Source organism: Frankia sp. CeD (assembly GCF_000732115.1).
GTDB classification, from domain to species: Bacteria; Actinomycetota; Actinomycetes; order Frankiales; family Frankiaceae; genus Frankia; species Frankia casuarinae.
In genome coordinates this window covers 128,139-185,809 of the sequence record NZ_JPGU01000005.1, presented here as the reverse complement: position 1 = coordinate 185,809, position 57,671 = coordinate 128,139, and the positions used below count along the sequence as shown (strand labels likewise).

General features: G+C 69.1%; 46 protein-coding genes and 1 pseudogene (2 of these 47 cut by a window edge). 27 read left to right on the top strand and 20 right to left on the bottom strand.

Annotation, left to right across the window (positions count from 1 at the left end; all coding sequences use genetic code 11):
• Nucleotides 1-1,115: the end of an MMPL family transporter gene (locus tag CED_RS05810; protein WP_235186909.1), read on the top strand. Its footprint begins 1,579 nt before the window's first position; 1,115 of the gene's 2,694 nt are visible here — the last part of the coding sequence; the start codon falls outside the window, past its left edge; it ends in the stop codon at nt 1,113-1,115.
• A 66-nt stretch (nt 1,116-1,181) separates the two neighbouring features.
• Here CED_RS05810 and CED_RS05805 read toward each other — a convergent pair whose 3' ends face one another.
• A complete protein-coding gene (locus CED_RS05805) occupies nt 1,182-1,643 on the bottom strand; it encodes a ChaB family protein (protein WP_011435977.1) in 462 nt (153 codons plus the stop codon).
• Nucleotides 1,644-1,849: 206 nt separating this feature from the next.
• On the opposite strand from CED_RS05805, the gene CED_RS05800 reads away from it, so the two are divergent.
• Nucleotides 1,850-3,310, top strand: a complete 1,461-nt coding sequence (locus CED_RS05800) for an N-acetylmuramoyl-L-alanine amidase (protein WP_035908993.1) — start codon at nt 1,850-1,852, stop codon at nt 3,308-3,310.
• Between the two features lie 50 nt (nt 3,311-3,360).
• Here CED_RS05800 and CED_RS05795 read toward each other — a convergent pair whose 3' ends face one another.
• Nucleotides 3,361-4,050: a trans-aconitate 2-methyltransferase gene (locus CED_RS05795; RefSeq protein WP_011435979.1), complete on the bottom strand. Its 690-nt coding sequence runs from the start codon at nt 4,048-4,050 to the stop codon at nt 3,361-3,363.
• 280 nt (nt 4,051-4,330) lie between these two features.
• Here CED_RS05795 and CED_RS05790 point away from each other — a divergent pair, with 280 nt between their 5' ends.
• Nucleotides 4,331-5,035 carry a FadR/GntR family transcriptional regulator gene (locus tag CED_RS05790; RefSeq protein WP_011435980.1) on the top strand — a complete coding sequence of 235 codons (705 nt, stop codon included), beginning with the start codon at nt 4,331-4,333 and terminating at the stop codon, nt 5,033-5,035.
• A 93-nt stretch (nt 5,036-5,128) separates the two neighbouring features.
• Here the strand turns inward: CED_RS05790 and CED_RS05785 are convergent, their stop codons facing one another.
• Both CED_RS05785 and CED_RS05780 read right to left on the bottom strand, forming a co-directional pair.
• The gene (locus CED_RS05785) at nt 5,129-5,374 is read right to left on the bottom strand and encodes a hypothetical protein (RefSeq protein WP_011435981.1); all 246 of its coding nucleotides are present in this window, start codon (nt 5,372-5,374) and stop codon (nt 5,129-5,131) included.
• A 26-nt stretch (nt 5,375-5,400) separates the two neighbouring features.
• Entirely contained in the window at nt 5,401-5,871 is a 471-nt protein-coding gene (locus tag CED_RS05780) for a LuxR C-terminal-related transcriptional regulator (protein ID WP_035908992.1), read from the bottom strand.
• A 753-nt stretch (nt 5,872-6,624) separates the two neighbouring features.
• On the opposite strand from CED_RS05780, the gene CED_RS05775 reads away from it, so the two are divergent.
• On the top strand, nt 6,625-6,957 hold the full coding sequence (locus CED_RS05775) for an alcohol dehydrogenase catalytic domain-containing protein (protein WP_011435983.1): 333 nt from the start codon (nt 6,625-6,627) through the stop codon (nt 6,955-6,957).
• A 28-nt stretch (nt 6,958-6,985) separates the two neighbouring features.
• Here the strand turns inward: CED_RS05775 and CED_RS05770 are convergent, their stop codons facing one another.
• The 6 genes from CED_RS05770 to CED_RS05745 form a co-directional block, all read right to left on the bottom strand.
• Nucleotides 6,986-7,525 (bottom strand): pyridoxamine 5'-phosphate oxidase family protein, encoded by a 540-nt coding sequence (locus tag CED_RS05770; RefSeq protein WP_011435984.1) that lies wholly within the window; start codon nt 7,523-7,525, stop codon nt 6,986-6,988.
• A gap of 199 nt (nt 7,526-7,724) precedes the next feature.
• Nucleotides 7,725-8,525: a GNAT family N-acetyltransferase gene (locus CED_RS05765; protein ID WP_035908988.1), complete on the bottom strand. Its 801-nt coding sequence runs from the start codon at nt 8,523-8,525 to the stop codon at nt 7,725-7,727.
• Nucleotides 8,522-9,439: an NADP-dependent oxidoreductase gene (locus tag CED_RS05760; protein ID WP_035909045.1), complete on the bottom strand. Its 918-nt coding sequence runs from the start codon at nt 9,437-9,439 to the stop codon at nt 8,522-8,524. The genes CED_RS05765 and CED_RS05760 overlap by 4 nt, the downstream gene beginning before the upstream one ends.
• Before the next feature lie 139 nt (nt 9,440-9,578).
• Nucleotides 9,579-9,782: a hypothetical protein gene (locus CED_RS05755; RefSeq protein ID WP_235186907.1), complete on the bottom strand. Its 204-nt coding sequence runs from the start codon at nt 9,780-9,782 to the stop codon at nt 9,579-9,581.
• A gap of 188 nt (nt 9,783-9,970) precedes the next feature.
• Nucleotides 9,971-11,134: an acyl-CoA dehydrogenase family protein gene (locus tag CED_RS05750; protein WP_011435988.1), complete on the bottom strand. Its 1,164-nt coding sequence runs from the start codon at nt 11,132-11,134 to the stop codon at nt 9,971-9,973.
• 83 nt (nt 11,135-11,217) lie between these two features.
• Nucleotides 11,218-12,060, bottom strand: coding sequence for a 3-hydroxybutyryl-CoA dehydrogenase (locus CED_RS05745; RefSeq protein ID WP_035909043.1), 843 nt, complete (start codon nt 12,058-12,060; stop codon nt 11,218-11,220).
• A gap of 84 nt (nt 12,061-12,144) precedes the next feature.
• Here CED_RS05745 and CED_RS05740 point away from each other — a divergent pair, with 84 nt between their 5' ends.
• The 4 genes from CED_RS05740 (at nt 12,145) to CED_RS21370 (ending at nt 18,251) form a co-directional block, all read left to right on the top strand.
• Entirely contained in the window at nt 12,145-12,828 is a 684-nt protein-coding gene (locus CED_RS05740; protein ID WP_011435990.1) for a TetR family transcriptional regulator, read from the top strand.
• 264 nt (nt 12,829-13,092) lie between these two features.
• The gene (locus CED_RS05735; protein WP_011435991.1) at nt 13,093-15,312 is read left to right on the top strand and encodes an ATP-dependent RecD-like DNA helicase; all 2,220 of its coding nucleotides are present in this window, start codon (nt 13,093-13,095) and stop codon (nt 15,310-15,312) included.
• Nucleotides 15,313-15,778: 466 nt separating this feature from the next.
• A complete protein-coding gene (locus CED_RS05725) occupies nt 15,779-17,611 on the top strand; it encodes an MFS transporter (RefSeq protein ID WP_011435993.1) in 1,833 nt (610 codons plus the stop codon).
• A gap of 19 nt (nt 17,612-17,630) precedes the next feature.
• On the top strand, nt 17,631-18,251 hold the full coding sequence (locus tag CED_RS21370) for a MerR family transcriptional regulator (RefSeq protein WP_235186906.1): 621 nt from the start codon (nt 17,631-17,633) through the stop codon (nt 18,249-18,251).
• Here CED_RS21370 and CED_RS05715 read toward each other — a convergent pair.
• The 4 genes from CED_RS05715 to CED_RS05700 all read right to left on the bottom strand — a co-directional run bounded on the left by CED_RS05715 (nt 18,245) and on the right by CED_RS05700 (nt 22,651).
• Nucleotides 18,245-19,345 carry a PP2C family protein-serine/threonine phosphatase gene (locus tag CED_RS05715; protein ID WP_369807792.1) on the bottom strand — a complete coding sequence of 367 codons (1,101 nt, stop codon included), beginning with the start codon at nt 19,343-19,345 and terminating at the stop codon, nt 18,245-18,247. The two genes, CED_RS21370 and CED_RS05715, sit on opposite strands and share 7 nt — an antisense overlap.
• A 229-nt stretch (nt 19,346-19,574) precedes the next feature.
• The gene (locus CED_RS05710) at nt 19,575-20,336 is read right to left on the bottom strand and encodes a 3-hydroxyacyl-CoA dehydrogenase (protein ID WP_035908984.1); all 762 of its coding nucleotides are present in this window, start codon (nt 20,334-20,336) and stop codon (nt 19,575-19,577) included.
• 252 nt (nt 20,337-20,588) lie between these two features.
• Nucleotides 20,589-22,226: an LCP family protein gene (locus CED_RS05705; protein ID WP_035909039.1), complete on the bottom strand. Its 1,638-nt coding sequence runs from the start codon at nt 22,224-22,226 to the stop codon at nt 20,589-20,591.
• Nucleotides 22,227-22,384: 158 nt separating this feature from the next.
• Nucleotides 22,385-22,651 carry a DUF1876 domain-containing protein gene (locus CED_RS05700; RefSeq protein ID WP_011435998.1) on the bottom strand — a complete coding sequence of 89 codons (267 nt, stop codon included), beginning with the start codon at nt 22,649-22,651 and terminating at the stop codon, nt 22,385-22,387.
• A gap of 317 nt (nt 22,652-22,968) precedes the next feature.
• On the opposite strand from CED_RS05700, the gene CED_RS25735 reads away from it, so the two are divergent.
• A complete protein-coding gene (locus tag CED_RS25735) occupies nt 22,969-23,091 on the top strand; it encodes a hypothetical protein (protein ID WP_023840921.1) in 123 nt (40 codons plus the stop codon).
• On the opposite strand, the gene CED_RS05695 is transcribed toward CED_RS25735, so the two are convergent.
• Nucleotides 23,084-24,850, bottom strand: coding sequence for a GAF domain-containing protein (locus tag CED_RS05695; RefSeq protein WP_035908980.1), 1,767 nt, complete (start codon nt 24,848-24,850; stop codon nt 23,084-23,086). The genes CED_RS25735 and CED_RS05695 overlap by 8 nt on opposite strands.
• 102 nt (nt 24,851-24,952) lie before the next feature.
• Here CED_RS05695 and CED_RS05690 point away from each other — a divergent pair, with 102 nt between their 5' ends.
• The 12 genes from CED_RS05690 to CED_RS05635 all read left to right on the top strand — a co-directional run bounded on the left by CED_RS05690 (nt 24,953) and on the right by CED_RS05635 (nt 39,935).
• Nucleotides 24,953-26,290: an acetyl-CoA hydrolase/transferase family protein gene (locus CED_RS05690; RefSeq protein WP_035908978.1), complete on the top strand. Its 1,338-nt coding sequence runs from the start codon at nt 24,953-24,955 to the stop codon at nt 26,288-26,290.
• Between the two features lie 481 nt (nt 26,291-26,771).
• On the top strand, nt 26,772-28,070 hold the full coding sequence (locus CED_RS05685; RefSeq protein WP_369807793.1) for a glycosyltransferase family 4 protein: 1,299 nt from the start codon (nt 26,772-26,774) through the stop codon (nt 28,068-28,070).
• Entirely contained in the window at nt 28,067-28,840 is a 774-nt protein-coding gene (gene rfbF, locus CED_RS05680; protein WP_035908976.1) for a glucose-1-phosphate cytidylyltransferase, read from the top strand. Before CED_RS05685 ends, rfbF begins: the two co-directional genes overlap by 4 nt.
• 5 nt (nt 28,841-28,845) lie before the next feature.
• Entirely contained in the window at nt 28,846-29,886 is a 1,041-nt protein-coding gene (locus CED_RS05675) for an NAD(P)-dependent oxidoreductase (RefSeq protein WP_011436003.1), read from the top strand.
• 102 nt (nt 29,887-29,988) lie between these two features.
• Complete coding sequence (locus CED_RS05670; RefSeq protein ID WP_035908974.1) at nt 29,989-31,179, top strand: class I SAM-dependent methyltransferase; 1,191 nt, start codon at nt 29,989-29,991, stop codon at nt 31,177-31,179.
• Entirely contained in the window at nt 31,180-32,424 is a 1,245-nt protein-coding gene (locus CED_RS05665; protein ID WP_035908973.1) for a class I SAM-dependent methyltransferase, read from the top strand.
• A 219-nt stretch (nt 32,425-32,643) separates the two neighbouring features.
• Entirely contained in the window at nt 32,644-33,567 is a 924-nt protein-coding gene (locus CED_RS05660) for a glycosyltransferase family A protein (protein ID WP_235186904.1), read from the top strand.
• 186 nt (nt 33,568-33,753) lie between these two features.
• Entirely contained in the window at nt 33,754-34,521 is a 768-nt protein-coding gene (locus CED_RS05655; protein ID WP_035908972.1) for a Wzz/FepE/Etk N-terminal domain-containing protein, read from the top strand.
• Between the two features lie 34 nt (nt 34,522-34,555).
• On the top strand, nt 34,556-36,025 hold the full coding sequence (locus CED_RS05650) for an O-antigen ligase (RefSeq protein ID WP_035908970.1): 1,470 nt from the start codon (nt 34,556-34,558) through the stop codon (nt 36,023-36,025).
• The gene (locus tag CED_RS05645) at nt 36,022-37,656 is read left to right on the top strand and encodes a lipopolysaccharide biosynthesis protein (protein ID WP_235186903.1); all 1,635 of its coding nucleotides are present in this window, start codon (nt 36,022-36,024) and stop codon (nt 37,654-37,656) included. Before CED_RS05650 ends, CED_RS05645 begins: the two co-directional genes overlap by 4 nt.
• A 34-nt stretch (nt 37,657-37,690) precedes the next feature.
• Entirely contained in the window at nt 37,691-38,881 is a 1,191-nt protein-coding gene (locus CED_RS05640; RefSeq protein ID WP_011436010.1) for a glycosyltransferase, read from the top strand.
• 151 nt (nt 38,882-39,032) lie between these two features.
• The gene (locus tag CED_RS05635; RefSeq protein ID WP_235186913.1) at nt 39,033-39,935 is read left to right on the top strand and encodes a right-handed parallel beta-helix repeat-containing protein; all 903 of its coding nucleotides are present in this window, start codon (nt 39,033-39,035) and stop codon (nt 39,933-39,935) included.
• Nucleotides 39,936-39,978: 43 nt separating this feature from the next.
• Here CED_RS05635 and CED_RS05630 read toward each other — a convergent pair whose 3' ends face one another.
• Nucleotides 39,979-40,938 (bottom strand): glycosyltransferase family 2 protein, encoded by a 960-nt coding sequence (locus tag CED_RS05630; protein WP_235186902.1) that lies wholly within the window; start codon nt 40,936-40,938, stop codon nt 39,979-39,981.
• Nucleotides 40,939-41,097: 159 nt separating this feature from the next.
• On the opposite strand from CED_RS05630, the gene CED_RS05625 reads away from it, so the two are divergent.
• From CED_RS05625 to CED_RS05615, 3 genes are all read left to right on the top strand, one after another.
• Nucleotides 41,098-42,213 (top strand): glycosyltransferase family 4 protein, encoded by a 1,116-nt coding sequence (locus tag CED_RS05625; RefSeq protein ID WP_369807791.1) that lies wholly within the window; start codon nt 41,098-41,100, stop codon nt 42,211-42,213.
• 263 nt (nt 42,214-42,476) lie between these two features.
• A complete protein-coding gene (locus CED_RS05620) occupies nt 42,477-42,959 on the top strand; it encodes a YdcF family protein (RefSeq protein WP_152569700.1) in 483 nt (160 codons plus the stop codon).
• Between the two features lie 244 nt (nt 42,960-43,203).
• Nucleotides 43,204-44,145, top strand: a complete 942-nt coding sequence (locus tag CED_RS05615; protein ID WP_035908963.1) for a glycosyltransferase family 2 protein — start codon at nt 43,204-43,206, stop codon at nt 44,143-44,145.
• Here CED_RS05615 and CED_RS05610 read toward each other — a convergent pair.
• Nucleotides 44,142-45,674, bottom strand: coding sequence for a sugar transferase (locus CED_RS05610; RefSeq protein WP_235186901.1), 1,533 nt, complete (start codon nt 45,672-45,674; stop codon nt 44,142-44,144). The genes CED_RS05615 and CED_RS05610 overlap by 4 nt on opposite strands.
• Nucleotides 45,675-46,187: 513 nt before the next feature.
• Between CED_RS05610 and CED_RS05605 the strand changes: the two genes are divergently transcribed.
• From CED_RS05605 to CED_RS05595, 3 genes are all read left to right on the top strand, one after another.
• Nucleotides 46,188-47,051: a glycosyltransferase family 2 protein gene (locus CED_RS05605; protein ID WP_035908960.1), complete on the top strand. Its 864-nt coding sequence runs from the start codon at nt 46,188-46,190 to the stop codon at nt 47,049-47,051.
• The gene (locus CED_RS21825; protein WP_063613405.1) at nt 47,051-48,847 is read left to right on the top strand and encodes a glycosyltransferase; all 1,797 of its coding nucleotides are present in this window, start codon (nt 47,051-47,053) and stop codon (nt 48,845-48,847) included. Before CED_RS05605 ends, CED_RS21825 begins: the two co-directional genes overlap by 1 nt.
• On the top strand, nt 48,844-50,244 hold the full coding sequence (locus tag CED_RS05595; protein ID WP_011436020.1) for a glycosyltransferase family 2 protein: 1,401 nt from the start codon (nt 48,844-48,846) through the stop codon (nt 50,242-50,244). Before CED_RS21825 ends, CED_RS05595 begins: the two co-directional genes overlap by 4 nt.
• A 3,595-nt stretch (nt 50,245-53,839) precedes the next feature.
• Here the strand turns inward: CED_RS05595 and CED_RS05575 are convergent.
• The 3 genes and pseudogenes from CED_RS05575 to CED_RS21365 form a co-directional block, all read right to left on the bottom strand.
• Nucleotides 53,840-54,625, bottom strand: coding sequence for a bifunctional 2-polyprenyl-6-hydroxyphenol methylase/3-demethylubiquinol 3-O-methyltransferase UbiG (locus CED_RS05575; RefSeq protein ID WP_108913738.1), 786 nt, complete (start codon nt 54,623-54,625; stop codon nt 53,840-53,842).
• A gap of 17 nt (nt 54,626-54,642) precedes the next feature.
• Nucleotides 54,643-55,977: a glycosyltransferase family 2 protein gene (locus CED_RS05570; protein ID WP_035908954.1), complete on the bottom strand. Its 1,335-nt coding sequence runs from the start codon at nt 55,975-55,977 to the stop codon at nt 54,643-54,645.
• A pseudogene (locus CED_RS21365) lies at nt 55,974-57,671 on the bottom strand (polysaccharide deacetylase family protein) (it continues 78 nt past the right edge of the window). Before CED_RS21365 ends, CED_RS05570 begins: the two are co-directional and overlap by 4 nt.

Below are 57,671 nucleotides of genomic sequence, written 5' to 3'. Positions count from 1 at the left end.
TGCCGGGCGTTGCCCGCATCGACACCGTCACCGGCAGCTTCCTGCGGGGCGAGCGGGTCGGTGTGGTGCCGAAGACTGCGATGAGGTACGTCGGAACGCACCGCGGCGCCTGGCTGTCGGTGTGGCAGACCGACAGGTCTCCGCTGTCCGAGTCGGCGAAGGACCTGGTCCGGAGGCTGCGGGCGGCACCGGCGCCGTTCGGCGTCCTCATCGGCGGACTCGCGCCGCACTTCCTCGACACCTCGCATTCCATCAAGCGGAGTCTGCCGCCGGCCTTCGCCGTCGTGATGACGGCGACCTTCATCCTGCTGTTCCTGTTCACCGGCAGCGTGCTCCTTCCGCTGAAGGCGATGTTCCTCAACACGCTGAACCTCGCTGCCACCGTCGGGCTGCTGGCGTTCGTCTTTCAGGACGGACACCTGACCGGTCTGGTCGGCGACTTCCAGGTGTCGGGCACGCTGGAGATGACCAGCCCGGTCCTGATGTTCTTCATCGCGTTCGGGCTCAGCATGGACTACGAGATCTTCCTGCTCGCCCGCATCCGCGAGGAGTACCTGNGGACGGGAGACAACCGCGATTCCGTCGCCCGTGGGCTGGGGACGACCGGTCCACTGATCACGAGTGTGGCGCTCGCTCTCATCGTGGTCATGGTTGCGCTGTCCGCGTCGGACATCAGCATGATCAAATTGGTGGGTATCGGGCTGACCGTGTCGATCGTGCTCGACGTGACCCTCGTTCGAGCGATCCTCGTCCCGGCGTTCATGGCCCTGGCGGGCGACTACAACTGGTGGGCTCCCGAGCCGCTGCGCCGTCTGCACGCGCGGTTCAGCCTGCGGGAGGGCGGCGACGAAGCGGCCTCGCACGCGGGGGACCCGGGGCCCGGGGGACCCCCCGACCCCGGGGGACACTCCGACCCCGGCAACCGCATGACGACGAAGATCATTTATCGGCGGGGGCGGGGAGAACCTACCCGAGGGGCCCGGCCGCCGGTCGGGCCGGCCCCGACCTGGCACTACTACCTGCGCCCGCGGCGGCGCGCGGACGGTGGGCCCTTACCGGCCATGATGGGTATCCGGGGTTTCGCACTCGACGACATCCGCGTCGAAAGCGCATAGGTAGTACGCATTAGGTAGTAAACGCCAATCTCGGCCTTGGCCGGTAGCCTCGGGAGCTGACGACTCCTACCCGCCGCCGCGGGCTTGCGCGGTCCGCCTGCGGTTGGCCTTCTTGATCGCATCGACGAGATCGTCCCTCGACATCGTCGAGCGGCCGGGGATGTCGAGCTCACGGGCGAGCGCGCGCAGGTGTGTCAGCGAGGCGTTCGCGTCCACGCCCTCGGCGGTCGGCCCGCTGTGCCGGGAGGCGGGCGTCGGCTTGGCGGCCTGATCGTCGGAGGGACCGGGCCGACTCTTCGGCCGCCAACGGTCCCCCACCTTCTCGTGGGTGTGCTTGAGCGCGGCAAAGGCCGCACGGTGGGCACGCGCACCCTCACCGTAGGTTTCCACCGCCGAGTCGTGGGTCTTCTTCCAGGTGCGGATGGCCTGATCGTCGGAGCGGGTGATGGTGGACGGAACGTCGTCCCGCATCTCGTCGGCCTGCGCCTTCTTGTCGGTCTTGTCGGTCCGCGGCTTCTTCCCGACCATGGCACTCCTCCTCCCGAACGGATGCTCAGGTCCTCCCGAGCGGATGCTTATGGACCTTCCCTCGATGCCGGGACGTATTCCCGTCCCCGTTGCCGCCGGGTAGCTCGTGGCCCGTGGTGGATCTCTTGGCGCCTTGATGCAAAGAGTGAGGCATCGGCTACCGTAGCGTGCCAATGTCTCGACCATGACGACCCGAAGGACGCCTCATGTCCCATGCCGCTGACCCGTTTCGTCGGCGTCGCCGTGAGCCCGGTCTGTCCCGGCGCGGAATTCTCGGTCTCGCCGGTGCCGGTCTGGGTGGAGGGGCGGAGGCGCTGCTCGCCGCCGCGCCGAGCAGCGCGTCCGCTGGCCCGGCCGGGCCAGCGGACGCGGGGGCCCGACCCGGTGCGGAAGCGCGGGCCCTCTCGGCGCCGGGGACGCGTGTCGTGCTCGTGCCCCGGACCCTGGCCGCCGTGACGAGGGGAGCGGGGCCCGCGACGTCGGATTTCGACATCGGTTACGTGGCGGTCCGATGGACACGTGACGGGAACGATCGCGCGGCGGATGGCAGGGCCGGTTCCGGGGGTGCCGGCACGGGGACCGCCGGGACCGCCGATGCCGGCGGTGCCGTTTCTCGGGGCGCCGAGATCCGGCTGCGCCAGCCGGGGGGNGGGTTCGACGCATGGCGGCCGCTGGCGGTCGGCTGTCCGGCGGAGCGGGACGATTCGCCGGCCGGGGGGAGGAGCGCCGCCGTGCTGGTCGCCGCGCACCGCGCGACCGGCTACGAACTGTGGTTGCCACCCGGCGCGACGTCCGTGACGTCCACCGCCCTGAACACGACGTCGGGGCCGTTGCAGCGGTTGACGGCCCCCATTGTGTCCGCCTATGCCGCCCTTTCCGCGATCTCGGCTTCCCGCGCCGCCCTTTCCGCGCCTTCGGCTTCCCGCGCCGCCTGGTCGCCGGGGCTCTTCGCCGCGCCCAGGTCGTCGCCGCCGCCCCGGGTCGCGACCGCGTCCGGGGTGTCGGCGGTCCCCGCCGCGCCGGTCGCCCCCGTCCGGCTGCCGGCGACGCTTGACCTGCGCTACCTGCCCCGGGCCGCGTGGGGCGCGGACGAGTCGCTACGGCTGTCCCCCTCGTCCGGCAGCGGTTGGAAACCGACGTACCACCCGGGCCAGGCGGTCACGGTTCATCACACGGTGACGCCCAACGACGATCCGAACCCCGCCGCCACCGTGCGGGCGATCTACCACTTCCACACGGTCGAGCGGGGATGGTCGGACATCGGGTACCACCTCCTCATCGACGAGGCGGGCACGCTCTACGAGGGCCGGTGGTCGGGAACGGACAGCGTTCCCGGCCACCGGGAGGACGGCTACGTGGTGACGGGCGCGCATGTGGCGGACTTCAACGCCGGCAACGTCGGCGTCGCGCTGCTCGGTGACCTGCGGACGCGCATCCCCACCGCCGCCGCCCGTCGCACGCTCGTCCTGGTGCTGCTCGCGTTGACCGGAGCGCATCATCTCGACCCGCTCNGCACCGTCCACTACGTCAATCCGGTGAGTGGCAGGCGTCGTACCGTCCCGGCCGTCAGCGGGCACCGCGACTGGATGGCCACCGAATGTCCGGGCGGCACGGCCTACACCGCCCTGGCAGGTGTGCGGACGGACGTCGCCCGGCAGCTGATGTGAGGCTCACCGGCTGGTGCCCCGCCGGGCGACGGGGTGGGCCGTGGACGGATTCAGGGGCGCCAGCCGGCATAGACCGCGAACCTGCCGTGCTTGACGACGCAGTCGACCGGCGCGAATCCGGCGTCGGCCAGCCAGTCGAGCTGGTCGGCGAGNGGCGCGCACCGATCGAAGGACATCCGCCGCAACGCGGCCTCCCACTCGGCGTCGTCCGAACCCGCCGCCCGGGCCTGCCGTTCGTGCATGTCCTCGTACTGCCGGGTCAGGGCGGCGGTTGGGCCGTTGACCTGCTCGAGGTTGACGAACAGCCCACCCGGCCGCAGGACGTCGCGCACCCGGCGGAACAGGTCGCGCTTGCCGGGGTCGTCGAGGTGGTGGATGGCCAGCGCCGAGACGACCGCGTTGAACGGGCCGGGAGGCAGGGCGGATGCGAGGTCCGCGACGGTGACGGCCTCGACCGGGCCGCCGGACAGCCGCGCCTGGGCCTTGGCCAGCATCGGCGCGGCGCGGTCGAACAGGTGCAACCGGACGTCGGGGACGGCCGCGACGACCGCGGCGGCCAGCAGACCGGTGCCCGCGCCGAGGTCGAGCACCGCCGGTCGGGCGCCACCCTGGCGTGCCACCAGGTCGCCGACCGATCCGTACAGCAGGTCGAAGGAGGGGACGAGCCGGCGGCGCTCCCCGTCGTAGGTCCCGGGATCCCAGCTGGGTGTCTCATAATATGAGATAGGCATCTCATTCATTGAACAATCATACGATCGGGCCCGGCCGCGCAGCACCGNTTCCGGCGGGTCCGCACATCGTGCGTCACCCCGCAGGTCCGCCCCGTACTCCGCCCCTTGGGCCTCGTGGCGCCCTGTACGCCGGCGTTCGCTCCCGCTCGTCCCGCTGTCGGCGTCGATCTCGCCGACGGTGTTGCCTTCGGTACCTGAAACTCACAGGTACCTGAAAGTATGATGTTGTTCGCGTCATGTCTCGGGAGGCGTCACGTTCGGGAGGAGGGACGCTCGGGAGGAGGGACGCATGAAACGGGTGGCCGCGGTGAGCACAGCGACGGCGGTCGCCCATGTCCTGCGGGAGGAGATTCTCAGCCGGCAGGACGGCGACCTGTACCTTGGCCAGGAGAACGAGCTGCTGGCCCGGCTCGGCGTCAGCCGGCCGTCGCTGCGTCAGGCGGTGCGGCTGTTGCAGGCCGAGGGGATCCTCACCGTCCGCCGGGGTCATCACGGCGGTCTGTACGGACAGCGGCCGGACGCGGCCGGGGTCGCCCACATGGCGTCGGTCTTCCTGCGCACCCGTCGGGCCTCGTTCGCCGACCTCAGCGCGACCCACGCCCTCATCACCACAGAGTGCGCCCGGCTCGCCGCGCTCAATCCGGATCCGGCCGAGCGGGGTCGGCTGCTGACCTTCGTTGACGCCGACGCCGGTGGGGACGCCCGCGACCACGCCCGGGCCCGGGCGCAGTGGGGCGTGCTGCTCGCCGAGATCGCCCGCAGCCCCACCCTTCAGCTCTTCGAGGACGTGCTCGGTTCGCTGTCGCGGTATCCGACCTCGCGGCCGTTCCTGCTCGACCCCGACAGCGTCGCCCTGGCCTGGGAGCAGTGTCGGTGGATCGCGGAGGCGGTGCGGGACGGCGATGCCGACACCGCCGCCATGCTGTGCCGCGAGCACGAGGACGCGATGGCCCGCTACCTCCGCGACCAGCCGGATGATCTCCTCGGCTGGTGAGCCGTCCGGCCGGGTCCATGCCGCCACCCTCGCGCATCGTCTGCCCGGCGATAGNGGCCGGCTGGCCGGGCGCGCGGGGTGGGGCCCCGTGCCTCAGACCGTGAACGTCCTGGTGATGGCCTGCTCGGTCTGCTGGAACGAGCCGTTGGAGTCGTGCACCGCCGTCTTGAGCGCCAGGATGTCCTCGGTCAGCTCGCCGGCCGCCGTCGACCACGTGGTCCGCAGCGGGGCGTACGCCTGCTGCTCCGTGCTGCGCCAGCTCAACGCCGCCGACCTGACGGCGGCGTTGGGGTGTCCGTAGGCGGATGAGCCGCGGGCCCCGGCGCCGCCGGGGTCCACGGGCCGCCTCGGTCCACGGGTCGGGTTCAGTCCAGCAGGCCGCTCTGCCGGGCGGCGTGCACGGCTGCCGTACGGTTACGGACCCCCATCTTGCGCATGATGCTGCGCATGNAGGTCTTCACGGTCTCGGCGCGGATCGTGAGGTGCTCCGCCGCCTCGACGTTGGAGCAGCCGGTGGCCACGAGGGTCAGCACCTCCATCTCCCGCAGGGTGAGGCGGAAGGGCGGCGGCTTCGGCGGGCCGGGCGTGACGACCGGTTCGTTGCGCAGCAGGGAGTAGATGTGCAGGATCTGCCGCCGGAGATGGGGGGCCGTCATCTGGGCGCTCAGCTCCAGTAGCTCGATCTGGGCCAAACGGACCCGCTCCCGCTGCGTGCGAGAGTCGGGCGGCTGTCCATCGGCGACGAATGGTCCCGGTGCGTGGTCAAAGCCGGCGGGGGTCATCGTCCGGTGCAGGCGCACCTGCATCGGGATCGAATCCGATGCCACTGGGCCCATTATGCTCCTCTCCCTATCCACGTCGATAACCCGGCTACCTCCGGCTGGGCGCCCCCGGCCAATCAGGCGCGTACCGGTGTATTCATGAAGGGGTGGTCGGTCCCGGGATCAGCCGTACACCACCTTTGTGCGATGCCTTCCATGATCCGATCGCGGGTGAAGTGGACACACCGCCACGTCGGCTCCGCTCCAGGCTGGCCGTCCGTCTTCGTCGGATGGCCGCTGCCGGCTACATCGAAAAGGTTATCTCCTTGCCCCGGCCGGTCGTCAATGGTGTCGCTCCCATGGGTGAGAACATACTGCTCCCCCCAGTCGGAAGGTTCGAGGGTAGTCTTGAATGCTACCCCGAAAGGGGCTCCTTCGGGTGCGTCATGTCACGTCGCCGCACCAAGGTCCCCCTCGGTTTGAGGGGGTGCGAAGGAGATTCCTGGAGGTCGGCGGAAACCCGCACGTCAGCGGGTTGATGGTGGGCAGCGGAAACGGCCTCGGGAGTTATCCGATGAGCCGGCTGGGTTAATAGATGGGACGGCGGCGGATGATGTGCGCGGATGCACGGGAATCTGCGCGGGTGGACGGTAGGAATAGGCCAGGCTGGCCATGGCGGCCGCGGTCACACCCGGTCGGAGCCACCCGGTCGGAACCACCCGGTCGGAGTTACCCGATCGGAGCCACATCCGGCTGGAGCCACCCGGTCGGAGCTACCCGACCCGACCCGAGCCCGCCGGCCCGCGTCGGCCCGCCGCCCCCTCGATCATGCGCGCAGCCGTGTACCGAGATCGCGAGGACGTCAAGGTCGAGGAGGTCCCCGAACCGGGGTGCCGGCCGGGGCACGTCAAACTTCGCGTCGCCCACAACGGGATCTGTGGCAGCGACCTGCACGAGCACTACGCCGGCCCCATCCTCTTCCACGCCGAGCCGCATCCGCTGACCGGCCTGTCGATCCCCCTCGTCCTGGGACACGAGCTAGGCGGCACCGTGGTCGACGTGGGCGATGGTGTCGGCTCGGTCGCCGTGGGCGACCGGGCGGCGCGCGGTGACGCTACCAGGCAGTCGGTGGTGATCGACGATGGTCTCGTGATGCGCTGAAACGCGGGTTTCCGCTCGAGCCGGCGGGTCAGGAGTGGATGACGGCCCGGCCGGTCATCGACTCGGGCAGGATCCGTACCCAGTGCGGATGCTCGATGCGGTCCGCCCAGGGCTTGAGTCCCGTCTGCTCAAGCCTGGCCAGCGTGCCCGGGTCGGTGACGGACACGGCCTTCCCATTGATCAGGACGCTCCAGCCGCTGCGGGACGCCGGATCGCGCCCGTCGACCTCGAAACCAACCGCGTCCTCCTCGATCGCGGCGGTCAGCTTCGAGCCCACGGCCGTCCGGAAGGCCACCGCCTCCCCGTCCATCACGTAGTTCACCGGCAGCACGAGGACCTCCCCATCCGCCCGGAACGCCACCCGGCCGAGCTGCTCGTTCCCGAGCAGCCACAGGCAGGTTGCGGGGGACAGCACCCCGCCACCGGCATGGTCGAAGGCGAACGCCACCCTGATGCTGGTCCCGCTGGTCTGGGTCGGTGTCTGCGTCGTGGGCATGGCCAGCTCGGTCCGATCGGTCGGTGAAGCCACGGTGACGAGCGCCGGCGCGCCCGCGTTCGGCGGGGTCATCGCGTCATCCCCCTCGTTCTGGGTAGTCGACGTACCTCCACTTCTGGACGGTAGTCGGACGGGGCGACCGCGGGCAGGGCCGGTCGTCGCGCCGGCGCGGGTCGTCCGACCGGGGGATGGCCTGCCGGTGGTCCGCACCGGTCCGCGGGGAAGGCGTTCGCCGGCCGGCCGGGACGGTGGTTACGCGGCCGGGCGGTGGTCACGCGGCCGGCTCGATGTCCGGTATCCGCGCGGCGCGGAACGTCACCTCACGCCGCAGCCGGAACCCGAGCGACTCGTAGAGCCGGATCGCGTTCGTGTTGGTCGCCGCGGCGTGCAGGAACGGTGTCTCCCCGCGGGCCCGGATGCCCGCGGCGACCGCGCGGACGAGCCGGGTCGCGAGGCCCTGGCCCCGGTGGTCCGCGTCCGTGCAGACGGCGCTGATCTCGGTCCAGCCGGGCGGGTGCAGCCGTTCCCCGGCCATCGCCACCAGCGTGCCGTCCCGCCGGATGCCGAGGTACGTGCCGAGCTCGATCGTGCGAGGCAGGAACGGCCCGGGTTTGGTGCGTTCGGCCAGCGCGAGCATCTCCGGCACGTCCGCGGTCCCCAGCCGCACGGCCTCCTCGTCCGGGAGCGCGTCGACCCCCTCGTCTACGAGCTGCGCGCCGTCGAAGATCGCATCCCCCCAGCCGGGCGGCGGGGAAGCGTCGATGCCGGTGAACGGCGCGATCGCGCCCGGGCCGAGCAGCGCCGCGACGTTGCGCCAGGTGCTCTCGTCGGGCACGTCCGGCAGGGCGACGAACGGTGACACGCCGACCGGGTAGCGCAGCACGTCACCGACCCGCTCGGCGAAATGCGCGTGCGGACCCAGGAGGGAGGAACGGACGGGGTTGTTCAGCACATGCTGGCCGGTCGCGTGCCGCCCGGGCTCCGGCCGGTCGGGTCCCGGCCGCCCGGGGGCGTGCCGCCCGGGGGCGTGCCGCCCGGGGGCGTGCTGTCGGGGAACGGCAAGCTCGGTCACGCGGCGACCTTGATCACGATCTTGCCGCGGGCGTGGCCGTTCTCCACCGCGCGCAGCGCCGCCGGGGCCTGGTCCAGCGGGAAGGTCGCGGTCACGAGCGGGTCCAGCGCGTCGTCCACGACCAGCTGGGCGACCGCGTCGAGCACGCGGCTGTCCCGGGCCCGCTGGACCGTCGTCCCGCCGTACCGGTCGCTCGCCCCAGACAAGGCCGTGACGAGCTTCGACCGGTCCGCGAGGACCTCGACGACGTCGTCCAGCGTCTCGCCCCCGACGAGATCGTAGATTCCGTCGACCCCCCGGGACGCGGCGGCCCGCACCCGGTCCGCGACATCGGGGCCCGGCTCGACGTGCGCCACGCCGAGGGCCTCGACGAAGTCCTTCTTGCCGGCGCTCGCGGTGCCGACGACCGTCAGGCCCGCATGCCGGGCGATCTGCGCGGCGGCCACTCCCACGCCGCCACCCACACCGATGATCAGCAGGGTGGCGCCGGGCGGCAGGGCCAGCTGGTGCACGCCGTCGTAGGCGGTCGCCGCCGCGACCGGAAGCGTCGCCGCGGCCACGAAGGACACCGCGGCCGGCTTGCGCGCGCTCTCCCTGGCGGTCAGCACCGTGTACTCGGCGTAGCCACCGCCCGGCGCGCTGCCGAACACCTCGTCGCCGACGGCGAATCCGTTGACGTCCGGGCCCACCTGCGTCACCACGCCGGAGGCCTCCACTCCGAGCANGACCGGAAACACGGCCGGCGGGGCGGCCGGCAGCCGCAGGCCGCCCCGCAGCTTCCAGTCCACGGGGTTGACCCCGGCGGCGCGTACCGCGATCGTGAGCTGACCCGGCCCGGCCACCGGGATCGGGAGGTCAGCGAACGCCTCCACCTCCGGACCGCCGTGGTCGTTGTAGACGTAAGCCTTCGGCACCACAACCACCGTTCCCTTCGCCGTTTCCCTGGCCGTCCCGCCGCGGCTGTCCCACCGCGTCGAGACCTCCGCGATGTCCGCGATGTCCGCGGCAGGCGTCAACGCCGACCGCGATCACCTACAACACCGGGGCGGGCCGTCACCTTCCGGCGGTGGCCGGCACCGGGACGGCGGCGGCCACCGCCGAGGTCAGGCCGATAGTCGAATTCTGGTTCTGTTCGACGTCGAAGAAGGGCCGAAGAAGATCGAAGAAGGCTGGGGGAGGCCGGGGGAGGCCGGGAAAGGCCGGGGTGACCTGGGAGGCCGAGAAAGGCCTGGACAGGTGCGAACCCGGCCGACTCACGTCCGGCGCAGCCACTGCTCGGTGAGTAACTCGTAGGACCGCACCTGCTCGGCGGGGGTGACCTGGCGGGGCCGGTTCTGCGCTCACGGCCACGACCCCGCCGGTGGCTACCGGCACCGAGCCTGCCCTACAGCCGACCCGGTGACTCCCATAAGCCTGCTAACTCCCTCCAGGTAGGGCCAGCGGAGTTAGCCGGCGAGGAGCTGGCGGGCCATGACGATGCGCTGGATCTGGTTGGTACCTTCGTAGATCTGGGTGATCTTGGCGTCCCGCATGAGCCGTTCGGCGGGGAAGTCCTGGGTGTAGCCGTAGCCGCCGAGTAGCTGTACGGCGTCGGTGGTCACCTGCATGGCGGTGTCCGACGCCAGACACTTGGCGGCGGCGCCGAAGAACGTGAGGTCGGCGTCCCCCCGCTCGGACTTGGCGGCGGCGACATACACCATCTGGCGCGCGGCCTCCAGCGCCATGGCCATGTCGGCAAGCATGAACTGGATCCCCTGGAAGTCCGCGATGCGCTTGCCGAACTGCTTGCGCTCCTTGACGTAGTTCAGGGCGAGGTCGAGTGCGCCCTGGGCGATGCCGATGGCTTGTGCACCGATGGTCACCCGAGTGTGGTCGAGAGTACGCAGCGCCAGCCGGAGGCCGTGACCGAGCTCGCCGATGAGACGATCCTCGGGAATTCGGCAGTCGTCGAAGAGCAGCTCGCGGGTCGGAGAGCCCTTGATGCCCAGCTTCTTCTCCGGGCTGCCGACGGAGAAGCCCGGGTCGGAGCTCTCCACGATGAAAGCGCTGATGTTGGCGCCGCGTCGGCCGTCGGGGTCGGTGACGGCGAGCACGGTGTAGTACTCGGAGATCCCCGCGTTGGTGATCCAGGACTTCTGCCCGGAGAGCACCCAGTGGTCGCCGTCGCGGACGGCGCGGGTCTTCATCGCAGCGGTGTCGGAGCCGGCCTCACGTTCGGAGAGGCCGTAGGAGAAGGCGGCCTCGCCGCGGGCCAGCGGTGGGAGGTATCGCTGTTTCAGGTCGTCGGTGCCGCCGAGGATGAGCGGGAGGCTGCCGAGCTTGTTCACGGCGGGGATCAGCGAGGAGGACGCGCAGACGCGGGCGACCTCCTCGATGACGATGCAGGTGGCGAGCGCGTCGGCGCCGACGCCGTCGTATTCGACAGGGACGTGGGGCGCGTGGAAGTCGGAGGCCACCAGCGCGTCGTAGGCCTCCTGCGGGAACCGGCTGTGGGCGTCGACGTCGGCGGCGTACGGCGCGATCTTGTCGTAGGCCAGGGTGCGCACGGCGTCGCGCAACTCGAGGTGCTCGTCGCTGAGTCGGTACAGGTCGAAGTCGGTGGCGGTCATGGGTTCCTCGCTCACTAGGTCGCTTGCCAGGGCGCTCAGTAGGTGCAGAAGAGTTACTAAGGCGCTCAGTAGGTGTAGGGCGCTCAGTAGGTGTAGAAGCCGCGGCCGGTCTTGCGACCCAGCAGGCCGGCGTCGACCATGCGGGCCAGCAGCGGCGGCGGCGCATAGAGGGGTTCCTTGAACTCCTCGTACAGCGACTCGGCCACTGCCTTGGTGGTGTCCAGCCCGATCAGGTCAGCCAGCGCCAGCGGTCCTTGCGGGTGGGCGGCACCACGGACCAGTCCCTGGTCGATGTCCTCGGCCGTGGCGAACCCGGACTCCAGCATCCGGATCGCCGAGAGCACGAACGGGATCAGCAGGGCGTTGACCACGAAGCCCGCCCGGTCCTGGCAGTCGATGGCGTGCTTGCCCAGATCGTCCTGCACGAACGCCCGCGCCCGCTCGGTCGTCTCCGGGTCGGTCAGCAGGCTCGGCACCAGTTCGACCAGGGACAGCACCGGGACCGGGTTGAAGAAGTGGATACCCAGGACATGGGTGGGCCGTTCGGTGGCCACGGCGAGCTTCATGATCGGAATGGAGGAGGTGTTGGAGGCCAGCACCGCGTCCGGGTCCTTGACGACCTCGTCGAGTCGCTTGAACAGCGTGGACTTGGCGGTCTCGTCCTCGACGATCGCCTCCACCACGAGGCCGCGGTCGGCCAGGGCCTCGATGTCCTCGACGACCTGGATGCGTTCGAGTACTTCCGCGGCGCTGGCCACCTTGCCGCGGCTCTCCGCGCGGGACAGTGATGTCTCCAGGCGCTGCCGTCCCGCGGTCACGGCGGGCGTGGTCATCTCCACGACGACCACGTCCTTGCCGGCACGGGCGCAGACCTCGGCGATCCCGGCACCCATCAGGCCACAGCCGACGATACCGACCTTGTTGATGGCGTTCACCTGGCTCCTCCTCCACGGTGTTGGTACGCAGTATCATAGTTGTGGAACTACGTACCACCAAGTAATTTCGGTGCCGTGGAGCAGCAGCCGGCCCGCTTGGCCAAGGACAGGCTCGTCGCGGCGGCGTTCGAGCTCTTCGAGGAGCGTGGCTTCGAGGGCACGACGGTCGACGACATCGCGCAACGCGCGGGCGTCGGTCGGACGACGTTCTTCCGGATCTACCGGTCCAAGGAGGACGTGATCTTTCCCGAGCACGACGTGCTGCTCGGCCACATCGAAGCCCGGCTTGCGACCGCCGCTCCAGAGACCCGCGGGCTCGCTCTCGCGGAGGCCGCCCGCATAGTGCTGCAGCACTACCTCGCCGAGGGCGAGCTCGCCCGCGCCCGCTACCGCCTGACCAGCACCGTCCCTACACTGCGCGCCCGCGAGGTGGCCGGCATCCGGCAGTATCAGCGCCTGTTCGCCAGGTTCCTGCGCGACTGGATGGGCAACGCGCCCGACGGCGCCCTGCGTGCCGAGTTGGTGTCCGCGGCCATCGTCACCGCCCACAACCATGTGCTCCGACGCTGGCTCCGAGGCGAGACCACCTCCCCCGGCGAGGAGTTCAACCGTGCGATGGAGGTGGCGCTCGAGCATCTCGAAACACCTGCTGAAGCCGGGACAGCCGTTGTCATATTCCGCACCTCCGCCGGCGTGGACGCCGTGGTCACCCGGCTGCGTCGGGCACTTGAAGAGGAACAGCGGCGCCCCTTGAGCTAGCGAGGGTGTCTGAAAGGGATGCCGGCGGACCTACTTCGCGGTACTGGTCACGGAAGGGGACGCCCCGGACCGCGCCGGGGAACGGTGGCGATCGACCGAAGGGCAGGATGGGCACACGGTCCGGGGCGGACACCGCCCGCCCGGCTGCTCTGCTCGTTGCCCCGCTCGGTCCGTTACCCTGCTACCCCATCCGAAGCTGGAGATCGTCTTGTCCCACCCCGAGGAAGCGGTGATTCTCATCGTCCCGGCGTCCCGGCGGCTACCATGATCGGACGCGAACCCTTCCGCGGCGCGGTCCTCGATGCGGTGCTGGAACGGATCACCTATGCCAACGAGGAGACCGGCTACACGGTCGCGCGGGTTGACACCGGGCGCGGCGGTGACCTGGTGACCGTCGTCGGGGCGTTGCTCGGCGCGCAGCCGGGGGAGTCGCTACGGATGCGGGGGCGATGGGGTTCGCACCCGCAGTACGGCCGCCAGTTCCAGGTCGAGGATTACACGACCGTGCTGCCGGCGACCGTCCAGGGCGTGCAGCGCTATCTCGGCTCGGGCCTTATCAAGGGCATCGGTCCGCGCCTGGCCGAACGCATCGTCGAGCATTTCGGGGTCGCGGCGCTGGACGTCATCGAAAAGGAGCCGGAACGACTCATCGAGGTGCCGAAGCTCGGCCCGAAGCGTACCAGGGCGATCGCCGAGGCGTGGGAGGAACAGAAGGCCATCAAGGAGGTGATGGTCTTTCTTCAGGGGGTGGGTGTGTCCACCTCGCTGGCGGTGCGGATCTACAAACAGTACGGGGACGCGTCGATCGGTGTGGTGCGCAATGAGCCCTACCGGCTGGCCACGGACGTCTGGGGCATCGGGTTCCGCACCGCGGACACCATCGCGAAGGCGGTGGGGATTCCGCATGACAGTCCGCAGCGGATCAAGGCTGGCCTGCTGTTCACGCTGTCCGAGGCCACCGACGGCGGTGGCCACTGCTTTCTGCCCGAGCCCCGGCTCATCAGCGACGCCGTGCAGATTCTCCAGGTCGACACCGGTGACGTCATCGAGTGCCTGGGGGAGCTGGTCGCCGAGGACGGGGTCGTCCGGGAGGAGGTTCCAAGCGAGGATCCGGCGACGCCGACGGCCGCGATCTACCTGGTGCCGTTCCACCGGGCCGAGATATCCGTTGCCGGCCAGTTGCGCCGCCTGCTGAATACCGGCGCGGACCGGTTGGCCGCCTTCGCCTCGGTGGACTGGGACCGGGCGTTGGGCTGGCTGCGGGAGCGGACCGGGGTCGAGCTCGCGCCGGCCCAGCGCGATGCGGTGCAGCTTGCCCTGACGTCCAGGGTCGCCGTGCTGACGGGCGGACCGGGCTGCGGCAAGAGTTTCACCGTCCGCTCCATCGTGACGCTCGCACTGGCCCGGCAGGCGAAGGTGATCCTCGCCGCGCCGACCGGCCGGGCCGCGAAGCGGCTGACCGAGCTGACCGGGCACGAGGCATCGACGGTGCACCGGCTGCTGGAGCTGCGGCCGGGCGGTGACGCCGCCTTCGACCGGGACCGCCCGCTCGACGCCGACCTGATCGTCGTTGACGAGGCGTCGATGGTCGACCTGCTACTGGCGAACAAGCTTGCCAAGGCGGTTCCGCCCGGCGCGCATCTGCTGCTGGTCGGCGACGTCGACCAGCTGCCGTCGGTCGGTGCCGGCCAGGTGCTACGCGACCTGCTCGCCGAGGGGACGCCGATCCCGCATGTCCGGCTCACCCAGGTCTTCCGAGCGGCGACCGAGTCCGGGGTGGTGACCAACGCGCACCGCATCAACCGTGGTGACTATCCGCTGGTCCGGGGACTGCCCGACTTCTTCTTGTTCGCCGCCGAGGAGGCGGAGGAGGCGGCGAAAATCACCGCGGAGGTGGTCGCCCGGCGGATTCCGGCGAAGTTCGGGCTTGATCCGCGCCGGGACGTGCAGGTACTGACCCCGATGCACCGCGGCCCGGCGGGGGCCGGCGCGCTGAACACCCTGCTGCAGGAGGCCCTGACGCCGTCCCGCCCGAACGTGGCCGAGCGGCGCTTTGGCAGCCGGACGTTCCGGGTCGGCGACAAGGTTACGCAGGTGCGCAACAACTACGACAAGGGCGCGAGCGGGGTCTTCAACGGCACTCTCGGCGTGGTCACCGCGCTGGATGTGGAGAACCAGACGCTCACCATCCGGACCGACGAGGACGAGGACATCGACTACGACTTCGGGGAGCTCGACGAGCTGACCCACGCCTACGCGGTGACGATCCACCGCTCCCAGGGCAGTGAGTACCCCGCGGTCGTCATCCCGCTCACCACCAGCGCCTGGATGATGCTGCAACGCAATCTGCTCTACACGGCCGTCACCCGGGCGAAGAAGCTGGTCGTGCTGGTGGGATCCCGCCGGGCGATCGGCCAGGCGGTGCGGGCCGCCGGTCACGGCCAGCGGCACACCGCGCTCGACCACCGGCTGCGTAGCGGGTGACTGGTGAACACCACCTACCATCGGCTCGTAACGGTAACGGCGACACGGTCAGCTCGACGCCGCCACGCCCAGGCTCACGCTGGTTGCCGCGGCTATGACCACTGCCTCCGCNTCCGCGATGACCTTCTTGACGATCGGGGCGACCGGCGTCAGGTCGGTCGCCGTCCGGATCCGCTCCTTCGCGTGCCCGCGGGACGCGCGCTCGGGTGCCACCACCTCGAGTAGACGGGCCGGGCCCGCGAGCGCGAGCAGGAGAAGTTCCTCGGCGAGCAGCATCGTCGTCTCCTCATTCGTCGGCGTTCGTGCCCCGGACCCTTACCTGGTCCGGGGACGGGGGCGCCCGGTCGGCCGGCTGGCAATCCCCGGTCGCGAAGCCGACGCCCACAACGGCGTATATCGGCCTCCGGCCGCTATGAACCATGTCACATCTACCGCTGACGTTAGATAGAGGCGCTACCTTCGTGCGGTGACGACTTCCGACACCGCCGCCGGCACCCTGTCGCTTGAGGCCGACGAGGTCCTGGCCCGGCCCGGTCCGGACAACTACAAGTGGATCGCGCTGTCGAACGCGACCATTGGCATCCTGATGGTGACGATCAACAGTTCGATTCTTCTCATCGCCCTTCCGGATATCTTCCGGGGAATCGAGATAGACCCGCTCGCACCGGAGAACACCTCGTACTTCCTCTGGATCCTGATGGGATTCCTGCTGGTCACCTCGGTGCTCGTGGTGAGTCTGGGGCGGGTCGGCGACATGTTCGGCCGGGTGCGGATGTACAACCTCGGCTTCGCGATCTTCACGCTGTTCTCGATCCTGCTCGCCGTCACCTGGATGCATGGCACGGCAGCCGCCTGGTGGATCATCATCATGCGGGTGCTGCAGGGCGTGGGCGGTGCCTTCCTCTTCGCCAACTCCAGCGCGATCATCACTGACGCCTTCCCGGAGGACGAACGCGGGCTCGCCCTGGGGGTCAACGGCGTCGCGGCGATCGTCGGATCATTTCTGGGGCTGTTGATCGGCGGTCTGCTGGCGCCGGTCGAATGGCATCTGGTCTTTCTTGTCTCGGTGCCGTTCGGCATCTTCGGGACGGTCTGGGCCTACCTGAAGCTGCGCGACAACGGGGCGCGCACCCAGGCCCGGATCGACTGGGCCGGCAACATCACGTTCGCGGTCGGCCTCATCGCGATCCTGACCGGCATCGTCTACGGGCTGCAGCCCTATGGCGGTCACACGATGGGCTGGACCAAGCCGTTCGTGCTGAGCTGCCTGTTCGGTGGTCTCGCGGTGCTGATCGGCTTCGTCGTCATCGAGCTGCGCTCCGCCGACCCGATGTTCCGCCTGGACCTGTTCCGGAGCCGGACCTTCACCATGGGCAGCATCGCGGCTCTGCTCGGCGCGCTCGCCCGTGGTGGTCTGCAGTTCATGTTGATTATCTGGTTGCAGGGGATCTGGTTGCCGCTGCATGGCTACAGCTTCGAGAAGACCCCGCTGTGGGCCGGCATCTACCTGATTCCGGTGACCGTCGGATTCCTGGTGGCGGGGCCGCTGGCCGGCCGGTTCGCGGACCGCTACGGTGCGCGTCCGTTCGCCACCCTGGGACTGGTGATCACGGCGGTGGCGTTCCTGCTGTTCGACGCCATTCCCATCGACTTCGACTATCCGTGGTTCGCGCTGATCCTGTTGCTGATGGGCCTGTCCATGGGCCTGTTCGCGGGGCCGAACACCAGCAGCGTGATGAACACCCTGCCGCCCAACCAGCGCGGTGCCGGTGCCGGCATGCTCAACACGTTCCAGAACTCGGCCAGCGTGCTGTCCATCGGTGTTTTCTTCACCATCATCGCGCTCGGGCTGGCCGCCAGCCTTCCGGACGCCATGTACTCCGGGCTTGTCGGGCAGGGCGTCTCCCCGGCGAAGGCGCACGAGCTGGCGAACCTGCCGCCGATCGGCAGCCTGTTCGCCGCGTTCCTCGGGTACAACCCCACCGAGCGACTGCTCGGCCCGGACACCCTGTCGCAGCTCGACCCGGCGAAGGCCGACTTCCTCACCGGGCACACCTTCTTCCCGAACCTCATCTCCGGGCCGTTCGGTGACGGTCTGCGCCTCGCCTTCGCCTTCGCCGCCGTCGCCTGCCTGGTCGCCGCGGGCTTCTCCTGGCTGCGCGGGAAGCAGCGGCCGCACGTGCGCCGTCCGCTGCTCGAAGAGACGGCCGAGGGGCTGGCCGGCGCGGGCGACATCGCGGCGATGGAGGACGGTGCCGGGAGCGCTCTTTCGAGCAGCCCCCTGGCCGCCGAGCGATAGGCCGCGGGCTAGGCCGAGCGTGAGAAAGGCCCTGACGTCGATGATCAGAGCCGCCGATGGCGCCGTGCGGGCCGATGGCGCCGTGCGGGCCGATGGCGCCGTGCGGGCCGATGGCGCCGTGCGGAACAATTGCCTGGTGCGGGACGGCGACGCGGCCAAGAGCCCGGTCAAGAGCGCGGCCAAGAGCGCGGTCAAGGATGCGGCTCGTGACCTGCGCGGGATCGGTCAGGCCGCGCAGGAACTGGGCGTCTCGGTGCGGGCCCTGCGGTATTACCAGGAGGTGGGGCTGCTCACCCCGTCCGGGCGCACCCTGGGCGGGAACCGGCTGTACGCGGATTCCGACCTCGCCCGGGTGCGGCGCATCCGCGAGCTGCAGACGCTGCTCGGCTTCAACCTGGACGAGATCCGCACGATCCTCGCCTACGAGGATCGTCTCGCCCAGGTCCGGCAGGAGTACCACGCGGCGTCCGACGACGCGGACCGCATCCGGCTGCTGACCGAGGGCACGTCGGCCTACCGGAGGCTCCGCGTCGAGATTGACGAGAAAATCAGCCGGCTGGTGGCCTTCCGTGACGAGATCGACGAACGGATCGAGCGGGCGGACCGGCTGGCCAAGGGGGTCGCCGACAGCTCTCAGTGATCATCCGATCGTCGGGTTGGGCCGGCGTGCCGGGTCGGTCCGGGAACCTCGACCGCCAGGAGCGCCACATCGTCGTTCAGCGTCGATCGCGTCCAGTCCCGGACCCGGTCGGCGAGATCGGTCAGCGCCTCGTCGAGTGACGTGTGGGCGAACGCGGCCTCGGCCGCGGGCAGCAGGGGGAAGAAGGCGCCGGTCGTGGGGGCGCGTGCCTCGGTGATGCCGTCGGTATAGAACAGCAGGCGATCCCCCGCCCGCAGCACGGTGTCCGTCACGTTGCTCCCGTCCGTGATCAGCCCGAGCGGTGGCAGCCTGGACGAGACAGTGAGCAGATCCGCCTGCCCGGCACGAACGAGAACGGGATCGGGATGTCCCGCGTTCGCCAGCGTCAGACGGCTGCCGTCGACCTGCCCGACGACCGCGGTGACGAAGTCGTCCAGGCAGCTGGCATCGGCGACCTCCGCGTCGAGGTTCGCCAGCAGATCGCGCAGGCCGCCCGTGCGTCGACTCATCAGCCGGAAGCAGCTGAGCACCCGGCTCGCGATCCGCACGGCGTCGAGCCCCTTGCCCCGTACGTCACCAATGAGCAGGCGGGTTCCCCACGGGCTGTCGACGACCTCGTACAGATCCCCACCGATCATGGCCTCCACGGTGGCACTCTCGTAGCGGACGGCGAACCGCAGCCCGCCGGACGACGACGGGACGGGACTGAGGATCGTCTGCTGCGCCACCTCGGCCACCCGAGTGACGTTCTGCAGCTTCGTCTCGCGTCGGATGTTGTATCGGCTGACCAGGACGGCCATCACTCCGCCGGCCGTGACCCCGACCAGCCGGACCACCTGGGCCGTCGGGCCACCGCCGCTCCGGCCGAACAGGTCATCGTGCAGACCCAGCAGGATGCCCGCCAGGACCGCCGCCACCCCGTAGCCTGCGGTCAGCCGGGGTCCGGCGAACGTGGCCGCGAGCATGGGGCTCAGAATCGCGAGTCCGATCACGTTCCATTTCTGGTTGCTCAGTTGCAGTCCGACCACCAGGGCGAGTATGAGCATCGGGGCGATCGGGGCGATCGGGGCGAACCAGCGCAGCACCCTCAGCACCTCAGTACCGCAGCACCCTCAGCACCCCGGGAGATCCGCCCGGGGATCTCGCCTTGGCCAGGCCGCATGGGTGTCTGTCTACCCGCGAGCGGTCCGGACCGAACCCGCCGGAGCCTGCTTCCAGGGGGCCTCACCAGCCAGCATGGACGCGCTGNCCCGGCGGCGGGCCCGGCCCGCCGAGACCTCGATCGCGCGCCTCGCCGAGCAGCTCGCGGCGCTGTGAACCCGTTCAGCGGGGTGCCATCCGGATGGCACCGNCGAGGCGGATGGTCTCGCCGTTGAGCATGGGGTTCGCGATGATCTGGGTCGCGAGCAGGCCGTACTCGTCGGGGGAGCCCAGGCGCGAGGGGTGCGGGACCTGCTGGCCGAGAGAGACGCGAGCCGGCTCCGGCAGCGAGGCGAGCAGCGGGGTGTCGAACAGGCCGGGGGCGATGGTCACCACGCGGATCTTCAGACTGGCGAGGTCGCGGGCGATCGGCAGCGTCATGCCGACGATGCCGCCCTTGGNCGCCGAGTAGGCGGCCTGCCCGATCTGGCCCTCGAACGCCGCCACGGACGCGGTGTTGATGATGACGCCACGCTCGCCGTCGATCTCCTCGGTCCTGCTGATCCGCTCGGCCGCGAGTCGGATGACGTTGAACGAGCCGATCAGGTTGACCTTGACGACCCGCTCGAAGATGGCCAGTGGGAACGGCCCTTCCTTGCTCAGCGTCTTGGCGGCGTTGCTGATGCCGGCGCAGTTGACGGCGATGCGCAGCGGGCCCAGCTCGGCAGCCACGTCCAGGGCTGCCGTCACGTCCTGCTCGGAGGTGACGTCGCCGGGGCTGAATCGCACCGAACTGCCGAACTTCTCCGCGACCGCCGCGCCGTTCGAGGACGGGAGGTCGAGGAGGACCACGCTGGCACCAGCGTCGATGAGCCGGGTGGCGGTGGCAAGGCCGAGGCCGGAAGCCCCGCCGGTCACCACGGCGACTGAATCCGTGATCTGCACGTGAGTTCCTCTCCGGGAGGGACATCGGCCGGAGGCGCGGCCTTGGCTGTGCGGGGTGGAGCTGGGGGAACGAGCCGGCCGTCCCCCGACCGGCGACCAGGGGAGGCGGCCATCCGTGCACACCCCGGAAGACGTGCACACCCCGGAAGAGTAGTGCAAGCCGCGCGGGCGGACAGCGCTCCCGTGGGCCGCCAGCTCCGCGCTGCCCACCGGTTGGCGCGGATTGGGACCGGGCCGGTGGGACCAGGAGGATCAGTAGGTGCAGGTGGGCGGGCCCGGCGAGGGCGCTCCCGGCGGCGCCAGTCCGGCGGCGGGTCCGGCCGCCGCCGGTGCGGGCGCAGGCGCGGTCCCACCGGCCGTCACACTCGGCGTCACCACCGCGGTGAAGCCGGAGCCCAGGACGAGCTGGACACCGGTGATGCTCGCATCGGCGAGCAGGACCGAGCCGGGCACCGCCGCGGCGACGGTGTTCGCCTCGGCCTCCTGCCCGGGGGCGTAGAGCACCCGGGAGGTCTCGTGGGTGAGGACCGAGGCGTTGCCGGCGTTGCGGGCGTGGAAGCCCTTGGCAGTCAGCTGCTCGGTGACCTTGGAGGCGAGTCCGGCCCGCGACGAGCCGTTGTAGACGGCGACCCGGACCTGGGAGGGCGCGGCGGCGGCGCCGGGAGCGAGCGCCGGACCGGTCCCCCCGCTCCCGGCGTCGGTGGTAGAACTCGCGCCCTCGGCCTTGCCACCCATCGGCGCGACGATGCGCTGCAGGTCGTCCGGCCGGTAGAGCTGCACGGAGGCCGGGACTCCGTGCAGGCGGATGTTGCCGTTGTCGTCGATCGCCCCCTCGGCACGGGTCGGCGCGTGGACGGGCACGGTCTGCATCTGGAGGCCCCCGGTGGCCAGCCCGCGGACTCGGGTGCCGAGGCTGCGCAGGTCGGCGATGCTGGTGTGGTTGTCGAGGGTGAGCGCGCTCGCTGCCGCCGATACCAGCTTCTGGGCCTTGATCGGGTTCGTCAGGGTGTCGTCTGCCATGATCTTGTGGAACATCGAGCCGATGAACTGCTGCTGCCGGCGGATGCGGTCGAAGTCGCCGTCCGGCAGGCCGTGGCGTTGGCGAACGAAGGCCAGGGCCTGGTCGCCGCCGAGCTGGATCGTCCCGGGCCCACCGACGAATCCGCTCATCGGGTCGTTGGTGTTCGTGCTCATCCGCCACCGCCCGCGGTCGTCCTGGTAGCGGCTCGGTTTCGCGTCCGACGGCTTGATGCAGACCTGGACACCGCCGATGGCATCGGTGATCTCCTTGAAACCCTCCAGGTCCATCGAGATGTAGTGGTCGACCTGCAGGCCGGTCAGGCTCTGCACCGTCTGCACCAACAGCGACGGGCCGCCTACGGAGATCGCGGCGTTGAACTTGTCGTGCCAGGCCTTGTGACGTTTGCCGGCCCCGTCGGTGTACTCGGGGATCAGCACATACATGTCGCGGGGGAAGGAGACCATGGTGGTGGTCCCATCCTTCGTCAGGTGCGCGAGGATCGTCGTGTCGGAGCGCTGGCCCGGCGCGTCTCCGTACTTACCGTTGGTACCGGCGCGGCTGTCGGTCCCGACCAGCAGGTAGTTCGCNGTCCCCACCCCGCCGGAGTCGCCGCCCGAACCGAGGCCGAGGTCGACCCGGTTGACCTTGCCGTCGACATAGAAGTACGCGGCCCAGCCCCCCACCGTGGCCACGAACACGAGGCAGGACACGCAGGCCAGGAAGACCCGCAACCCGCGACGCCTAGCCGACCGTCCGCCGCGTGCCGACCCGGATCCCGACCGGCCGGACCCCGATCCCCGCGGGTCGAGCNGGGGTGGAAGCNCCCGCGCGTGGTCGGCGGCGTCGTTCTGNGGGTGCGGTGCGGTCACTTCCCGCCTCTCCTCGAGCGGTCCGGCGAGCAGGGTCCGGCATGGCACGGAAAGTAACACGAATGGTTTCATGCTCCCTGATGAGGGGTTCAGCCGAGTTTGGCCATATCCGGGTGAGCGGCGGCGGCTTCACCGGCTTCACCGGCGGCGGACGACGATCACATAGTCCGGTCGGGTCCCGCCATCGCCGCCTGGATGTTTTCGGCGGCCGCGTCGAACAGGCGGTGTGCCAGCTCCGACAACGCGCGCGCGGCGGCCACCTCGTCCCCGATCTCGGGAACGTCGGACTCCCCGGGGTGCAGCCGGGCCTGCCCCGTCCCGTGTAGATCGTCGCGGGCGCTGCCGTGCAGGGCCGCATCCGCCTGGGTACGGCCGTGCTGCTCCGTCAGGGAGATCTGCACGGTCCAGGTTCTCGTGGTGGTCATCTCGGCCTCCGTCCGACGAGTTCTCCTCGGATGAGTTCTTCCTGGTTGTCACGTGCCCGCGTGGTCCCCGGTGACACGGGGGGGGTGACACGGGGGGGTGACACGGTGCCCGGCCCGGGCACCGGCCGGGCCGGGCACCCACAGGTGGCGTATGGCCCGTTCATCGGCGCGCTTAATGTTGGGCATCCTCCGCCTTCCGGTATTGCCGGGATTCACCGTCCCGGCAACGGGAAGGCGTGGGGCGCCGCGCCGGTTGGTCCAGGAGGAACCGGTCCCCGGGAGGGACTGGTCCGAACGCGAGAACGGGAGGCGAGTGGATGACGGCCGAGGCACGAGGGCGGATTCGGCTCGAACAGGGCCGCGGGCGGGTGCGGACGTATCTGGGCGGCCAGCTGGTCGCGGATCCGTCGGCCGGCGGGATCCGCGGACGGGTCAGCTAGTCGGCACCGACCAGCGCAGCTGGGTGCCGCCGTCGGGGCCCGGGCCGAGTTCGAAGGTCCCGCCGAGATCCCGCGCCCGGGCCCGCATGTTCGCCAGCCCGCTGCGGCGGGTGGTAGGGCCGATGCCGACCCCGTCGTCCACCACGTCGACGGTGACGGCGCCGCTCGCGGCGGTCACGGTCACCTCGACACTGCTCGCCTTGGCATGCCGGGCGGCGTTGGACAGCGCCTCGCGCACGACCGCGATCAGATGGTCGCCGACGGTAGAGCCGATCATCGTGTCCACCGGTCCGTCCAGCCGGACCCGCGGGGTGAAGCCGAACGCGCCGGTCATGTCGTCGATGACGCCCAGGATCTGCGCCCGCAGGCCGCTGCCCGTCGCCGGTGCCGCCCGGCCCCGCAGCTCGAAGATGGTGTGGCGGATCTCCCGTACCGTCTCGTCGANATCCTCCACGTAGGTGTTCATCCGTTCCGCCCGGGTGGGCCGCTCCTCGCTGGCCGCGAGGCCCTGCAGGCCCATCGCCACCGCGAACAGGCGTTGCATCACGTGGTCGTGCAGGTCGCGGGCGATCCGGTCGCGGTCCTCCAGCAGGGACAGCCGGCCGCGTGCGGCCCGGGAGCGGGCGAGTTCCAGCGCGAGCGCGACGTGCGCGGCGAACGCGGCCGCCAGCTCCAGGTCCGCGTCTGTGAACAGGTCACCGCCCCGGCGCCGGGCGAGGATCAGCGCCCCGGACGTGACATGTGACGTGATCAGCGGAACGATCATCGTTGGCCCGATGTCGAGGTCGTGGACCTCGGATTCGGCCAGTTCACGGACGTCGGCGACGACCAGCGGCGCATGGTCGCATACCGCGCGGCCGGCCAGCGAGCTCTCTATCGGTACCCGTCGGCCCCGCAGCAGGTCCGCGTCCTGCCCGGCGGCGACGTCGAAGGACAGCTCGGTCGCCGTCTCCGACCCGAGGGCCAGCGCCGTCGTGTCCGCGCGGGCGACGTCGCGGGCCCGCTGGACGATCAGCTCCAGCGGGTCGTCGCCGTCTGCGAGCAGATGCCGGGTGATGTCGGCNGATGCCTGCGACCACTGCTGGCGATGCNGGGCCTCCCCGAACAGCCGGGCGTTGTCGATCGCCACACCGGCGTTCGCGGCCAGCGCGAGCGCCAGCTCCTCGTCCTCCGCGGTGAACACCCGACCGCCGCGTTTCTCAGTGAGGTAGAGATTGCCGAAGACCTCGTTGCGGACCCGGATCGGCACCCCGAGGAAGGCCCGCATCGGTGGATGGCCCGGGGGGAAACCGACCGCCTGGAGGTGGTCGGCGATGTCGTCGAGGCGCACCGGCCGCGGTTCCGCGATGAGCAGGCCCAGCACGCCGTCTCCCCGGGGCAGCCGCCCTATCGTCTCGACGAGTCCCGGGTCCATCCCGACGTGCACGAACTGTTCGAGCCGACCGTCGCGGGAGATTACCCCGAGCGCGCCGTAGCGGGCGTCAACCAGCTCGCACGCGGACTCGACGATGCGCCGTAGCACCACGTCGAGACTGAGGTCGGCGGTGACCATCCGGTTGGCCCGCAGCAGGCCGTGCAGCCGGCTTTGAGTGGCCAGAACGTCCTGGGCCCGGTCCACCAGCTGGGCGAGAAGCTCGTCGAGCTCGAGCCGAGCGACCGCGGGAAAGATCAGCTCTCCCGGCGGTCCCGGAGACGGCGCGGTGCCGGCCAGATCGGAGGTCCCTTCGTCCGCGGAGGCGAGGTCCCGTTCGGACTCCATGTTCTCAAGACGATAACCGACCGGGCCTGGGCCGGCATGATCCGCGGGATGAGGCGATGACCATTCTTCGCTGGCCGCGCACCGGTACGCCACCATGCGGGTATGGATATCGTCAGCGAGGCGGAGTTCGGTCGCCGCATCGAGACCCATCTCGCCGCGGGTTCCGGTGTGGGCGGTGGAGCCGGTCCTCGTGGAGCCGGAGCCGGTACGGGGGTAGCCGGTCCTGGCCGATGGCGGTCGGCCACGCCGCGGGTCGTGGCGGCGGGGAACTTCGCCACCCCGCTCGTCGCGTTGCGTGTGATCGACGCGGTGGTGAGTGAATACCGCCTCTTTATGATCAACGCTCAGGGTGGCGTGCCGGAACGCGGCGGCGTGACGCCGGAGACCGCGTTCGTCGGCCCGGCGATGCGCAACGTGCCCGGCCTCGACTACCTGCCCAACCGGCTCAGCCTCGTGCCTCGCCTGCTCGCGACCACCCACCGGCCCGACGTCGTCGTGTTGCACGCCAGCGTGCCCGACGGGGGGAAGGTCTCGCTCGGCACCGAAGTCAACATCCTGCCGGCCGCGGTCGAGGCGGCCCGCGCGCACGGGGGACTGGTGGTCGCCCAGCTCAACCCGGCGATGCCCTACACCTTCGGCGACGGTGAACTGAGCATCGATGACGTCGACCTCGCCGTGGAGGTGGAGCAGCCGCTCGCCAGCCCCGCGGTCACGCCCGTCGACGACGTCCGCGGGCAGATCGGCGAGCGGGTCGCCGCGCTCGTCGAGGACGGGGCGACCCTGCAGCTCGGCATCGGCGGTGTCCCGAACGCCACGCTGTCGGCCCTCGTCGACCGGCGGGNTCTNCGCGNGTGGNCCGAGACCTTCTCCGATGGCATGCTCGCGCTCGAAGCCTCCGGCGCGCTGGCCGCCGGGACACCGCTGCGGACCTCGTTCCTGTTCGGGTCGGCCGAGCTCTACTCGTGGGCGCACCGCAATCCGCGGCTGCTGCTGGTGCGCACCGAAATCGTGAACGACCCGGGGGTCATCGTCCGGCAGCCGCGGATGACCTCGATCAACACCGCGCTGCAGGTGGATCTGTATGCGCAGGCGAACGCGTCCTGGATCCGCAACCGCATCTACTCCGGCTTCGGTGGGCAGTCCGACTTCGTCGTCGGCGCGCTGCACGCGGCCGACGGCAAGGCGATCATCGCCCTGCCGAGCCGGCATGCCCGGTCGGGGGATTCCTGTGTGCTGCCGCGGCTCACCAGCCCGGTCACCAGTTTCCAGCACAGCTACGTCGTGTCCGAGAACGGGACCGCGGCCGTGTGGGGGCGCGGCCAGCACGAACAGACCGCCCGACTCATCGACCACGTCGCCCACCCCGACGCCCGAGCCGGCCTGACGGAGGCGGCCGGGTCGCTGGGACTGCTCGCCGGCCGCGCATCGTCAACCGTCTGATCCGGGACCGTCTGATCCGATGATCGTCTGATTCGGTAAGCTGACCAGAAAGCCGAGGAACGCACGACAAGTCACCGGGTGGTCCGCCGCCAGGAGCGGCTTTGCGTCAAAAAGCGCGAGAGTGCCCCGGGCGTTAAAGACGCGAACACGGCATCCATGGCGGCCATGGCTGCCGCCGTCAAACAGCATGGCTGGAATAAGCCGCCCCCAACGGTCAGTTCTGTCGTTCCTGCGTCGAGAATCGGCCGAGCCCGGTCCCAAGACGCGACACGCAAGTTTTTCAATCGCCGGTGACGCCCAGGCCGACCGCTAGCCTCGCCATGACGGAAAGGAAAGGATAGGTCCACCGTCCGCGGGCAACGGGGTCGTTCATCTTCGGGAGAAAAATGTGGGACAGACACGCGACGGGACTATCTCGTTGGCTACGGGCGCGAATACTCTCACGTCGGCGCCTGACACCGACTCGACCGAATCTCCCGACATCGGCGACGCAGGACGGGTTCTGATCGTAGTTCAGAACCTGCCGATTCTGATCGACCATCGGACGTGGCAGGAATGCCAGGCGCTTCGCAACCAGGGCTACCAGGTTGCCGTAATATGCCCACGGGGCCCGGGGCAGCGGCGTCACCAGATCGTTGACGGTGTCAGCATCTGGACGTATCGTGGCGCACCCCGGACCCAGGGTGTGCTCAGTTACGTCTTCGAGTTCGGCTACTGCTGGGTGCGAACCGCTGTCCTGTCCGTCGCCGTGGCCCGCCGGCACGGATTCGACGTGATCCAGGCATGTAACCCGCCGGACACGTACTGGGCGCTCGCGCTGTTCTACAAGCCATTCGGCAAGAAGTTCGTCTTCGACCATCATGATCTCTGTCCGGAACTCTATCGCTCACGGTTCGGTAAGGACGGGGGGCTGTTGCTCCGCGCGTTGCTGCTGCTTGAACGGATGAATCAGCGGGTCGCTGACCACGTGATCGTGACCAACGAATCTTACCGGCGGCTGGCCCTGACCAGGGGGCGGCTGCCGTCGGAACGGGTGACCGTCGTCCGAAACGGACCGGACCCCGAACTGATGAAGCCCGCCGCGGAGCGGCCCGAATTGCGGCGCGGCCGGCAGCACCTTGCCTGTTATCTGGGAATAATGGGCCCGCAGGACGGTGTCGACCGACTCCTCGATGCCATACATCACTATGTCCACGTTCTCGGGCGCACCGACTGCGCCTTCGCCCTGCTGGGATTTGGTGACTGTCTGGACGATCTGCGGAAACAGTCGAGCCGGCTCGGTCTCGACGACTGGGTCGAGTTCACCGGGCGGGCCGACGACCAGATGATCCGGGACTACCTGTCCACCGCCACGGTCGGATTGTCGCCGGACCCGCGGAGCCCGCTGAACGAGGTGTCCACCATGTCCAAGACGCTCGAATACATGGCCTATGCGCTGCCGGTGGTGGCCTATGACCTGACCGAGACCCGGGTGAGCGCCGAGGACGCCGCCGTCTATGTACCCTCCGACACGGTGGCGGACTTCGCCCGGACCCTCGCCGAACTGCTGACGGACCCGGACCGACGCCGGACCCTTGGCGCCCGGGGTCGGGAGCGCATTGTGAACGAACTGTCCTGGCGGTATTCGGAGCCCCGCTACGTCGGGGTCCACGACCGGCTACGTGGTCGCCAGGCCGGCCACCCCAGTATCCCGGTCCCTCGTCAGGGCGGCTTGACCCGCGTGAGCGGCTCGGCAGCGCCGGTTCACGCGACCGGCTCCCGGGAACGAGCGGAACGATGAAGGTCGGTATTCTTGCCGGCGGTCTGGGCAGCCGGTTGGCGGAGGAGACGGTCATCAAACCCAAACCGATGATCGAGATCGGCAACCGGCCGATCATCTGGCACATCATGAAGTACTACGCTCACTTCCAGTTCACCGATTTTACGATCGCCCTGGGGTATAAAGGCGAATATATCAAACGCTGGCTGGTGGACTACGCGGCGCTGACCAGCGATCTCACGGTGTCGCTTCGGCAGAGCGCTGTGGAGCGGCACGGGGGTACCTCGGAGGATTGGCGGGTAAATCTGGTCGACACCGGTCAGAATACCGCCACCGGCGGTCGTATCAGGCGACTCGCGCCCTGGCTCGGNGACGCGGGGNCGTTCATGTTGACCTGGGGGGACGGCGTAGCGGACATCGATCTCAACGCGTTGCGCGACTTCCACCGCTCGCATGGCAGGATCGCCACGCTGACCGCCGTGCGGCCACCCGCCCGGTTCGGTCACCTCGAGCTGGCCGGGGACCAGATTGTGGAGTTCTCGGAGAAACCACAGGCCGGTGAGGGCTGGATCAACGGTGCCTTCTTCGTCCTGGAACCGCAGGTCTTCGACTACATTGCCGGCGACGACACCCAGTTCGAGAAGGAGCCCCTTGAGAGGCTCGCCAAGGACGGTCAGCTCATGGCGTATCGGCATGGCGGCTTCTGGCAGTGCATGGACACGGTACGCGACCGCAAACTCCTGCAGTCACTGTGGGATGGTGGCTGTGCGCCCTGGAAGGTATGGGACTGAGCTCGATGCGTATTCTGGTCACCGGACACGACGGATATATAGGAACCCGTCTCATCCCGCTCTTCCGGGCTGCCGGACACGATGTGGTGGGTCTGGACAGCGGACTGTTCTCCGGGTGTACCCTCGGACCCGATCCGGACTTCGTGCCGGCGTTGAAACTTGATATTCGGGACGTCCGGCCGTCCCAGCTGGAGGGTTACGACGCGGTGGTCCATCTGGCGGGCATATCCAATGATCCGCTGGGTGATCTGAACCCAGCCGTGACCTATGACATCAACGCCCGGGGGACGTTGCTGGTTGGGCGTGCCGCCAAGGCCGCGGGCGTACCGCGTTTCGTCTTCTCGTCCTCGTGCAGCCTCTATGGTGCGCACGGAGACGCGCCCATCGACGAGTCGGCCGAGTTTCATCCGGTGACTCCCTACGGCGAGTCAAAAGTGATCGCCGAACGAGAGCTCGCCGAGCTTGCCGATGACGATTTCAGCCCGGTCTTCCTGCGTAACGCCACGGCGTACGGCGTCTCACCCCGACTGCGTGGTGATCTTGTGGTGAACAATCTCACCGGCTACGCGGTGACGACCGGCGAGGTTTACCTCAAGAGCGACGGGACGCCGTGGCGGCCGCTGGTACACATCGAGGACATCGCCCGGGCGATGCTCGCCGTGTGCGAGGCGCCCCGCGAGAAGATCCACCTCAAGGCCTACAATGTCGGCCGGTCGGCGGAGAACTATCGGATACGCGACGTGGCCGCGATCGTCGAGGAGGTCGTGCCGGGCGGCCGGGTGGTCTTCGCGGACACGGCCGGGCCGGACAAGCGGAACTACCGGGTGGACTGCGACCGTATCGCCGAGGAGATACCGGGATTCCGGCCGGTGTGGACCGTCCGCAAGGGGGTCGAGGAGCTCTACCTGGCCTACGTCGCCGCCGGGCTGACCAAGGAGGAGCTGATCGGCTCCCGCTTCCAGCGGATCCAGCGCATCCAGCAACTCATGGCGGACGGTCTGCTCGACGTCACCCTGCGGTCGGCCGCACCGATGCGGGTGCCATGAGCGTGCTCGGCCGCCGCTGCCGCGGCTCGACATACCTGCGGCGACGTACCCGCGGCGGGGCTGCCGGTTCATCCTTCCCGTTCCGACACCGAGGGTCGTTCCATGACTGACCAGTCCACCGCCTGCCCCGCCTGCGGCGGTTCCCNTCTCACCNCCNTCTATACAAANGACGACGTCCCNTCGCACAGTTGTCTGCTGCTGGCCGACGAGGACGAGGCCCGGGCGTTCCCGAAGGGTGATCTGCGGATCGCCTTCTGCGAGCGCTGCGGCTTCATCATGAACACGGCCTTCGATCCGACCAAGAATCAGTACTCCGCCCGGTACGAGGAGACGCAGGCATTCTCCACCCGATTTCAGGAGTTCGCGCGGGACCTCGCCAAGCGCTGGACCGACAAGTACGATCTGTACGGGAAGACGGTCCTGGAGATCGGGTGCGGCAAGGGTGAGTTTCTCGTCCACCTGGTGGAGCAGGGTGCCGGCGCCGGCATCGGGATCGACCCGGGTGTCCGGCCCGAGCGCATCACCAGCCCGGTTGCCGGCCGGCTGACCTGGATCACGGNCCTCTNCNCCGAGCGGTATGCGCACCTGACCGCCGATGCCGTCGTGTGCCGGCACACCCTGGAGCACATCGCGCCGGTCGGCGACTTCATGCGGATGATCCGGGCCGCGCTCGGTGACCGGACCGATATCCCGGTCCTCTTTGAGCTGCCGGACGTCCTGCGGGTGCTGCAGGAGGCGGCGTTCTGGGATGTGTACTACGAGCACTGCTCCTATTTCAGCGCCGGTTCGCTGGCGAGGTTGTTCCGAGCTACCGGGTTCGAGGTGCTCGACGTCTCCCTCGACTATGACGATCAGTACCTGCTGATCGAGGCGCGGCCGTCCACCGTTCCGGCGGCCGGTGACCCGCTGCCGATCGAGGACGACCTGGCCACCCTGCGCGTCGGGGTACGGCACTTCCAGCGTGAGGTGGCCACGACGCTGAACCGGTGGAGCGAGATGCTGTGGCGCGGGCACCAGCGCGGCGAAAAGGCGGCGATCTGGGGTTCGGGCTCCAAAGGTGTGTCGTTTCTGGCGACCCTCGGCCCGGCCGCCGACCTGGTCCGCTACGCCGTCGACATCAACCCGCACAAACACGGCATGTTCATGGCGGGCAGCGGCCACCGTATCGTCCCGTCCGAGTGGCTGCGGGAAGATAGGCCGGATCTTCTGATCATCATGAATCCGATCTATCGTGACGAGATCGCGGGGGAGTTGACCCGGCTGGGCGTCGACACCGAGCTGAGGGCCGTCTGAGTGAGCAATGTCTGTCTGGTGAGCAACGTCTGTCCGGTGACCAATGTCTGTCCGGCATGCCAGGGCACCGCGCTCGAAGACCTGGTACGTGTTGAGCGTTCGCCGGTGATGANCGGCGTGCTGTGGCCGTCGCGGGAAGCCGCCATGACCGCGCAGCGCCGTGCTCTGGAGCTGTCGCTGTGTGCCGAGTGCGGCACCGTGGTCAATGTCGCGTTCGAGGCCGGCCTCGTCGAGTACGGCGGCGAGTATGACAACTCGCTGCACTTCTCGCCCGCCTTCCGGGCGTACGCCGAGGCGTTGGCGGACCGTCTGATCGTCCGGCATAACCTGGTGGGGCGGGAGGTTGTCGAGATCGGGTCGGGCAAGGGGGACTTCCTGCGCCTGTTGTGTGCCCGGGGACTGTGTGCCGGAACCGGGTACGACCCGACCTACATCGGCCCCGAACGTGCCGACGACGCCGCGGTGACCTTTGTGGTCGACCTGTACGGTTCGCGCTATTCCCATCTCCCGGCGGATCTTGTCGTCTGCCGGCACGTCCTCGAGCACGTGTCCGATCCACTGGGCTTTCTGACCGATATCCGCAATGCGCTGGGCGGCCGGGACGCGTCGCTGTATCTCGAGGTGCCCAACGGCGGCTTCGTCCTCGGCGAGGCGGGGGNGTGGGACTTCATCTACCCGCACGTGTCGTACTTCTCGCCGGCTGGACTTCGGCGGGTGGNGAGCGCGGCCGGGTTCACCATCACCGACGCCGGAACATCCTACGGTGACCAGTTCCTCTGGATCGAGGCCAAGACGGCGCCGACGACCCGTCCGTCCGGTCGGATCGGACCGGCCGCCGGCGAGGACGTGGTGGCGACGGACCGCTTCGTGGTCCAGGCCAGAAAGTTCGGTGACGTCTANCGGGAGGTTGTCGGGCGCTGGTCCGCGCATCTCGCCGACCTGGCGACGGACGCCGATTCCGCCTGGGACGCGCCGCGTGCGCTGGTCTGGGGCGCGGGGTCCAAGGGGGTGGCATTCCTCAACGTGTTGGACGTCGGTTCCGCCGTGCGGGGAGTCGTCGACCTCAACCCGCGGAAGAGGGGCCTGTTCGTGCCCGGCACCGGGCATCCGGTGTTGGCACCCGAGGACCTGTCGGTGGAGCGGGTGGGGCGCGTTTTTCTTCCGAATCCGCTGTATCTGGACGAGGTGCGCGGCCGGTTGGCGGAACTGGGTGTGCCCGCGGAGGTCGTGCCACTTAGCAGCTGACAATCTCGTCAGCAGAGGTTCGGCTCCGGTCGGACGGAGGGACGATGGAGAATGGCCATACCTGTCGACAGCGGCACCCAGGACGAGGCCCGACCCAAGGGACCTGATCGCCAGGCGGGGCGTGGTGTCGTGGGGCGTGATGTTGTGGGGTGTGATGTTGTGGACCGTGGTGTTGTGGGGCCCGGTGTCCCGTCACCCCACCCGGACGCCCGGCCGCTCGTGACGGTGGGACTACCCGTCTTCAACGGGGAGAACTTCCTGGCTCGGGCGCTGGAGTCGATCGTCGTGCAGGACTACCCGAATCTTCAGATCGTCGTCGCCGACAACGGCAGCACCGACCGAACCGAGCAGATCTGCCGGGAATTCGTCCGCCGGGATCCGCGGATCGAGTACCACCGGAGTCCGGTGAACCGCGGCGCGGCCTGGAACTACAACCGGATCGTCCACCTCGCCGCGGGAACCTACTTCAAGTGGGCCGCCCATGACGACCTCTGCGCCCCCGCGTTCGTCAGCCGGTGCGTCGAGGCCCTGACTGCCGCGTCGTCCGCCGCCGTCCTGGCCTACCCCAAAACGGCGCTCATCGACCTGAACGATACGGTGACCGGTGGCTTCGAGGATGGGATGAACCTGTGTGAGCCGACGCCGCACGAGCGTCTGCGACACTTCCTGTCGACCCGTACGGAATACCATCCGGTATTCGGCGTCATACGGGCAGAAGCGCTCCTGAAGACGGATCTCATCGGAAAGTACGTCGGTTCAGACGTGGTTCTCCTGGCGCAGCTCGCCCTGGGCGGCCAGTTTGTCGAGGTGCCCGAACGCCTGTTTCTCAGGCGTTTCCACGAGAATACTTCTATGAATGCCAACCCAGATGCCGCGGAACGCGCTCTGTGGTTTGACCCGCACCGGCGGGCGCCGTCGCTGCCGATGGTGGAGAAGACCATCAGGATGGTTCACGTGATCCTGTCCCACGACCGGCTCGACCGGGCCGAGCGGGCTCGCTGCCTGGCGGTTCTGGGGCGGCAGTGGGCATTGCCCCATGCTCGGCACATGGGTGGCGAGGTACGCGCGGCATTCGGGACCCGAATCGGGACCCGAATCGGGACACGAATCGCCGCGAAGTTCCCCTCCCAGCGGTCCAGGTAGCGCGGCGACACGCGGGTCGGCCTGCATATCGGCGCGGCGCAGGGCGACTACATTGAATCGGTCCAGGCTGATGATGGGATCGGTTCAGGTGCATGAATCCTTGGAGCCCCGAATGACAGAACCTTCCGGTCATGGTGCGGACCAGGCCTCGCCGTCNGCGTCGTCGGCTTACCGGGGGAGTCCGACATGGACATCGTGACGGTCTCCAGAACGGCGTTCCGCCGATGGTATGTCATGCTTCCGATCCTGCTCGCCACGGCGGCCGCAATCGGGATCACGATGTCTGTCGCCAAGCCCGTCTACCAGACGAAGGCCATGGTCNTCGTGGTCGGCCCGTCGGTGGAGCAGAAGCTCGCCGCATCCTCCTCCGGTTCCGGGTTTATCCTGCAGCCCGTCAACCCGCTTTCCTACTTCGGCGATTCGCTCAAGTCGCTGGCTCTCACGGAGTCGAAGATCATGGACTCTCGCCAGGTACGGGAGGAGATCCGTTCGGCTGGATTCCATGGTGACTACGAGATCTCGGTGCAACCGGAGACGGTATTCCTCGACATAACGGCCACGGCCGCCGATCCCACCGAGGCCACTCGCACCCTGGATCAGGTGGTACGTGTGATCACCGCGAAGTCGAACGGCCTGCAGTCTGCTGTGCCGCCGGACCAGCGTTACCGGATAGCGCCGCTGTCCGAGCCGCCGCTGATGAGCGTGCGGCCCGCCCGCAGCCTCAAGCTGCTTGGCACCGTCGCGTTCCTCGGCGTAGCGGCGGCGCTGGGGCTGGCGCTTGCCGTCGACGCCGAGGTCGGGCGCCGGGCCCGGTCACGGTCACGGGCGGAGCATTACGGTGCCGCCCGGGCAGGCGCCAGCCGCGGCCGGGGTCGGCGCGGACGGCACGCACTGCCCGAAGATTCCATGGCGGGCACTCGACGGGTCGCCTGGCGGTTCGAGGCGAATCGGTGAGAGGCGAACCGGTGATCAGCGGGCTGGTGGCCGGATGACCGCCGGCTCTCTCGTCGGCCGGGCGGCGCCGGGGGTCGGGCCGTTCGGTACCGGCCAGGCACCCGGCGTCGCCGGGCCGGTGCTCGCCGCGGTCGCGTTCGGATCCGCCACCGTAGCGGCGGCGATGGTGCTCGGGCCGGTCGGGCCGGCCGTGGTGCTGGCCGTCCCGGCCGTGGCGGTACCCCTGCTGGCGAGTCGGCGGGACGCGGTGACGCTGCTGACATCGATNGTCTTCGTTCTCTTTGCCGTGCCGGCGACCTACCGGCTCCCCCCGCTGGGGAAGCTGACCGTGCCCGTCGGCCTCTGCTGTCTTGCCGGCTGGCTGGTTCACCAGGCCGCACGACGTGCCCGCTTCGACCCGGTGTTCCAGCCGGTGCGGGCCGCGACGCTGGTACTCGTATGGGTTCTCACGCTCAGTTTCGCGATGATGTTCACCCGCGTGGTGGAGGCGACAGAGGTCAGCTCCGCTCATCGCAGTCTCGTGACGGTGGTGGCACAGGCCGGGGTGACGCTGTTGGCCGCCGATGCGATCCGGTGCCGGACCCGGCTGGACAGCCTGCTGCGCCGGGTGGTGCTGGGCGCCACCTTCATGGCCGCCATCGGCGGGATCGAGTTTNTNACCGGNCGTAACTACAGCGCCGTCCTGGTCCCCCCNNNACTGTCGCTCAGTCCGGACGTCGATCGCATTGACGTCCGGTCCGGCTTCGAGCGGGTCGCCGCGACGGCCGTGCATCCGATCGAGTTCGGGGTTGTCCTGGCCGTGGTGTTGCCGTTGGCCCTGCACTACGCCATTGCCGCCCGCGGGTGGGCGCGGGTCGGTGCCTGGGCCCAGGTCGCCGTCATCGGGGCCGTCCTGCCGATGAGCGTCTCGCGAAGCACCGCCGTGAGCCTCGCCGTGGCGATCCTGACCCTGACGGCGATCTGGCCGGTTCGCCGCCGCCTCAACGGCCTGCTGGCGCTGGCCGGGTCCGTCCTCGTCCTGCACACGGTGTTTCCCGGTCTGATCGAGGCGACCGTCTCGCTGTTCCTGCGGGCCGACGCGGACCCCAGCGTGACCGGCCGCACCGAGGACTATGCCCCGGTCTGGAAGTTGTTCACGCAAAGGCCGCTCCTCGGCCGTGGGCTGGGCACGTTCACCCCCCACCAGTACTTCTACCTTGACAATCAGCTACTCGGCTCGGTGCTGGAGACCGGAGTCGTCGGGACAACCGTGCTGCTGGTCTGGGTCGCCGTCGGTCTCTCGGTGGCCCGTGGGGCGCGGCGGTGGGCCCGGGAACAGCGTGACCGGGAGCTCGGCCAGGCGTTGACGGCCTCGATCCTCGCCGGGGTCGCCAGTTTCCTCACCTTCGACGCCCTGAGCTTCGCGTTGCTCGCCGGCCTGCTGTTCCTGCTCATCGGCTGCGCCGGAGCACTCTGGCGGATGACCGCCGCACCGGCGGTCCTGGCCCCCGGGGGGCAGCGGTGACCCAGCCGGCCGTGACCCAGCCGGCCGTGACCCAGCCGGCCGTGACCCAGCCGGCCGTGACCCGGTCGGCCGCCCCGTCGGGGGCGAGGGAGACCGTGGCGGAACCGTCGCCGCCCCGTCGGGCGCCGCGCGGTTCGATGGCCAGCGGCGCCCGGTGGATGTCGGTGAACCAGGTTGTCGTGCAGGTCACCCGCCTGCTGGTCCAGGTCGTCCTGGCGCACCTGCTCGAACCGCGGGCGTTCGGTCTCATGACGATGGCGCTGGTCATCNTGATGTTCCTCGAAATTCTGCGGGGTTTCGGGACCGGCATGGCGGTCGTCCAACGAGACAAGATCAGCGAGCGGCTGCTCAGCAGCGTCTTTTTCCTCAATATCGGGCTTGGTCTGGTCATCTCGGGCCTGCTGGCGTTGCTGGCGCCCGGCCTGGCCAGCCTGTACGGCGACTCGGCGCTGACGCCCGTGCTCCAGGTCCTGGGCCTCGGCCTGCTGCTCGCCAGCCTCGGTGACCTGCAACAGTGGCTGCTCCGCCGGGAGATGAAGTTCGGTGCCGTCGCCGCGGCGAACATCATCGGGACGGCGGCCAACGCGGCCTGCTCGATCGTGCTCGCTCTGCTGGGCTACCAGGTGTGGTCACTGGTCATCGGCTATCTGGTCGGATTCGGGGTCACCACCCTCGTCGCGTGGCTGCAGTCGCCGTGGCGTCCCAGGGCCTCGTTCAGCCCCGCCGAGGTCAGGTCCGTGCTGCGTTTCAGCGCCAACCTGAGCGGGTTCAGCGTCTTCAACTTCTTTCTGCTGCACGGCGACAAGGTGATTGTCGGGCATTTCCTCGGAGCCCAGCAGTTGGGCTACTATGGCCTGGCGCAGCGGGTGCTCATGTATCCGGTGAGCACTGTTTCCACGGCGTTTCAGGAAGTCATGTTCGCCGGTCTTTCCCGGCTCCAGAACGATCACTCCGCGATCCGCCGGGTCTATTTCCGGTCATGCGCGGTCGCCGCTCTGGTCTGTTTTCCGGTCATGGCTGGACTCACTGTCGTCGCGCGCGACGTCGTCCTGGTCGTGCTCGGCGCGCGCTGGGAACGGCTGGTGCCGCTCATCTGGCTGCTCNCCCCGATCGGCGGCATCCAGTCGGTGAGTTTCAGCGTCGGAGTCCTCTACAACGTGAAGGGAAGAACCGACCTGCTGCTGCGCTGGGGAATCTTCTCCGGCCTGCTGATGCTCGGCAGCTACTTCGCCGGCCTGCCGTGGGGAATCAACGGGGTCGCGGCGGCGTACGCCATCGTGATCGTCCTCCTGCTGCCGCCCGGCTTCGCGATTCCCTTCAGCCTGGTGGACGCGAAGCCGCGCGAGCTGGTCACCGCGGTCTGGCCGCACGTCGTGGCGACCGCGGGGACCGTCGCCGTGATGGCCGCCGTCCAGTGGCTCACCCACGGGTTCCGGCTCGCCCGCCCGGTGTGCCTGTTGGCGAGCGTGCTGGCTGGTGCCGCGACCTACGTCGTGATCACGTGGAGGCAACGTCCACCCGCGTTGGCGGACCTACTGCAGTGCGTCCGGCGCGCGAGCGCCGGCTCGGGGCAGCCTGCTTCGGCGTCGTCGCGCAGAGACGGCGCGCTGGGCCCGACGGCTCACGGGTGAACCCGATGGCTCAACGGTGAAGGAGCTCACTCTTATGAAAGACGCCCCCACGGCGGATCAGCGGGACGTGGTGCTGGCCCTGCCGATCGAGACGCTCCAGGACATGGCGATCAGGGCGTACATGCGTCCTCCCGATCGTCTCCTGCTAACCCTGCTGCGATCGCCCCGGGTCCGGCGCGTGGTGGTGGCCGAGCCGTTCCGGAGCCATCTCGGTACGGTGCTGCGGGGCGGCCGGAGCACCGTCCTGCCACCGTCCGGTGGCGTTGAGGGGCATCTGGTGTCGCCGCAGCGGTGGCGCCGCAAGGACCCGGTGACGCTGCCGTCGCTGCGGGCGGCCTATCGGCGGTATGACAGGAGGCTCGGCCGGGCCGCGGCCCGAGCCGGCTGTAAACGACCCGTCGTGATCACCATGTATCCGCCGCTGGCGGGCTTTGCCGACATGTCCTGGGCCGGCTCGGTCATGTACTACGCCCGGGACGACTGGGCGACCTACCCACCGCTACGGCGGTGGCATCCGGCCTTCCGGCATGCCTACGAGGAGATCCGGCGCCGGCGGCTGCCGGTCATCGCGGTGTCCAGGCCGCTGCTGGAACGCCTCCATCCCACCGGTGCCGGGCTGGTCGTGCACAACGGTGTCGATCCGGCCGAGTGGCTGCGCCCGCCGTCCCCGCCGGACTGGCTCCGGCGCCTCCCGCGGCCGTGGTGCGTGTATGCGGGCACCGTCGACACTCGCCTCGATCTGGACATGATTCGCCGCCTGGCGTCGGCCGGCACCGTGATTCTGGCCGGCCCCATCCCGGACGAGGCCTCCGTCCGGTCGCTGCGGTTGCTGCGGTCGGTGCGGTTGCCTGGGCATCTGCCCCGGCCGGCCGTGACCGGTCTGATCGCCGCGGCCGACGTGTGCCTGCTCACCCACCGGAGCACTCCGTTGACCGAGGCCATGGACCCCATCAAGATCTACGAATATCTGGCGGCCGGGCGTCCCGTCCTCGCCACGGACCTCGCCCCGGTTCGGGGCATCGGGCGGCGGGTCCGGCTGCTGCGCCCGGGGGACGATCCGGTGGCGGCGATGAACGAGGTCCTGATCTGGCCGGCCGTCACGGAGGCTGACCGGCTGGATTTCGTCGCGGACAACAGCTGGTCCGCTCGGCACGTCGCCTTCCTGGACTTCGTCCTTGGCCCGGCCGCGCCGGCCGAATCCCGTCTTCTGGCGGTGCAGGCGTAGACCGGCTGGCGGTCCTCGCTCGGGTCTGCGGACCCGCGAAAAGAGCCGGTATGGCGCGGCCTCCGGCTCAGTGGGATATCCCTGGAAGGATTCGATGGCTCGCGCTGAGTTGACCAATCGACGCCGGTATGTCCTGATTGGATCCGTGGCGATGCTTGCGGTGCTGGTGGCGGGCGGTGGGCTGCTGGTCGCCCTTCGCTCGAGAGGCGGGCCCGCGCGGACGGCGGGCGCACCGGCCCCCGCCACTGTCCCGGCCGGGGNTTCACCGGATGGCGCTGCCGCGACCCGCGGCCTACCAGGGGACGACCAGGCCGCGGCCCGAGGATGCGACCGCAAGCCGGACGCCTCGAACACCGGCCCCGCGCCCGGATCCCGGTTCCAGCCGATGCCCGCCGGGAAACTGGCCACTCCCGGACAGGTACTGGAGAACAAGGAGTTCTCCGGACTCATCGACATCTACGCCGACAACGTGACGATAAGAAACTCGATCGTCCACGATGGCATCCGCGTGCGCGGAAGCCACGTGCTGATCGATCACGTGGCGACAAGTGGGATTGCGATCAGCGGTGGCACCGGTCACGTCATCCAGTACAGCAATCTTTCCGGTGGCGACGACGGCTTCCACATCTCGTCCACGCTCGAACCGGTTTCCGGCGTCATCATCCGCCATAACTACGTCCACGACCGAAGGCCGCCGAAAGGGGCCCACACCGACGGCATCCAGGTCCGCGGCGTCCGGAAACTGAGTGTGGTGTGCAACAACATCGACCTCTCCCCGTACGACAAGACCCAGACAGCCGTCGTCTTTCTGGAGTGGGCGAACGGAGGCAACCGTGACGTGGTCGTCGACCACAATTGGTTGAACGCCGGCGGAACGACGCTCGTGGTCGCCGCCAAGAATCTCCGCGTGACGGACAACCGTTTCGGCCGCGGCTTCCGCTGGAATGTCTGCCGGCTGGGCAACGACGATGCCGGTAGGAGCACTTTCTTCAGTGCCGGGAATGTCTGGGCGGACAACGGCCGGCCGGTGGTCCTGTGTGGCCAGACCCGATGACCTGTGTGGCCGGACCCGATGTGTGGCCGGACCCGAAGTAAGGTCAGGGACACGACGTCGACGTTGACGGTGCCGGGCTGCCTCCGCGGCTGCTGCCGTCACGCTCCCACGTGCCGAGGTCCCCGCGACGCACCTTCCGGCGGGCGAGCACCTTCGCCACGGTGGAGACCGCGAGGTACGCCGGCGCCGCGCCGAGCAGGCGGGGCTCGGCGCGGACCNCCCTGAGCCAGTCCACGGACCCGCCGACGATGCCACGACCATCCTTCGTGGAACCGCCCGCGGGCGCCAGCCCGAGGGCGCGCAGTTGGGCGTTGCCGGCGAAAACCCGGCTCTTTTGTCGAACGAGGTCGCGTGCGGTCCGGGCCGGATGTACGACGAAACAGGTGCCGTCGACCGTGGATCGCTCATCCGGTGCGAACCGGTGATAGAGGAAGAAGTCATCCGCGATTGCGTCCGGGAAACGATCGAAACAGGCCCGGCCCTGCTCGCTCACTCCGATGACCCCACCGATTCGGCCGTTGCGCACATAGGGCAGCCGCAGCCAGATGCGGTAGTAGTCGCGTACTACACGGCTCGTGCCGGCAAGACGGATTGTCAGGTGCGGTGATGCGGCCAGTGCCGGGCCGGTCCGCAGCACGTCGGCCACCTGTAGCAGGTCGGCGCCGGACACCTCCAGGTCGGCGTCCACATAGAATCGCGGGAAGGTGGTGACCTCGGCGTCGCCAAGGTTCAGCGCGGCCGCCTTGCCGGCCTTCGCGGTCTCCACGCAGCGGACACCTCGGTCGCGGACCCGACGGGCGGTCTCGTCGGAGCAGCCGTTGGCGACCACGACGATCTCCAGGTCCTCGGGGGCGGCGCCGTCGGCGAGCCGGTCAAGGCAGCGGCCGATCACGGCCGCCTCGTTATAGGCCGGAATGACGACGCTTGCGCGCGCATGCTTATAGTGCGCCGGGGTGGCGGGGGTTTTTCCGCTCACCCGGTCGGCGCGATCTGACTGTTGCATGACAAAATCCACGGTCTGATCACCCCAGGCCGGCGCCGGCCCGCGCGACGCAGTCGTATTCAGGTAGGCGGGCGGCACACACGGTAGACCATCGTGACCGGACCGGGCGCGTGCGTGGGGACCCGACGACACTTCCCGTGGTGACGCCCGGCGCTGGCGATGAGAACTCTCGTGAACTACCAGAACTTAGGTGGACTAATGGTCGAATGTAATCTTGCGCTTCACTACAGCGGCGGCCTTGACGCGAACAAGTGGCGCGAGCGTCACGGTCGCGGCGAGGTTCCGGACGCTCNTCCGTATGGGTTCGATCGGTTGGCGCGCTATTCAGTGAAAGTCTCTCCGGTTAGCTTGCGGGTATCCCGGGACGCGTTCTTCGTTCGTGGTCCGCGTATTTTCGGCGGCTATGAGTGGGTGGAGACCGCGGCCTCCCGCCGAACGGTCGGTGGCTCGGACGTCGTCTTGTGCTGGGACGAGCGGGTCGGGGTCCCGGCGGCGCTGATGGCGGGAACGCGAAACCATCCCCCCGTCGTGACCGGCGTGATCTGGCTGGCCGATGTCGCCGGTCGACGGCCCGGCTCGCTGAAGATCGCCCGTTGTGCCCTGCGAAGGTCCAGCCGGATATTTACGCTTTCCACCGCCCAGATTCCGCCGCTCCGAACGCAGCTGGGCATTCCTGAAGGACGTTTCTCGCACGTCCTGTTCGGGGTCGACTCCACATTTTTCCGGACCTCTGTCAACCCTCCGAAGAAAGGGCTCGTGGTGAGTGTCGGAAATGATCGGCACCGCGACTTCGAAACGTTGATCCGCGGCCTGTCCCAGGGGTGGAGCAGGCTGGCGGAGCTGAGGCTGGCGGAGCTGAGACTCGAGCTGGTGACAGCCCGAAACGTGGCCGTGCCACCGTGGCTCGGCCGGCGTCGGAACCGTCTTACTCTTCCCGAGGTGAGCGATCTGTACAGGGCCGCGTCGATGGTGGTCGTCTGCCTCCGGCCCAATCTTCACGTGAGCGGCGTAACCGTCGTGCTGGAGGCGATGGCCAGTGGTCGTCCCGTCGTGGTGACCGATACCCCCGGCATCCGGGACTACGTCGATCACGGCCGTACCGGGATTCTCGTTCCGCCCTACGACACCGATGCGCTCGCTGAAGCGGTCGTGCATCTGGTGCTCGACCCGGACCGGGCGGCCGCGCTCGGTGCGGCCGCCCGCCTGGACGTCGAGCATCGCCTGAACACGGAAGCTCAGGCCCGCCGGTTCGCGACTTTGTTGAGAGAGCTCTAGCCCAGCCCGGAAAACGGAGAATCCGTGGTCAGGAGAAATACCGACAGATGGGCGTTCGGGACCGGCCGGGGTCCTCGGGCACCGACGGTTTCCTCGGTCGTGGTCGGACACCGGCATGTTTGAATGACGGTGTGGTTTCCGCTGCGTCGTCACCGCCGGCCGGTGAGCGGGGGTCATCCGGTCCCCCGCCGGGGGCGGGCCGGGCTGCGCGCCACCGGCGGGGNCGAGCGGGGNGNCGCCGGCTCATCGTGATGCTGTTNGCGGTGTTCCTGGCAGGTTTCACCGCGCTTACCCTTCGGCTGTTCGTATTCCCCGCCGCCGACGTGCCCGTCCAGGCGGACGCCATCGTCATGTTGGCGGGTCCGGGGGACAGAACCGGCAAGGCGATCGAGTTGGCCCGTACCGGTTACGCTCCCGTCCTCGTGATGTCCACCCCAGGGACGCGGGGGTGCTCGGCCCACGAGGCACCGAAGGCGGAGGTGATCTGCTTTTCTCCGCACCCGGTGACCACGCGGGGCGAGGCGCGGGCAGTCGCTGAGCTCGCCGCCCGACATGGCTGGACCAGGATCCTCTTCGTCACCGGCCGCGCGCAGGACACCCGCGCCCGCATCCGCATCAGCCGCTGCTTCCACGGTGATCTGCGGGTCACTGTGGTCGGTCCGCGTCGCCTCCGGGAATGGCCTTATGCGATCGCCTACGAGTGGGGCGCCCTCGCCAAGGCGCTGATCTGGCAGCGAAGCTGCTGACCCCGAGGAGCAGACCAGGAGACCGGGTGGGAATACTGGCCCACGTTGCGAGGATCCGGAATACGCCAGAAACGCCCGCCGGCCTGCGGTCGGATAACCAACCGAACGACAACCCGTCGTCTAGGGTGAGGCAGGAACTGGCGGCCGGGGCCAGCCGGCACGATTCGCGTTACGGCCGATGGCCGGACCACCACTGCCGACACAGATTACCTGGGTCACAGATTACCTGGGTCTGGAGAGGGAAATGGGCGTCGACGTCTCGATCCTGATCGTCTCGTACAACACCGGCGCGATGACGGCGGCATGCCTGGAGTCCTGTGCGGCCACGTCCGACGGCCTCGCGACCGAGATGATCGTCCTGGATAACGCCTCCACGGACGACTCCGTCTCGATCATCCGTGATCGGTTTCCCAGCGTGAACCTGATCGAGCAGAGGACGAACCTCGGCTTCGGTCGGGCGGTCAACCTCGCGGCTTCCCAGGCGAAGGGGGAGTACCTGCTCCTCCTCAACCCCGACACGGTGGTGCTCCCCGGCGCGGTCGCGAACCTGCTGGACTTTGCGCGGGCCAACCCTAGGCACGGCATCTACGGCGGTCGCACCCTCGGTCCAGACCACACCGTCGACCCCAGGTCGTGCTGGGCTGTTCCGACCGTCTGGAGCCATGTGTGCTTCGGCCTCGGACTGTCCACCGCCTTCCGGCGTTCGGCCCTGTTCGATCCCGAATCGATGGGACCGTGGCCTCGCGACACGGTTCGGACCGTGGGGGTGGTGACGGGCTGCCTGCTGCTCATCCCACGCGCGCTGTTCGAGCAGCTCGGTGGCTTCGACTCCCGTTTCTTCATGTACGGCGAGGACGTCGACCTGTCGATCCGGGCCCGCCGGGCCGGCCTGGATCCCGTGATCACACCCGCCGCGGTCGTGGTTCACCATGGCGGTGCGTCCTCCGCCGGATGGGCGGACAAGCACGTGCTGGTGATGACGGGCAAGGTGACATTGGCGCGGACCCATTGGACCGGGTGGCGCCGGACGGTGTGTCTGGCGATGCTGGTCCTCGGGGTGGCGCTGCGGGCGGCCCTCGCCACGGTAATCGGCCGGCCGGCCGGCACCGGGAGCGGCGGCTGGCGCGTCGTATGGACCCGGCGGGCCGACTGGCGGGCCNGCTATCCNCCCCTTCCGCCNGCCTAGAATGCGCCGGACCGCCGCAGCACGGCGCTAACAGTCCGGGCGATGATGGCGAGGTCGAGCATGATCGACCAATTCTCTACGTAGTAGAGGTCGAGTCGCACCCCGTCCCGCCAGGGCAGTTCTGAACGCCCATTCACCTGCCACAGTCCGGTCAGGCCGGGCTTGACCTTGAATCGACGGTGGACGGAGTCGTGATATTGAGCGACCTCTGCCGGCAGCGGCGGCCGCGGCCCCACCAGCGACATCTCGCCGCGGAGGACGTTGACGAGTTGCGGCAGCTCGTCGATCGACAGGTGCCGTAGCGTTCGTCCGACCCGAGTGACGCGGGGGTCGTCGCGAATTTTGAAAAGTGGTCCGTCGGCCTCGTTGCGCTCCTCCAGCGCTGCCCGGCGCCGTTCGGCATCCACGTACATCGTCCGGAACTTGAGGATCTGGAACTCGCGGCCGTCCTTACCCACCCGGGTCTGGCGAAACCATGCCGGTCCGGTGCTGTCAACCTGGATGGTCAACGCGACGAGAAGCAGCAGCGGGGACAGGGTAACGAGGGCCACGGCGGCAAGGACCCGGTCGAAGATGTCTTTGGCCACCTTTCGCCAACCGGTATAGACCGGGCTCTCCACGTGTAGCAGGGGGAGACCGGCGATCGGCCGCAGGGATACCCGCGGCCCGGCGATTCCGGCCATGCTCGACGCGATGACAAGATCGACACCGGTCCCCTCGAGGTCCCAGGCGATCCGCTTGGCGGCTTCGATGTTGACCGCCACGGACGAGGCGACCACCACCGTGTCGGCCATGGCGCGGGCGACGGTGGACCGCAGCGCCGGCAGGGCGCCGAGGACGGGAAAGGGAGAATAATCGGCCGAGTAGTCGTCCTGCCGGGGTAGACATGCGCCGACGATCTCGNATCCGGCTGCGGGTTCATATCGGAGCTCGCTGACGAGTTCGGCCACCGTGCTACGGTCGCCGACGACGACGACCCGGTGGCGGGCACGGCCGGCCCGCCGAGCCGCCACCAGCCGTCGGCGGGCGAGCATCCGACCGGTAATCAGCAGCAGTAGCCCCAGCGGCAGGACCACCAGACAGAACCCGCGAGCGACTTCTGCGCGCAGGACGTAGGAGAGGATCGCCGTCGTGCCCCACAGTCGGAATGTCGCGACGCTGATCCGCCGGTATTCCTCGGTTCCGATGCCCAGATATTTCGTCTGATAGGTGTCGGCGGCGCCGAGCATGGCGATCCAGCCCAGTCCGATACCTATCGCGACGGAAAGATATGACGCCCCGTGGACGGTTGGGTTCGCATTCATGCCGAACCGGAGGAGATAGGAACAGGTAAGCGCGACCGTGATTGCCGTGGCATCGATGATGAAGATTCTGGCGGTCAGCCTGACCTTCCACTCCGGCGGCCCGGCTGCCGGCGGCTCTGGTTGCCGTTGTCGCGGAATAGCCGGGACGGTCGTGTCCCGGGGCGTGGCCGCCACCGACGAGAGCACCGCGGGGTCCTCGTCCCGCCCCCCGGTCGAGTCAGACACCTCGGGCCTTCGTCGTGCGGTGTCCCCGGCCTTGGCCATATTGGTTGTTCTCCGCTCCATCGGATGGCAGTGGGTGTTCATAGTTGCTGCTGGATTGGACCTGGAACGATCCTTCTTCCGTAGCCAGCGAAGGTGAGCCAGTCGGTGAGCAGCCCCAGCGACCCGCCGGTCGTGGCGAACGTACGCACCTCAGTGGTCGCGCGTCCAGAACCCCGTCTGGACACCTCGTCTGAACGTGTATCGCTGCCGCGACCGTGTCCCGGTGAACGCATCCGCTGGCCATGCCCCGACCGGCCGGGGAAACGGTTGAGCCGCCGGTTGCGTGCCATCCGCCGCCGGCGATGAGGAAATATCCCGACCCCCGTCGGCGACACGCCAGCATCCCGGGTTTCCAGAGCTATCAACATCCATTATCTAGAGTCACGGCGCGTGACGAGCGCGTGGTCGGAAGCTCGGCAGGACGAAATTCCACCGTGGTCCACCGACTATCCAGGTCTGTCCAGGGGGGCGTCCTTGTCTGGTTCGGGTGATTCGCCATCGGTAAGTGTGGTGATTCCGGCGCTCAACGAGGCGCGGAATCTGCGGGAAGTATTCGGCCGACTTCCGGTGGACGCCGAANTAATCCTGGTGGACGGGAACTCCACCGATGACACCGTCCGACTGGCCCGCGAGCTACGCCCCGACGTGGTCGTCGTCCGCCAGACCCGATACGGCAAGGGCAACGCCATGGCCTGCGGCTTTGCCGTGGCATCGGGGGACATCGTGGTCACGCTCGACGCCGACGGCTCGGCCGACCCGGCCGAGATACCCTCCTTCGTCGCGGCCCTCGTCCAGGGCGCCGACTTCGTCAAGGGAACCCGATTCGCCCACCGTGGCGGCAGCAACGACATTACCCTGCTGCGTACTCTTGGAAATCTCTTCTTCTGTCATCTGGTCAACCTGCTCTTCCACCGCCGGTTCACCGACCTGTGCTACGGCTACAACGCATTCCGGCGAGATTGTCTGCCGATGCTCGGGCTGATGCCGGGAGAAACCGACGGCATTCGGCGGCATGGCGACGGCTTCGAGATCGAAACCTTGATCACCCTCCGTGCGACCAAGGCCTGCCTGCGGGTCACCGAGGTCGGCAGCTTTGAGCACAAGCGCCTTCACGGCGCGAGCAACCTGAATGCGGGCCGGGATGGTATGCGCGTCCTGCGGACCATCCTCGTCGAATGGTCGGAAAACCTTACCGCCCGGTCACGAAACCGCGCCAGGTGGGACGGCATGCTGCTCAGCAGTCCCGGTCAACCGGTATCGACCATCGTCAGCCAGCGACGTCCGGGCGACCTTCCCCATGGCCGGCGCAGGACAACCGGCGCGACGGAATACGCGTGATGACCCCCCCGGCCGGCCCGCGGCTCTCGGTGGTCATCTGTGCCTATACCGAACGGCGCCGGCACGATCTGCAGCGCGCGGTGACCAGCATCGCCGAACAGACCAGGAAGGCCGACCAGCTGATCCTCGTCATCGACCACAATGACCGGTTGCGCCGGTGGGCCGAGGCTGCGTACCCCGGTGCCACCGTGATCCCCAACACCGGCCGCCGTGGCCTGTCCGGTGCCCGCAACTGCGGCGTCGGGGCCGCCACCGGCGACGTGGTCGCCTTCCTGGACGACGACGCCCACGCCGAGCCGGACTGGCTGGCCCAGTTGGCCGCCCACTACACCGNCCCCCGGGTCGCCGGGGTCGGCGGTGCCGCCATGCCGGTGTGGCCGCACCGCCGACCCCGCTGGTTCCCCCCCGAGTTCGACTGGGTGGTCGGATGCAGCTACGTCGGGCTGCCGACCGACACGGCTGCGGTCCGTAACCCGATCGGAGCGGGGATGTCGTTCCGGCGGGCCGTGTTCGATCGCGTCGGCGGGTTCACCGAGGGGCTTGGGCGGGNCGGCACCACACCGCTGGGCTGCGAGGAAACCGAGTTCGGTATCCGCCTTCAGGCGATCCTCCCGGACGCTGTCGTCCGCTACGAGCCACGGGCACGGGTCTGGCACCAGGTAACCGGCGACCGGGCCTCCCTGCGGTACTTCCTGGCACGCTGCCATGCCGAAGGCCTGTCCAAGGCCGCGGTAGCCGACCGGGCCGGGGCGGACGCGGCGCTCGCCACCGAACGGCAGTACCTGAGGCGGACGCTGCCCCGAGCACTGGCTCGTGACCGCCACAGCCTGGGCACCTGGCCGCGAGCCGGGGCCGTGCTGGTCGGCACCGGGTCCACGGCCATCGGCTACGCACGCGGCCGGCTACGCCTCGCCGCCGGCCGGCGTGACACGCCACGTCAGCCGATCCCGTCGGAGGTAGCTGTGATCCCGATTCTGCTGTACCACTCGGTGACCGATTATCCGGTGGCGAGCTATCGACGTTGGACGGTCGATACCGCAACCTTTGTCCGCCATCTCACCCTCATTGCCGGTTCCGGCCGGGTACCGCTGACGGTGTCCGAGTATGTCGAACGGAGGCGGCACCAGACCCTGCCTCCGCGACCGGTCCTCATCACCTTCGACGACGGATTCGCCGACAACCTGGCCGCCGCTCGTGAGGTCGTCGCGCACGGGCTCACCGCGACCTGCTACGTCGTCACCGACTGGATCGGCCAGGTCGGCATGCTGCGCGGCGCCGACCTGCGGACCCTGGCCGGCCTCGGGGTCGAGATCGGTGGTCACAGCCACACCCATCCCCGGCTCGACGAGCTTCGCCCCGACGAGGCGCGCCGGGAGATCAGCGACTGCAACGCCCGGTTGACCGCTGCGATCGGCGCACCGGTGGGCTCCTTCGCCTACCCCCACGGCAATTACGACCATGCCGTTCGGCGGCTCGTCGGGCAGGCCGGCTTCACGTCCGCCTGCGGGGTGCGCAACATGATGTCGCACGGCGCCGACGACCCGTTCGCCCTTGCCCGACTGACCGTGACGGTCGACACCCCGGACCGGCNGATCAGGGCGTGGCTGGACGGGGCCGGCCGCGCGGCCCCCGCTCGGGAGTTGCTGCGTACGCGGGGCAGCCGGCTCTCCCGTCGAACGAGGGCTCGGCTCCTCGGCCCGCGTCTACCCTACCGACCAATCGTCACCGATCTGCCCGTACCAGCCGATCTGCCCGTACCAGCCGTCCCGGCGGCGTTCGGGGAGGTGCGGCCGTGACCACCACGCCGCCGGCCATGATGCTGCCGGGCGACGGTCCGATCGCGCTGCACGAGGTAGAACTGTCCGCGCCGCTTCCGGTGCTCACCGGTGACGGGCCGGCACAGGTGCTGGTCCGGCTGCACGGCCGTCCCCTGGGGGTGGTCGCTGCGACGCTGTCCCCGGCCGGCCTGCGCCCGGACCAGCTCGCCGGCCGGGTCATGGACAGACTCGGGCCGGACGTGGCCGCCCACCTGACCGCGGACGGGCTCGCGGTTCCCGAAACGGTCCCGATCGACGGAGTTGTGACGTCAGACGTCTGCCGGCCGGTGCTCCCCGCCGAGCTCGCCGGGACCGTCGTCGTGACAAGCTGCGTCGCCTCCCCCTCGCTGGCGGCCACGCTCGCGGGAATCCTGGCGCAGTCCGTGCCAGCGCAGGAAATCATCGTGGTCGACAACCGGCCGCGCACGAGCGGCATCCGCGAACAGCTCAGTCGGATGGCCGGCGAGGTGCGCTACGTCGCCGAGCCAGAGAGGGGGCTTTCCCGGGCCCGCAACGCCGGACTGGCCGCCGCGACCACACCGGTGGTCGTCTTCACCGACGACGACGTCGAGGTCGACCCGCGCTGGTTGGAGTTCCTCCTGTCCGGGTTCGCCGCCGGCTCGGGTGTCGTCGACGAGACGGTGGGGTGCGTCACCGGGCTGATCCGGCCACTGGAGCTCTCAACCCCGGCGCAGGTGTGGTTCGAGCAGTTCGGCGGCTTCGGCAAGGGCTTCGTCGGACGCCGGTTCGACCGCACCGAAAATCGATCAGGCGACCTGCTCTATCCCTATACCGCGGGCGTGTTCGGCAGCGGCGCGAACAGCGCTTTCCGGACTGATACGCTGCGTCAGCTTGGTGGTTTCGACGAATTTCTCGGCACGGGCACCGCGGCCCGCGGTGGCGAGGATCTCGACATCTTCCTGTCCGTGGTGCGCAGTGGCCACGTCCTGGTCTACGAGCCGGCCGCGCTGATCCGCCACCTGCACAAGCGGACCACTGTCGAACTGCGGCGCCAGATGTACGACTACGGGGCCGGCCTCGGGGCGATGGTCACCAAACGCATCGCGACTCAACCCGCCGAACGCCTCCAGATCGCCCGTCTCGTCCCCGGCGGCCTGCATCATCTTCTCCACCCACGCAGCAGCAAGAACGCCGGCAAATCCCGTGACTATCCCCGGTCCCTGACCTTGATCGAGTTGGTCGGTGTGGCCCGAGGGCCGGTCGGCTATGCCGCCAGCCGGGCCCTCGCCCGGCGCCGGCAGCGCGATCTTCCTCATGACCACGCACCGACTCCCGGTGCTCCCCCCGCCCCCTTTCCCAGGGCGCCCATCCCCGAACCGCGGATCTCCACCGTGACCACTGGAGCGCAACCATGAGCAGCGTGTACGCCCGCCGAACAACGCAGGCGGCGCTCGTGGCGGTAACCGTGATGCTCGCCTTTNTTNTGGTCTGCCGAACAGATTCTCCGGTACGGGTCCTGCTCGCCGTCCCCGCCGCCTTCCTCCTTCCCGGGGCCGCCGTGCTGGCCAGGCTCCCGGTCGACGGGACGGCGGCATGGATCGGGCTTGCCGTCGCCATCAGCCTTGCCGTCGACGTCCTGACCAGCATGCTCATGGTCTGGTCGGGATGGTGGCACCCAGCCGTGATGCAGTCCGTCGTGGGACTTGCCTGCTGCGCGGTCCTCATCCACAGCCTGCGCGCGGAGCTGCGCGCCCAGCCGCGCGCCCGGCCGCGCGCTGACGGGAAGGTGCGAGGGCGTTGACCGGCAGACCGCTGCTTCCGCCGGAGATACCGGATCCCCGGCTCGGCCAGAACGCGGCTTCCCAGCCCCACGCCGCGGCTGCCCGGGCCCGCCTGCGCTCGGTCCGTCAAAGACGGCCCGAGGACCCCGGAATCCGGCGGCCGGCGCGGTTGTCAGGCCCCTTCGCGACGGGCCTTCGCTGGCTGTTTCCGCTGGCGGTCGGCATCACCCTCTGGGGGCTGTCACTGCGGTGGATCCACGTCGAGAACCTCACCGACTACGGTCTCCCGCCGGCACTGCCCATCGCCTGGTACGTCGGCCTGGGCGTGCTCCTGCTCGGCGCTGTCGGCGCCGTCGGGCGGGCCCGCTTCCAGCCGTTCATCGCGGNGGCCTACCTGCTTGCCTGCATTCTCGTGCTCTACGGCACCCTTCCGCTCATCCTGGACGTTCCGCACTACCCCTGGGTGTACAAGCACATCGGCGTGGTCCGCTATATCGAGCAGCATGGCGGCGTCGACATCGACATCGATATCTACCACCGATGGCCCGGCTTCTTCGCCGGTACCGCGGTCTTCGGCTCGCTTGCCGGCCGACCCAACCCGATCGCCTTCGCCGCCTGGACCGAGGTCTTCTTCACCGGCATCGACGCCCTTCTCGTCTGGGCGGCCACCAGGACGCTGCTTCGCGAGCCACGGATCGCTGCGGGCGCGGCACTGGTCTTCGTCGTGACGAACTGGGTCGGGCAGGACTATTTCGCCCCCCAGGCCCTCAGCCGGACGCTGGCCCTCGCCCTGTACCTGGTGCTCCTGCGGCAACTCCGCACCGGCGCGCCGAGGGCCATCCTGCGGCGGACCGTGCGGTCCGCCGGAGTCCACAGCAGAAGGCCGCCGCTGCGCTTCGCCGCCCCGCCAGGCCCAACCTGGCCGCTGCCGGTGGCGGTCGGCGTCGTGCTGCTCCTGGACGGGGCGGTGGTGGTCAGCCACCAGTTGACCCCGTACCTGCTCCTCCTCGGAGTCGGTGCGCTGACCGCGGCCGGGCTTGTGCGGCCGCGGTGGGTGGTGGTCGCCATGGCCGGTCTGACGATCGCCTATCTGATCCCGCACTTCGCCTATGTTCAGGATCATTTCGGGGTCTTCAGCAGTCCCGACCCGTTCGCGAACGCCCGGTCAGAGGAGCCGCCGCTTCCTTCGTCGGGGAAGCTGGCCAAAACCACCGGACTGATCCTGACCGGCACGGTCTGGGCGCTGGCCGGAGTCGGCGGGCTGCGCCGGCTGCACCGCGGTGACGGCCGGGTGCTCCCGCTCATCCTGCTGAGCATCGCACCGGGCGTCATCCTGTTCGGGCAGAGCTACGGCGGTGAAAGCATCCTGCGGGCGATTCTGTTCTCCCTGCCCTGGTGCGCGCCGTTGGTGTGCTGCGCCGTCGCGCCGATGACCGGGCGGTGGCGACGGCGGCACGTCCTGGCGGGCTGCGGCGGGATTCTCCTCCTCGCCACGCTCTTCATGCCCGCCTTCTTCGGGAAGACGGAACTGAATCTCATGAACGCCGACGAGGTCCAGGCCGGTGATTATCTGTACGCGCACGCCCGGCCCGGGTCGGTGGCCGTGCTGACCGGGGCCACCTTCCCGAGCCGCTACGGGGCTCGATATCCCGAGGTGGACGATGTCCTGATCACCGACACCTTCGGCGAGCGCGCAATCAGGCCATCGACGGTGAATGCCGTGGCCGACTTCATCGGAACGTACCCGGGACGGGGTTACCTCGTTTTCTCGACGGCACAGGAGGTGTATGACCGTGTATACCGGACGGCGACCGCCGGTGCGCTGCGGGCGGTGGAGACGGCCGTCCGCTCCTCGCCGCGGTTCCGCCTCTGGTACGCGACCCGGAACACCCGTATCTACGAACTCGCCGGATAGCACCTGGACCCTGCCGCGGCCCCGTTCGCCGCGGACTCTGCCGCTATCGGCGAACGGGGCCGCCGGCCAGAGCGGTGCCCAGAGCGGTGCGCTGTACCGCAACGGCATGGCGTTGGCGATGAGCGGCGGCCTCTCGTCGTTGGTGGGCAGCCTCTACTGGGTGCTGGCCGCCCGGCAGGCCGACCGGCCGTCGGTCGGCGAGGCCACCGCCCTCATTTCGGCCCTCACCGGTCTGTCCTACCTGTGCCAGCTGGGCCTGGGGGGCGCATTGACCGCCTTCCTGCCGCAGGCGGGGGGCCAGGCGCGCCGCCTGGTCGTCGGCGCCTACGCCGGCGCGGCCGGCCTCAGCCTGCTGGTCGGTTTGAGTTTTGCCTTGCTGGCCGCCCGGATGAGCCCGGCTCTCGCAGTTCTCCAGTCACCCCGGATCGCCCTCTTCTTCGCCATCTCGGTGGCGATCTGGTCGCTGTTCGCACTGCAGGACAACGTCTTCACTGGCCTGCGGAAGGCGGTCGTCGTACCGATCGAGAACACCGCTTACAGCGTCGTCAAGCTCATTCTGCTCGTCACCTTCGGTGGCGGGGTGAGCGGACTGGCATTGTTCACCTCCTGGGTGATGCCCGCGGCGGTAGCCGTCATACCGGCGTCGGTCATGCTGCTGGTGTGGCTGCGACCCGCCGGACGTGCGCCAAGCCCACCCGGGCTGGCCGCGGACTTCCGAAAATACCTGGCCGGCGACTCGCTGGCGGAGCTGGTGTCCCAGCTCAGCACGACGCTCCTGCCGATGATTGTCATCGCCCGGATCGGGGCGACGGAAGGGGCCGCGTTCGGAATCAGTTGGTTGATCATATGCACGGTCGACGAAATCCCCTGGAGCCTCGGGACCTCGCTCACGGTCGAAGGCGCGCAGCCCGGCGCCGACTCTCGCCGCCTCCAACGGGCGATGCTGCGCCGCATTCTCCCGATTGTTATCGGAATCGTCCTCGCCCTCATCGTCGCCGCGCCGCTTGTACTGGCTCTCTTCGGCCCCTCCTACCGGGCCGACGCGACCACTGTGCTTCGACTGCTGCTGTTGGGCTCGGTCGCCCGCACAGTCGTCATCCTGGAGCTGTGCACGGCCCGCGCGCAGCGGAGGGCCGGGTGGCTCGTGTGTATCGAGGCGCTGCTGGCGGTGCTGGTGCTGCCCAGTCTCTGGCTGCTGGGTGGGAGCCTGGGACTGGCGGGGGTNGNNNTGGNCTGGTTNNNNTCACAGACCGCGACCGCGTGTGTGGTGCTCGCCGCGGGTCGAACCGGCGATGACCAGGTCGACTCGCCACCCTACCGCGGCTTCTCCGCCCGCCCACAGGTCAGCACCGGAAAGCGCGCGTCCTGAACATCGAGATCCTTGCGACTGACGTCGCCGACTGCCAGACCCAACAACGCCGAGACACCGGCCAGGACGTTTCCGAAACCCTCCACCGTGGCCTCGATCCCGACTCGGGCGAGTTCGGCGCGAAGACCCGGCGGCGTCCAGCGCCACTTGTCGTCGGCCCCGTCGTCCACGTCAATACGTCCCAGTGCCGGAACCGAGATCAACAGGACGCCGTTCGGTCGAAGCGACCGCCACAGATTCTCCAGACAGCAGCCCGGAGAGGTGTACTGAAGGACCTGAGTGAGAATCACACAGTCGAACTCGGCGGCGGGCAGACTGTCCGCGACATCGAGGTCGACATGAAGATCGGCATGATGGTTCGTCTTATCCCGGTCGATGATCGTAATCCGACCCGGAGTTCCGAACCGCGAGCTGTATTCCGCGTTTTTGACCTCCAGTACATGCCCCCGGATATCGTTGGCATGCCGACTGATCCACTGTTCGATATAGTGCCGGTCGACCGGCAGCCCGCGGTCCCATCCGTAACGGTCGCTGAACGGCCTGACCCGTTTCATGTTCCCCCACGACACCCGGCGCCCAGGCGCGTTCCGCAGCGTCCAGTACGCCATCTGCCGCACCACTTGCGGCGATCGCCGGTAGTAGCCGAGAGCCCACTCCGGCGGGAATCTCTCCCGCTCGACCGCCGGGTTCCCCGCCCTGGGCCTGTCACGTTGCATCACGTCACGCGTCACAGCCTTTCCGGTCGTCGTCACCGCCAGGCGGCCGTTTGCCGCTCCCGGGCGTAGAGCAACGGTCCGGCGGCGTAGCCGGCGAACTCCCGCAGCAGGGCACCCTTCGGGGCCTGGACCCGCCCGTCGAGCCGCTGGCTCGTCGCATGGCCGATGCGGGCCATCCCACGCAGGCCTCGTGGGATGCGACGTACCACCTCACCCCGGGTCGACCGCTGGAGAAGCAGCTTGGCCAGGAAGGCCGTGAAACCGGAGCCGTAGCCGAACATCTGAGCGAGCAGCGCCGCGTCGTCGGCGCGGTGGTGATGCCAGACGAAGGCGGCTGGTTCGTACGCGATCGCTCGGCCCGCCCGCAACATGCGCACGAAGAGATCGAGGTCCTCGCCGCCCCGGCTCCTGGTGCCCGCTCCCAACGCCTCGTCGAAGCCACCCAGGTCCCGCAGGAACGCGACGTCGAACCCGACATTCGCGCCGGTGCCGACGAAACCTATATAGGGGTACAGCGGACCGTGCCGCTCGTTGTCGGCGAGGTCGAAAAGCACCGGCTCGCAGCGGGTGGACCAGTACGACGCCCGGGCGTCGAAGTAGACTTCGGCCGCGCTCACGATGCTCGCCGTGCAGACGAGTCCCGTGACGCACGCAACGTCCGGCCGGCGCCGGAAACCCCGAACCAGCCCGTCGATCCAGCCGGGGTCAACCGAGACGTCGTCGTCGGTATAGGCGACGTACACCCCCCGCGCCAGCGCGAGCCCGCGGTTGCGGGCGCGGGAGAGACCCGGGCGTGGTTCGGGGACATAGCGGAATCGTTCGTCGGTGGCCGAAAACGAGTCGACGACCCGCTTCGTGGCGTCGCTCGACGGGGCATTGTCCACGATGAGGAACTCGACGGCCGGATAGGTGACCTCCGTGAGTCGACGCAGGCAGTTGGCCAGGATCTCACTGCGGTCTCTGGTGGCGACGACGACGGAGACGAGATCCGTGGAATCGAGATCGGTGGATTGAACCTTGTTCNGGCAGGCCTCGGTGGCCGCGGCAGGCCTGGTGCGGGCGTCGAGGCGCTCGAGCGGGCGGAGACCCTCGCCGACCAGGTGATCGTTGATGCGCCCGCCGAACTCCGACCAGACCCTGCCGAGCAGCTCATCGACGTCGATGCCGGTGGCCGTCCTGGCGGCCGCCGCGTAGCCGAGCGGCTCACCGTGCAGCAGGGCGAGGACCCGCGCACGTCGCTGACGGTCGCGTGGCGGCACGACCGAGCGCACGACGCCCCCGGCCGACACCTCGAGCTCACAGCACCAGATACCCTCGTCGGCCGCGGCTGGGCCGGCCGGGGACTCCCGATTCCCGTGCAGGTTCATCCGACGCTCCTCGCCTCGTGATCTTCGGCCTCGTGATCTTTGGTGTGTCCGCGGATCGTCCGTTGGACCGGGAGAACTCGACGCAATGCCCCACCCAGTTCCCGCNCGATGTCGGGACGGATGTCGGGACGTCGGTAAACCTGCGATCTGCGCACCGTCTCGACGAGCGCATCAACGCGGGTATGGCGCTCCACCTCGATCCTGGGCAGGGCATAGCGGCCCTGAGCCGTGGGGAAGGCGCGCCGAGTTTGCAGCGCGAACGCCGCGTCGTATCCCGCCTTCTTCACCATCATGCGCACGCGCGCGTCATGTTCCCCGTAGGGATAGGCGAACAGGCGTGGCACGGGCAGCCCGATGGCCGCGAGGTCGCCGCGCGCCGCGGAAAGATCGTCCCACAGGCCGGCCCCACTCATCCTCGTCAACTGCCCGTGAGTGCGGGAGTGCGCCGCCACTTCCCAGCCTTCCTGGTGAAGGGCACGCAGCCGGCTCGCGTCGAGGAGCGGCAGCCTGGCGGCGCCGTTCACCGNANCCCNCCTNTNCNAACCGCCGATCTCTTTCGTGACCACGAAAACCGTCGCGGGAATACCAAGTTCCCGAAGGACGGGCACGGCGTGTTCGAACAGACTCGAATAGGCGTCGTCGAAGGTGAGGACCAGCGACTGATGCCGGGCGGGCCGGCCGTCGAGATGATGCAGGAGTTCATCGACCCCGACGAAGGTGAAGCCGGCGCCCAGCAGGGCTGTCAGCTGGGCCCGGAACTGTGGCGGGGGNACCGCATACCTACTCAGCAGGGGATCCGACACGTCCTCTATCGCATGATAGGCAAGGATCCGCAGGCCAACGTCCGGTGCGTGCAGGAGACCGCCGCGCTGGTGGGTTCCCNGCCAGTAGGAGCAGTCGCGTAGTCCCAGGAACATCCATCTGGTGGACCGGTCCACCTTCCCGGCGCTGACTCTTCCGAGCACGAGACCCGCCGGGACGCGGGACGCCCAGGGCGGTGCCGCCGCCGCGGCCCTGGTGAGGCTTCCTCTGATCGTCTTCCCGCCATGCTGGGCAAAGAGCAGGTCACCGAGACCCGGATGTTTTCGGGAAAGCGCGGCATCGGCCTGCCCGGCCTGCGTCCACTGCCTCAGGTGCGCCTCGGGCGAAACGACGTAACGCTGGTAGGAGACGGCGTCGGCGGCGAATCGAACCCGCGCACCGCTCTGCAGCAGCCGGTAGAGGAAGTCGGTGTCCTCACCGCCGAAGCTGCCGCCGGCGGTAAAACCCGTGTCGAAACCGCCGAGCCTGGCGAAGGTCGACGCCCGCATCGACACCTGCCCGGAGAGCAGGTCCGCGACGGTCAGCCGCCCGTCCGACCGCAGCAGCCTCCGGCGGCGTGCCCGGGCCCACCGGTCGACTCCGTAGGTGAGCACCGTAGGAGGCGAGGCGGGGTGCATCGGGATGTGGCCGACCACGGCGTCGGCGCCGGCGGCGAGAAGCCGCTCATGCTCGACGAGGAGCCGCCGGTCCGCCGCCATGTCGTCGTCGAGAAAGAGGATGAACTCGCCGAGCGCGCCCGCGGCGCCACGGTTTCTCGCTGCGGCCGCGCCCGCGTTCTCCTGCCACAGGATTCGCTTGGAGAACGGCAGAGAGACAGCCTGGAGAGCCTTCTTAGTGCCATCCGTGGAACCGTCGACGACGACGNTNNNTTC

Excerpts from the sequence above, each read along its gene's own strand:
- CED_RS05805 (WP_011435977.1), bottom strand. The coding sequence starts at position 1,643 with ATGGTCGGGAAGAAGCCGCGGACCGACAAGACCGACAAGAAGGCGCAG.
- CED_RS05790 (WP_011435980.1), top strand. The coding sequence starts at position 4,331 with ATGAAACGGGTGGCCGCGGTGAGCACAGCGACGGCGGTCGCCCATGTC.
- CED_RS05775 (WP_011435983.1), top strand. The coding sequence starts at position 6,625 with ATGCGCGCAGCCGTGTACCGAGATCGCGAGGACGTCAAGGTCGAGGAG.
- CED_RS05770 (WP_011435984.1), bottom strand. The coding sequence starts at position 7,525 with ATGACCCCGCCGAACGCGGGCGCGCCGGCGCTCGTCACCGTGGCTTCA.
- CED_RS05750 (WP_011435988.1), bottom strand. The coding sequence starts at position 11,134 with ATGACCGCCACCGACTTCGACCTGTACCGACTCAGCGACGAGCACCTC.
- CED_RS05735 (WP_011435991.1), top strand. The coding sequence starts at position 13,093 with ATGATCGGACGCGAACCCTTCCGCGGCGCGGTCCTCGATGCGGTGCTG.
- CED_RS05700 (WP_011435998.1), bottom strand. The coding sequence starts at position 22,651 with ATGACCACCACGAGAACCTGGACCGTGCAGATCTCCCTGACGGAGCAG.
- CED_RS25735 (WP_023840921.1), top strand. The coding sequence starts at position 22,969 with ATGACGGCCGAGGCACGAGGGCGGATTCGGCTCGAACAGGGCCGCGGG.
- CED_RS05675 (WP_011436003.1), top strand. The coding sequence starts at position 28,846 with ATGCGTATTCTGGTCACCGGACACGACGGATATATAGGAACCCGTCTC.
- CED_RS05640 (WP_011436010.1), top strand. The coding sequence starts at position 37,691 with ATGAAAGACGCCCCCACGGCGGATCAGCGGGACGTGGTGCTGGCCCTG.